The sequence below is a fragment of the Maribacter sp. IgM3_T14_3 genome (assembly GCF_049603095.1).
Classification (GTDB): domain Bacteria; phylum Bacteroidota; class Bacteroidia; order Flavobacteriales; family Flavobacteriaceae; genus Maribacter.
In genome coordinates, this window is the sequence record NZ_CP187138.1 from 115,344 (window position 1) to 173,014 (window position 57,671).

Sequence of the window (57,671 nt, forward strand, 5' to 3'; positions counted from 1 at the left end):
CTAACGCCTTCTCTCGTTCCCCTATTTTAAACAAGCTATTTATGTACCAAAATGTACATACGGTAAATGATGATGAAGGCAAACCAAAGTCATCTTCATTTTTATAACGATAAAGCAATCCGTCATTGTTCAACTCCCTCCCTATGGCATTAACGGTACTTATATATCGTTTATCTTTTGCGTTCACACATCCGTAAGATTCCATTAACAATACTGAAGCATCTAATTCTTTAGATCCGTAAGACTGCGTGTATGCACCAACTTCATCGTTCCAGGCATTATCATATATATCTTTCCAGATTTCTTCCCTAATAGGCTCCCACTTCTCTATTTTATGCTTTTTACCAAGCATTTCCGCCACTTTTATAGCACGATCTAAGGCTGTCCAGCATAATACTTTTGAGAATGTAAAATGTCTATCTTCTGTTCTGAACTCCCAAATACCTTTATCGGCATCCTTCCAATTGTTACTCACTATCCAAACGATTCCTTTGGTAATCGCCCATAAATCTTCACCATTATCGATATCGACACTGAATTTTACCATTTGCTCGTAGATAACATCCATCAGAATACCATAAATATCGTTCTGCTTTTGGTGATATGCCGCATTACCAATACGTACCGGTTTTGAGCCCTTATAACCTGATAAATGTTCGAGCGTTTCTTCGGTCAGTTTTTTCTCTTTATTGATGCCGTACATAATCTGAAGCTTCTCTGCTTTATCCGGAATCAAATCAATAATAAACTGCAAATATCTTCTAGCCACATTCTTATGTCCTAATTCTGATACTACTTTTATTACCATTGATGCATCGCGGATCCAACAAAAACGGTAATCCCAATTACGCACTTCGCCTATTGTCTCTGGTAATGATGTTGTCGCTGCTGCTAATACCGCTCCTGTTTTATCATAACTTAATAGCTTCAATGTCAAGGCACTTCTAGAAATTTCTTCGTTGAATTTCTTATAGGTAGGTGTCAAATTTGACCAATTCAACCAATACACCTTTGTGTTCTGCAATTCTAGATAAACTCTTTCTGTAGTAGGTAATAACAACTTTTCGTTGTAACCCATTAACATGAACTCATCTTGGGTAAGCGCTATCTCTACACTATTAACAACAGATTCCTTATCAAGTGAGGTATATAAGAATACGGTATCGAATTTAACATCATGTGTAAGGCTGGCAATGAAGTCTTTTTTAATAAAAGTTTCTGTCGTGCCCATTGCATACTCCAGCTTTGGATCATAGAGTACCGAAAAACTTGGTTTTCCTGAAATATATTTAAAATAGCGTACCAACTCTGGCGGAGAATGATATGCATTACCCTCTTTACGGTACCTTGGCATAAAATCGTGTATCTCAAAATGGTCATTGCCAGATTTGAAAGATGTGATTAATATATTCGTATACTGTTGATATTTTTGGGTGATTGTGTAACTGTCAGCCACATTTATTTCAAAACTACCGCCAATTTCTTCGTCCAATAGTTTAGCGAAAACTGACGGACTATCGAATTCTGGCAAACAACACCAGTCGATACCTCCTATCTTTGAAATTAATGCTGCACTTCTGCAATTCCCTATTATTCCGTAGTCTAAATTATCCATTCAATAAAAATGTTGATTCATATGAGGTTTCAATTGGTATTGCCCTCCTTTTTCCAGAAATTTAGAGAAATAATTATCAAGAAGTAGCAAAAAAATCTCTTTTATGGCTAAAACTATCATTATCTCAAATAGACTACCTGTACAATTACAAATTAGCAATGGAGGCATTACTGCAGTGCCAAGTGTTGGCGGTTTGGCTACTGGAATGAAATCTGTACACTCTGGCGGAGATAGCCTTTGGATCGGTTGGAGCGGACTTACAGATGAAGAAATACCCGAAGAATTGATTCCTGAAATCGATAGCGCATTAGCGAAACATGGATCTTCTAAAGTAAATCTTACGGAAAAAGAAGTAGATGGTTTTTACTACGGATTCAGTAATAGAACCATATGGCCATTATTCCATTACTTCTTAGAATATTCTGAATTCGAACTAGAAAGTTGGGAAGTCTATAAAGCAGTTAACCAAAAATTCGCAGATGCTATTCTCGCAAAAGCAGATAATGATGATACAATTTGGATTCATGACTATCAATTAATGTTGGTACCGCAAATGGTTCGTGCCCAAAGACCAGATATTTCCATCGGATTCTTTTTACACATACCTTTTCCATCTTACGAGATATTTAGAACGCTCCCTTGGCGTAAAGAAGTATTACAAGGTTTATTAGGTTCAGATTTAATTGGTTTTCATACGTATGACTATGAACGTCACTTTTTAAGCTCAGTACGAAGGTTACTAGGTTTAGAGGTGAGCTTCAATGATATCTACTTAGATGATAGGGTAATTAAAGTAGATTCCTTCCCTATGGGAATCGACTATAAGAAATTCAGCGATGCTGCCAAAGAACATTCGCAACGTAGCGAAGACGAAAAATCTGAACTACAAAAACGATTGGATACTCATAAGAAATCGGCACCTGATGCTAAATTCTTTTTATCTATCGACCGCTTAGATTATACAAAAGGTATTGCGAAACGATTAAAGGCGTTTGAGTACTTCTTAAATAAATATCCGCAGTATAAAGAGAAGGTCCGTTTAATTATTCTTGCTGTACCTTCAAGGTCAAACGTACCGCAGTATCAATTATTAAAACGTGAGATAGATGAATTGGTCGGTAGAATAAACGGAGAGCTTTCAACAGTAAGCTGGACACCTATTTGGTATTTCTATAGATCGATGCCTTTTGAAAACTTAATTGATTTATATACGTCTTCTGATATTGCTTGGTTAACGCCTATTAGAGATGGTATGAATTTGGTAGCCAAAGAATACATTGCTACTAGAACGGATAAAACGGGAGTGCTTATTCTTAGTGAAATGGCCGGTTCTGCCAATGAAATGAATGAATCATTATTAATTAACCCTAATAACTTTGAACAAATAGCAGATGCACTTTTTGAGGCTATCAACATTCCAAAAGAAGAACAAATTTCTAGAAACACGTTATTGCAAAAAAGATTGGAGCGCTATAATGTGGAAAAATGGGCGAACGACTTCATGAATTCATTAGTCGGACAAAAAGAAAAAGACCAAACTTCTAAGTCACGTAAATTATCTGTAGATATTATGGATACGGTTATGGATGATTATAACAAAGCCAAAAGAAGATTAGTATTTTTAGACTATGACGGTACATTAGCAGGTTTTCATGCTGATCCACAAAAAGCATCGCCAGACGAAGAATTATACAAACTACTTGATGCGATTTCTTCTCAACCAAACACTGATATGTATTTAATTAGTGGACGAGATAAAGAAACATTTACCAAGTGGTTTTTGCCTAAAAAATACAACATGATTGTTGAACATGGCGTATGGATCTCTCAAGGTGGTGAAGAATTCAGGATGCTAGAAACGGTGAAAAAAGACTGGATGGAGAAAATTTTACCGGTTTTAGAATCTTTTGTTGACCGTACGCCTGGTAGTTTTATTGAAGAGAAAAATTACTCTTTAGCATGGCATTACAGAAAAACAGATCCAGATTTTGGTCAAAAGCGTTCTGTTGAATTAAATACGGTATTGACAAGTCTTATTGCCAATGACGACCTAAGTGTATTAAATGGCAACAAGGTGATGGAAATTAAAAGTAGTAATGTAAATAAAGGTCGAGCTTCTATGCGCGTGTATACTGAACATGAGTACGATTTTGTATTTGCTATTGGTGATGATTGGACCGATGAATTCATGTTTCAAGAATTACCTGAAGATTCTATTACGGTAAAAGTAGGTCGTCAAAAAACACAGGCAAGATACTTTGTTGACAACACTAAAAATGTGCGTACAATTTTGAAGAGATTTGCCGACAAAGAATAAACATGCTTACCAACTAACCTTATTACTATGAAACAAATTTACAACCTCGTGTTTGTAGGTATTTTTTGCTGCCTTACTACTTTTGCCCAACAAGGCACCGAAGTTTATGTAGCAAATTTAGATTTGAGTACTGATAGTTTGAAGATTAATGAGTTTATCAACATTTCTTATAATGAAGGTTATGATAATCAGCCTTCATTTTTTACTAATGAGAAAATTCTGTTCGCATCGACTAGAAATAACCAAACTGATATCGCTCTTTATGATGTAAAGGATAAAACAACTACTTGGCTCTCTAACACACCACATGGCAGTGAATATTCTCCATTAAAAATTCCGGGTAGAGATGCCGTTTCTGCTGTTCGTTTAGATGAAGATGGGTTACAACGTTTATACGAGTATGATTTAAATACAGGTGACTCTAAAATTTTATTACCAGATTTAAAAGTGGGTTACCATGTTTGGTTTTCTAGTGATATTATTGTTTGCACGGTTTTGATTGAAAATCGTATGGATTTGGTGGTGTATAACTTAAAAGAGAACACCCATTATACTGCACAGAAGAATGTGGGTCGATCGTTGCATAAAATTCCCGATACAGAGCTAATAAGTTTTATAGCAAAAGATGGTGAGAATGCCACAATTACATCACTAAATCCTAATTCTAAAGAAAAAAAGGTTATTACAACCCTTTTAGGAGATTCTGAAGATGTCACTTGGACTACAGATGGAAGCTTAATTACTGCGTATAACAAATATCTGTTCTCCTTTAAGCCATCAATCGATGCTGAGTGGAAATCAATGTTTGAATTTCAACAAACTGATATTCATGGTATTTCTAGACTAGCCGTAAGCTCTAATGGAAAAAGTATTTCTTTTGTTTCTAAAGATGCTCCAGATAAAATTGTACAGAAGCAAGTAGAATCTTTTAATGCGCGAGATTTAGAAGCATTCGCCAATTGTTATTCAAAAGATGTTGTGGTGAAAAATTTTCCCTCAGATACACTGTATATTGGAAGACAACAATTAAAAGAGAACTACAAAGCTTTTTACAGTAGAACACCTTCCATAGAAGTTAAGGTATCTTCAAGAATTATAATTAACACTACTGTTATTGACCAAGAAATTGTTTCTATTGGCGACAAACAAAAACAACAAGTGGCCATTTATGAAACTGACGGACTCATTAAAACCATGACTTTTATCAGGGATAAAAAAACGATTATTAATACAGAAGTTATTGTTCAAAAACAACTTGACGCTTATAACAAAAGAGATCTTGAAGGTTTTTTAAATACCTACTCCAAAACAGCTAAAATATATAGTTACTCGGGAGAATTAAGATCAGAAGGTACAGATGCAATGCGAAAAGGCTACGCTGATTTGTTTAATTCTACCCCTGATTTACATTGCGAAATTCTCAATAGAATTGTCATTGGCAATACCGTTATCGATGAAGAGTCAATAACTGCAGATGGTAAAATTATCTCTGCCGTATTAGTCTATGAAGTTGAAAATGATAAGATAATTAAAGCCACAATTATCAGATAATCTCTTGAAACAAAAGCTACATATTCTCCCCATTATTATTCTCTCGCAATTTGCCTGTACCTCTACTTGGTTTGCTGGGAATGCGATTTTAGAATCCTTGACAAAAAAGTTAGATTTTGGTCCAGATATTATTAGTTACGTAATCTCTTCGGTACAATTCGGATTCATCATCGGGACCCTATTATTTGGGATTCTAATGATTGCTGATCGGTTTTCTCCTTCTAGAGTATTTATGATTTGCGCCTTTCTAGCATCCCTTTCTAATCTAACATTGATCTATCCTGAATTGAATGTGGGTGGTTTACTATTCGCCAGATTTAGCACTGGTTTTTTTCTAGCCGGTATTTATCCCGTAGGAATGAAAATAGCTGCAGATTACTTCGAAAAAGGACTTGGTAAAGCATTGGGGTTTTTAGTCGGAGCATTAGTTCTAGGCACCGCTTTTCCTTTTTTAATTAAAGGAAGCCCTTTGGCAAGTCATCCAGACAAGGTTATAATGTTAACCTCTGGTATTACCGCGTTGGGCGGACTATTACTCTTCTTACTCGTACCCAACGGTCCGTATCGAGTGGCAAGTGCTACGTTAAAATTTGATGCAGGACCAAAGCTTTTTAAAAACTTCGAATTTAAAAAAGCTGCTTTTGGCTATTTCGGTCACATGTGGGAACTCTATGCTTTTTGGGCTTTTACACCTATTGCCATTCAGTATTTTGCGATTCAATCAGGAAGTGATATTTCTGTATCACTTTGGTCAGGAATCGTAATTGCCCTCGGCGGATTATCTTGCGCCTACGGTGGACTACTTTCGCAACGGATAGGTAGTAAAAAAGTAGCGCTTATAGCATTAGTAGCATCGGGACTCCTATGTTTAATTTCTCCATTTCTATTTTTACTTCCAATGTATGTATTCTTGGCAGGTTGGTGTTTATGGGGCATTGCTGTTACCGCAGATTCACCTCAATTCTCAAACTTGGTGGCATCAGCCGTAGCACCCGAATTAAAAGGTACTGCACTTACACTTGTAAATTGTATTGGTTTTGCCATTACTATTATAAGTATTCAACTTCTAGGATCACTTCAATCGATCATCTCTATTGATCTTTTATTTATTCCTTTAGCCATTGGTCCGTTGTTGGGTGTATCCTCTTTATTATCTAAAAATAAAAACGGCAGAAATACTCAAAATTGAGATCCTGATTCACCTTATCCTATGAATTGCATTACCTATTTTTAATCCTATTTAAATAATACTATACGCTCCCATAATTTAGTACATGAAATTATGGTCAACCCTATATTTTACTTAATTTTAGAAACCTATTACCCAAACTAACTTTACTCATAAAAAAATTTTGAAATGAAAAAATTGTTACTGCTTACCTTATTAACATCAACCATAACCTTATCTGCACAAACCGACCAACCTATTTACGACATTATCGATGCCGTTTCTGCCGAGAGAATAGAAAACGATGTTACTAAACTTGCCAATTTCGGCACTAGGCATACCTTAAGCGATACTGTTTCAACGACAAGAGGCATTGGTGCAGCAAGACGGTGGATCAAAAGCGAATTCGAAAAAACAGCTGCTGAATGTAATGGGTGTTTAAATGTTTTCTTTCAAAAAGACTTAGTTAAAAAAGGTGCTAATGACCGTATTATAAAAGATGTAGAAGTAGTTAACGTACTTGCTATTCAAAAAGGGACAAAATACCCTAATCGCTATATTATTATGAGTGGCGATATCGATTCTCGTGTTAGCGATCCAACAAATTTCACCGATAATTCTCCTGGTGCAAATGATAACGCCAGCGGTATGGCAGGTACTATTGAAGCTGCCCGTGTATTATCTAAATATAAATTCGAGAATAGCATTATCTATATGGGACTTTCAGGTGAAGAACAAGGTCTTTTCGGCGGTAGCGGTATTGCGCAATACGCAAAAGATAAAGGCTGGGAAGTTATCGGTATTTTTAATAATGATATGATCGGTAATATAACAGGTGTCGATGGCACTGTTAGTAATGTAGATTTTAGAATTTTCTCTGAACCAGTACCACCGACAGAAACTGAAGAACAGCGCAAGGCAAGACGTTTCTATGGTGGCGAAGTTGACGGAATTTCTAGACAATTAGCACGATACGTTCATAAAAACGTGAAGCAGTACATGCCAGAAATGAACCCAATAATGATTTATCGTTTAGATCGTTTTGGTCGTGGTGGGCACCATAGACCTTTTAACGATGCAGGTTTCCCCGGTATTCGTATTATGGAAGCTCATGAGAACTACACACAACAACATCAAGATATTCGTGTTGAAGATGGTATTGCCTATGGTGATGTTCTAGAACATGTAAACTTTGAGTATGCAGCTAAATTAACTGCTGTAAACGCTATAAACTTAGCATCTATAGCATGGGCACCTTCTGCACCAGAAACGGTTAAAATAGGTGGTATTGTTGAGCCAGCAGCAAAATTTCAATGGAGTAAGGTTGATGGCGCAAAAGGATATAAAATATATTGGAGAGATACTACATCCCCAACTTGGGATCATAGTAGATATGTTGGTGATGTTTCTGAATTCTTATTAGAGGGAATTGTTATCGATAATTTTTTCTTCGGAGTATCAGCTGTTGGCGAAAACGGATTTGAGAGTCCGGTTGTGTTCCCAAATGGAATTTTTAGATAGACCTTATATATATTAGACATGAACAAACTACTTGTTGCCTTTACTCTGGGGATATTCACTTTTTCTCAAGCACAGACCTTTACCGAACAAGATACGCTTAGAGGTAGCATTACCCCTGAACGTGAATGGTGGGATTTGAATTACTATCACCTAGATATTGATGTAAATGCCGATGATAAATTTATTTCTGGCTGTAATACCATTCGCTATAAGGTTTTAAAGCCTCATCAGGTGCTACAAGTGGATCTTCAACCACCATTGCGCATTGAGAAAGTGACGCAAGATGGTGTCGAACTTGAAGTGACGAATAATATAAATGCTCATTTTATACAATTGACCAAACCTCAGAAAGTAGGCGAGTTAAATGAGGTTGTGGTTACTTATTCAGGTCACCCAAAAGAAGCAGTTAATGCCCCATGGGATGGCGGATTCTCATGGAAAAAAGATGCTAACGGTAAAGATTTCGTTGCTACTTCTTGCCAAGGTTTAGGGGCTAGCGTTTGGTGGCCGAACAAAGATCACATGTACGACGAGGTTGATAGTATGTTGATTAGTGTAAAAGCACCAAAGGGATTAATGAACGTCTCTAATGGGCGTCTTAGAAGTATTGACAAGGAAACTAATACCTATAATTGGTTTGTTTCTAATCCTATCAACAACTATGGTGTTAATGTAAATATTGGTGATTATATACATTTCGATGAAATATATCAAGGAGAAAAAGGTGTACTTGACATGGATTATTATGTTCTAAAAGATAATCTAGAGAAAGCTGAAGTACATTTTAAGGATGCCCCTAAAATGATGCAAGCCTTTGAATACTGGTTCGGACCCTACCCTTTTTATGAGGACTCATTTAAATTGGTAGAAGTTCCTTACTTGGGTATGGAACACCAAAGCTCTGTTACTTATGGCAATCAATATAAAAAAGGATATTTAGGCAGAGATTTATCAGGTACCGGTTGGGGACTTAAGTTCGATTTTATTATTATTCATGAAGCCGGGCACGAATGGTTTGCAAATAATATTACCTATAAGGATGCTGCAGATATGTGGGTCCACGAAGGGTTTACCTGTTATTCCGAAAGTTTATTCTTAGACTACCATTACGGTACTGAAGCTGCAAATGCCTATGTTCAGGGTATTAGAAACAACATCAGAAATGATAAACCTATAATTGGTATTTATAATGTAAACCATGAAGGTAGCGGCGATATGTATTATAAAGGTTCTAATACTCTTCACACATTGCGACAGGTGGTAAATGATGATAGAAAATGGAGAACTATTCTACGTGGTCTTAATTCTGAATTCTATCATAAAACAGTTACTACCGACGAAATTGAGAAGGTAATCGGCATAGAAATGAAGCGCGATTTAAAACCCTTTTTTGATCAATACTTAAGAACGACCAAGATTCCTGTTTTTGAGTATAAGGTGAAAGGCAAAAAGCTATCATATCGTTTTACAAATACTGTAGAGAACTTCACCCTGCCTATAAAAGTATATATAGATGACATTCCTGTTTGGCTAGAACCAAGTAACGAATGGCAATCGGAAAAAATGAAAGGCAGCTTTGAAAACTTACGTGTAGATCCAAATTTTTATATTGAGATTAACCCTTAAAATTCACTTTACAATATATTAATTTTTAGCGTTCATCATAAATTAAATAGGATTAATTTCCTTTTTAAATTATGGTATTTTTACTGCATCTATTTGATAGGTCTCCATGAAAAAAACGCTTGCCAGATATAGAAATAGTGCCTTCAGAAGTTTTATTCGAAGGCATTCTAAATATGCGCCAATACTGTTCTTTATTGGAGGATTCATTTTTGACACCTTAACTTTAGGTCGTATTGACCGTACGTATGACCTCACGGTTTTATGTCTACACATGACCTCTTTATCTATTGCGCTTTACCTCTATAATTTAGCTGATGATGGTAAATGGAAAAATACTTTCTTAGACAGGTATGAAGAATATTTGCCTTTAGCTATTCAGTTCTTTTTCGGCGGATTATCAAGTGCCTATGTCATCTACTTCTCTAGAAGTGTTTCTTTATCTAAAACTGCATCATTCTTTATAATACTTGTGTTATTGCTTATTGCCAATGAGTTTCTTAAAAAAAGAATCTCTAATAAATATCTACAATTCGGAGTCTATTACTTTATTAGTTTCACTTTTTTCACATTTATGATTCCTGTTTTCTTGAAGGAACTAAATACCACCATATTCCTAATCTCTGGAGCAGCTAGTTTAGTTAGTACCCTAGTGCTTCTCACATTTATCTATAGCAAAAGTCCGAGTACTCGCAAAGAAATTAAGCTAGGCAAAATGATTGCCATTATATTGGCTATCTACGGTATTATTAATTTATTCTACTTCTTAAGATTAATACCACCGGTACCCCTGGCTTTAGACAAAGGTATTGTAGCTCATGATATCGTTTTAAAAAATGGCAAATATGAGGTAACCTATGAATCTGAAGAATCGCATATATTTTGGCGTAAGCACAAATTAGACTATAGCTACGTTCCTAATCAACGGGTCTATATATTTTCTTCAATATTCGCCCCTACAGATTTAAAGAAATCCATTTTTCATCGATGGAGAAGATACAATGATGACACCAAAGAATGGATAACCGTAGAAGATATTGGTTATGATATTACGGGTGGTAGAGATGGCGGCTTTAGAGGTTACACCTATAAGGCCAACGTTACGCCAGGTGAATGGGAAGTACAGGTTCTTACAGAAGAAGAGCAGGTTCTTGGGGTTATCGGGTTTCATATTAATCTTAGACAAGACGGCGAAGCCCTTAAACTAAAAATATCTAAATTCTAATTTAATATCATTATCTACCTATAACAGTTTAAAATTCAGTAAATTAAAGCATACTTATCTTTTATGAAATGCCTGTAATTATTTAATTTTCATGAATTGTTTACCGTATTAAAACATAGATTACCTTCGCGCAACTTTAAATAAATATGTGTCAATATACCTAAAAGTCAAAGCGGTAGACCGTCTTTTCTACCAATTAGATAAGGAGTTAGGCTCCTTTCAACAATCTACAGGACTTGCATGTGTAGCTAATTGCGGACTATGTTGTCTAAAACCAGACATTAATGCTACTGCGCTAGAGTTTTTACCCCTAGCCTACCACCTTTTAAAAAATGGGGAAGCCGAAGAATGGTTAGAACAATTGCGAAATGATAGCGACAATAAACTGTGCCCTGTTTTGAATAGAATTATTGCCCCAGGTTCGAAAGGTTTTTGCGCTGATTATGCACACCGCGGACTCATTTGCAGACTATTTGGATTTTCAGCCATGTTACACAAAAATAACACACCTACGTTGGTTACTTGTAAACCTATAAAGGAACAAAAACCAGAGGCCGTTGCTAAAGCTAATGCTCATATTGCTTCAAAAAGCAACTATCCTTTAATTAGTAACTATTATACTCAGTTACGCTCAATAGACGACTCTTTGGGGATGGAATTGTTCCCTATAAGAATCGCCATTGAGAAAGCTATTCTTGCCGTATTAGGGTATTACGCATACCGTAAACCACCAAAATATACTAAAATCGCTTAATACATCTATCTTCAAAAAAAAGATAAAAACGTACTTTTATACATACATTAATAACGACAATTTTATTGCTTTGAATCGTGGCAATATATCATTATAAATAACCTATTTTGGAAGTATACGGAGTAAGTGGTTTAGGCGCTGATAAAAGGGTCTTTGAGCATTTAACCTTAGATGTTGAGATAATACCCATTGATTGGATAATACCTAATAGAAATGAATCTATTAAAAGTTATTCTGAAAGGCTTAGCTCAGTTATAGACACCTCGAAAGAATTTGCCCTGATCGGTGTAAGCTTTGGTGGGTTAATAGCCACTGAAATCAACCAAATACTTCATCCGAATAAAGTAATTCTTATTTCTTCTGCACAAACAAAACGAGAATTAAGACCCATCTATAAATGGATTGGTAAATCTAGAATTTTGAAGCTTATACCTGCTTCTCTATTCAATCTGCCCAGGTTTCTTGCGAAGTATATCATCGGAGCTAAAAACGCTAAACTGTTTTATGAGATATTAGATGATACCGATTTAAACTTTGTTAAATGGGCTTTACACAAATTTACTTCGTGGCAAAATTTAAATAAATCACCGAATGTGATTAAAATTAATGGTACAAAAGATAAATTAATTCCGCCCCGAGGTACTACTGCCATGAAGCTTATTGAAGGCGGAGAACACTTTATGATTGTAGATAGAGCAGATGAAATCAGCGAAATCATTAATTTTGAATTGAAAAATCCTTAGAAAAAATAAAATGACCAACTCTAAAAAAATTATAGCAGCCATACATACTGAATTGTCAAAGGACACACCAAACTGGGATACTCTATTGAAAATAATTTTAGAATATTTCGACTGTTCTACAGGTACTTTACATTTTTTAGATAAAGATGCTTTATTACAGCTTCAATCGCAAGTAGGTATTCCAGAATTTTTGATTCCGAAGTTATCTACTATACCTATAGGGAAAGGCATGGCAGGTATTGCTGCAGAACGCAGAAAACCTGTTGAAATGTGTAATCTACAGACAGATGATTCGGGAGTAGCCAGACCATCGGCAAAAGATACTAAAGTAGAAGGTTCATTAGCGGCACCATTACTACACAATGAAAAGCTTTATGGCACAATTGGTATCGCTAAACCGGTACCATACGATTTTACCGAAGCTGAGATAAATTTACTAATGGAAATTGGTGAAGTGATAAGCAAAAAATTGAGCTAAGTAATCCACCTTTAAAAATAAAAAAAGCCCGCTATATAGCGGGCTTTTCAATTTCAATGTATCTGAGTTCTATTTAAAAATAGCTCCTGTTAATGCTACTTGAGATAGCTCTTTACCCTCTTCTCCTTTAAAAGTAACATAATACGGTCCGTCACCTGAGACTGTACCTGTAATCGGAATAGTAATTATAGTACCTTGCGAACCTTCTGGTTGGGCTGGTAATTTACCTGTACCAATTACTGGGCCGTCTGCCGTGTTTTCATGTATTTCGAAATCAAAGTACATGGTTGGTGGTGCTTGCCATCCTGCGGTTAGCGAAACAGATTGCACTCCTTTTAAAGACATGTTCTCTAACATAAACCATCCTGTAGATTTTCCTACTAGTAGAATATCCATTCCTCCAAATTGCATAGCTTGCATTCCGTCCAATTTCATTTTGTCATTGAACTTTACAGTGCTACTTGGTATTACGACAGATTTAGAACCTGTTAACGGTATGGTACCTTCGGCACCTGCATCGGTATAACTAGCAGTCAATACCAACATATTACCCGGTGCAGAAGATGCTGCTGTAATTGTTCCCTTAGCCGGTAACGATTTTACTTTTTTATCGTCTCCATTTAACGAAAGAATATACAATGCGATCTGTCTAGATTCATCTGAAGTAACATTTGGATGTGCTGGCATAGTTACCTCGCCCCAAACTCCTGTACCACCAGTAACAATTTTACCTTGTATGTATGCCAATGCATCACGACGCTCTTTGTACTTCGCCGCAACATCTTTGTAATTCGGACCTATAGAAGCTTCTGCCTCTTTATGACATGTTTTACAGTCCATTGCCTGCGTTAACGCTTTTCCTGTTACTGCTGCAGAAACTTGTTGATGCCCCATATTCATGGCGACCTTATCCATCCCTTCTAAATAATCAACACTTACAAAAATATTGCTTGGGTCGATTTCAGTACCATCAGCATCTGTTACCGAAACATTATAGGCGATTTTCTGGCCTGGCAAGTAAAAAGCCGGTGCACTGTCACCTAATGATATGGCAACTTCTGGTCTTGAGTTACCAGCAACAATACTTGTACTTTCGCTGATTGCCTCTTCTCCTTTATCATCTGCAACGGTCACTTTTAATTTATAAACACCGGCATCTGCATAGGTATAACTTACATTTCCTTCAGTAGTTTCTTTGGTGTCGCCATTACCAAAATCCCATATATACTTCATGGCATCGTCTTCTCTGTCACTAGCTTCTACTGTCGCGTTTACGGTCAACGGAATTTTACCTGCCGTTTCACTAACAGTTACTTCATTTATTAATGGTGGTCTATTTCCGCCATTGAATTCGATATATCCTAAAGCAGAATTTGCATTTTGTGAGAACCAACCACTACCGTATTCTAGCAGGTAGATTTTACCGTTAGGACCTACTTCCATATCAATTAAGTTATTGACCTTGACCTCGGGAGCAAACGGTTCCATTTTACTGAAATCTCCGTTTTTATCTAAATGCACGGCGAACATCCAACCACGCATCCAATCATAAATGATCACCTTACCGTCATAATAGCTCGGTAGTTTCTCATCTCCTTGAAACATATCTGAATAATACGTAGGTCCTGCCATTGCATTTCTACCTCCTGTTGCCGTTTGCGGAAAATCTTGAGAATCGTCATATGGATAATATACATACGCCGGCATTGCAGGTGGTAATTCTGTTAACCCTGTATTATTACGAGAGTTGTTTATAGGTTTTTCTGGATCAAAAGCTTCTCCATTTTCACCGGTTTCGTAATTATAGGCATTATAGGGGAAATTGTTACCAATAAACAATGGCCAGCCAAAGTTACCTGCCTTTTTAGCCTGGTTCATTTCATCATAGCCTCTTGGTCCTCTAGTGCCTAAACTATCTGCTCTTGCATCAGGACCAACATCACCCCAATACACATATCCTCTTTTCATATCTACAGATATTCTATACGGATTTCTATGACCCATAGTATAAATCTCTGGTCTCGTTTTATCTGTACCAACTGGGAATAAGTTTCCTTCAGGTATGTCATATGTACCATCTTCCTTTACTTTTATTCTAAGTATCTTACCACGTAAATCGTTGGTGTTCCCTGAAGAACGACGCGCATCGTATTGTTCATGACCGGGTATATCATTTAATGGAGCAAATCCGTTATTTACATATTTAACATCTTTCTCGTTAAACGGCGTTGAGTTATCACCGGTTGAAAGATATAGTAAGTTATCTGGACCAAAAGCTATGGAACCACCGGTATGACAGCAAATTTCTCTTTGACTGTCCACATCCATAATTACTTGTTCGGACGCTACATCAAATTTACCGTCTGCAAACTTAAATCGTGATAAACGGTTTACCCACTTATCGCCCGTTGGTGCATAGTATAGGTATATCCAATGGTTATTGGCGTAATCTGGATCTTTTTGCAAACCCATTAATCCTTCCTCCGCATTAACACCGGGTGTGTTCAATGTTTTGCTATAGACATCAAGTTTAAGCACTTCGCTAAGTGCTTTTGTCTCATCATTGTATAACATTACTTCTCCCCTACGTTGGGCTACCAAAACATCTCCGTTAGGTAGAACAGCCATTTCTGTAGGTTCAAAAAACTGACCTTCGCTCAATGTAACTTTAGCAAAACGATCAGCTTCTGGTGGAATTTGAGAGGTTACTTTAGAATAATCTAAATTTAAGTTTTCACCGATGGCATATTGAATTCCGCCTAACAAATGCTTTAAAAATAAATCTTCGGTAAAACTGGCATCTGCATGTCCACCTCCTGTGTAAAATGCACGTCCGCCGTCAAAATCATGATACCACGCAATAGGATGAAAATCTCCGTTTGCACCGCCTTCATAAGTTGACTCATCTAAAGTCATAAGAACGTTTATGTCGGGATTGATGTTTTTGTAATTATACAATTCATCAGTTCTATTCCACACCGTATCGGTAAAAAACTGTGTAGCAACGAAATTCTTGTCCTTTATAATAAAATCTGCCGTTGGCATTCCCCGTGGGTGACTCAAAAATTGAGCTCCTGCCAATTCATTGTACCAACCCCAGTCATATTCGGTATCTGCCGCAGCATGAACGCCTACGTAACCTCCGCCTGCTTGAATGTAGCGCTCAAAAGCGGCTTCTTGAAATTGATCAAGTACATTACCAGTAGTGCTCATAAATATAATCGCAGAATACTGTTTTAGATTTTCATCAGTAAATAGTTCGGCATTCTTGGTCGTATCGACCGCGAATCCGTTTTCTGCTCCTAACTTTTGAATAGCAGCAATTCCGGCAGGAATCGATGCATGTTTAAAACCCATAGTTTTTGAGAATACCAAAACCTTAGGTTCACCCTCTCGTTTATTGCCACCACATGAGACAATAATAAGCGCAAAGCCCAAAAGCAGCGCAATGAAAATTTTTTTCATACGTAATTTGTTGTTGTTGTTTAGTTGATTTAATAATTTATAAAAATAGGGCGAGTTACTTTATTTACCAATACATTATATTAATCATTGTACATTTATGATAGATTATTAACCATTTAGTACTACTATGCTAAATATACCCGAGTTTTATTTTAAAAATGACATTGAATTTAAAGATTGGTTACATAAAAACCATTCTGAACATAAAGGTATACATTTGATTTTCTACGCTGTTGCCCACGAAAATGAAAGTATGCGATGGGAAGAAGCTGTACAAGTTGCACTTTGTTACGGGTGGATAGATAGCACGGTAAAAAGTTTAGGCGACGGAAAAAGAAGACAATATTTTTGCCCACGGAAACCTAAAAGTGTTTGGAGCAAAGTCAACAAAAACCACATAAAAGAGCTTACAGCTAATGGAAGAATGCATGCTGCGGGATTGTCTTCAATTAAAATTGCAAAGGAAAATGGCTCTTGGACTTCTTTAGACGATGTAGAAAATGGAGTAATACCTGAAGAATTACAAATTGCATTTGACAAAAACCCCGATGCATTTAGCAATTTTAAAAACTTTACCCAAAGCCAACGTAAAAGCTACTTATACTTTTTAAATCAAGCGAAGCGTCAAGAAACTAAAGCTAAAAGAATCAAAGAGATTATAGACCATTGCACTGAAAATATAAAATATAGAAATGGTGGCGGTTGGCAAACTAAGAAGTAGTTAAATACATTGTATTTCCCCATACAATCATACTTTTCTAATTGTTAATTAAACCTTATTTTTGCATTTCCTTTTGTGGTGTACCAAGCCAACGTGTTTCCGTTATTGGTTTTCCCGAAGATGTATTTCATGTCTAAATTACCTAAAGAACATCAGTTCTTAGATCTATCTGATTACGGTAGGCCCCTAGCTTTTTTAATTGCCAACCGTTTAAAAACAACCATATTTACACCAATTCACGTTACAATGGCCTTTACGTTCTGCGGACTTTTGGCAATTATTTCTATTTTGAACGGATTTTACTGGTCAGCACTAATTTTCTTACTATTTAAATCTGTTTTAGATGCAGCAGATGGTGAACTGGCACGAATGAAGAATACCCCGTCGCATATTGGTCGGTACTTTGATTCAATTTCAGATTTTATACTAAATCTGCTTTTCATGCTTTCTATTTGGTATGTTACCAATGTTAGTATTTACTTAGTATTGCTAGCATTCGTCGGACTCGAATTACAAGGAACCCTCTACAATTACTATTATGTAATTTTAAGAAATAAGCATGATGGCGATACCACAAGTAGGGTATTTGAAAATAAAACACCAACTGCACTTCGCGGCGAAAATCAACAAACGGTAGACTTACTATATCGCATTTACTCATTTTGTTATGGTCCTTATGATCGCCTAATTTATGGTCTTGATAAGAATGCTATAAAAGGAAAGTATCAACCTAATTGGTTAATGACAGCGGTATCTACATTTGGGCTTGGTTTTCAATTATTACTCATTGGGCTGTTTTTAGTATTGGGTTTAAAAGCATATATCATTCCCTTTTTCATAGGTTATAGTCTACTAATTTTTGTTTTTATCTTGACCAGACAATTATTAAACAAGTAATTATTTTTACCTTTCTGAATCAACCAAAAACAACATGAATATTTCAATTAAATTAAGACAGACTTGCCTAGCCTTATGCTGCTTAACATTTCTTTTATCTTGTAAATCTGAACCGAAAATCACTTGTGATGTCATTATAAAAAATGGTCATCTTATTCATCTAGAAGATGGTTCTGTTTCTATTTCCAACATTTTAATTACCGATAATAGAATTGTTAAAATAACTTCTGATACTGATTTAACTACCATAGAAGCTAAATCTATCATTGATGCAAAAGGGAAATTTATTGTACCTGGTTTTTGGGATAACCATACGCATTTTAGAGGTGGTGATTCTTTAATTGATGCTAACAAGAACTTCTTGAAACTTTTTATGGCTAACGGAATTACAACAGTACGTGATGCTGGTGGCGATTTAACCTCGTCTGTTTTAAAGTGGCGAAAAGCTATTGCAAACAATGAACTCGTAGGACCTACCATTTTTACATCGGGACCTAAGATTGACGGACCAGGTGGTACTTGGGCTGGTTCTTTAGAAGTAGATACTGATGAAAATATTTCTAAGGCTTTAGATTCTTTGCAAGCTATACCGTCAGACTTTGTGAAAATTTATGATAGCCGTATTTCGGGTGAAAATTACATAAAGGTGATACAGGAAGCCGAGAAGCGTGGTTTAATAACTTCGGGGCACATGCCATTTACTGTTGAACTTGACGCTACTATCGATGCTGGCATTGATGCGGTAGAACATTTGTATTATATCATGAAAGGCTCTTCTTCTCAAGAGAAAGAAATTACCCAACAATTAATCAATAAAGAAATCGGATTTTGGGATGCCATGCCCCTACTCCAATCTTCATTTTCTGACTCGACCGCTTTGAAAACATTCGAGCACTTAAAATCAAAAAATGTATTTGTAGTACCCACCCTGCATATTGGTGGAGTGCTCAGCTATTTAGATGAAGTTGACCATACCAATGATGCCTACTTAGAATACATGAGTGACGGAATTCAACAAACCTATAAAGGTCGAATTGACCGTGTAAAAAATTCGACCGAACAACAAGTGGCAGACCGTAAAGCACTTGATGATTTTTTCGGCGGACTTGCGTTTAAATTGAATGAAAACGGTGTCTCTCTTTTGGCAGGATCTGATAGCGGGGCATATAACAGTTATACCTACCCAGGTATTTCTTTACACAAGGAAATGGAAGCCATGGTCGCTACCGGAATTTCTCCTTTAGATGCACTTAAATCATCCGCTTATAACGGTGCAAAATTTTTAAAACAAGATGCTGATTACGGAACCATTTCTGAAGGTAAAATTGCTGATATTATTTTACTAAATAGCAATCCGTTAGAAGATATTAGAAACACCCAAGACATCTTTATGGTGCTTTCAAATGGAGATCAACATACCAAAGCTGATTTAGACAACTTATTAAATTCTGCCATTGCCAACTAAACAAACTACTTTTATGAAAGCATTATTATCTTTCTTTTTACTCACCATAAGCCTATGTTCTGCTCAAACACTCTTAAAACCAGACCAAGTCTTTGACGGCACCGAATTACATACCAATTGGGTGGTTTTAGTGGAAGGAAATCAAATTACTTATACAGGAAATGCCAACGGAATAACACTACCGAACAACACGACAGAAATAGATTTGGCAGGCAGCACTTTAATGCCAGGTATTATCGAAGGTCACTCACATGTTTTATTGCACCCATACAATGAAACGGATTGGAATGATCAAGTACTAAAAGAATCGCCTGTTGAACGTGCAGTTAGAGGTGCCGTTCATGTAAAAAATTCTTTAATGGCTGGCGTAACCACCATGCGAGATTTGGGTGCTGAAGGTGCCGGTTATACTGATGTATATTTGAAGAAAACTATTGATGACGGAATCATAGTCGGTCCACGATTATTAGTTGCCGGTCCTGCAATTGTTGCTACAGGAGCATACGGCCCAAAAGGATTTTATGACGGTGTAACTGTACCATTAGGTGCTGAAGCAGCAAGCGGAGTTGATCAATGCATTGAAACGGTTCGTAGACAAATGGGTAACGGTGCCGATTTAATAAAAATATATGCGGATTATCGTTGGACACCCGGAGCCGATTCTAAAGCGACATTTTTACAAGAAGAAATTAATGCTATGGTTGCGACCGCTACTACAGCAGGAAAATACGTTGTTGCCCATGCCGGTACTCCCGAAGGAATGAAAAGAGCAATTCTCGGTGGCGTTGAAACTATTGAGCATGGTGATGGTGGTACACCTGAAATTTTTAAGATGATGAAAGATAAAGGTATCGGTCTATGCCCTACCCTTGCCGCTGGTGATGCAATCACACAATACAAAGGTTGGAACAAGGCGACCGACCCTGAACCTGATCGTATACAGCAAAAACGTAAGTCGTTTAAAATGGCTCTTGATTCTGGTGTACAAATTGTTTTTGGTGGTGATGTGGGTGTTTTTACCCACGGAGAAAATTATCGTGAAATGGAATTAATGGTCGATTACGGCATGAAGCCATTAGCCGTCTTAAAATCTGCAACATCTGGTAATGCCAGTATGTTTCACTTAAATCAATTAGGGAGCTTAAAAGAAGGGTTTCTGGCTGATATTATTGCCGTGAAAGGGAATCCAATTCAAGATATCTCTACTGTTAAAAATGTGTCTTTTGTAATGAAAGATGGGGTAGTTTATAAAGATTAGTTGTCGGTTGTTGGTTGTTGGTTGTTGGAAAATTTTAAAACTAATTGATGTCTAACTTTATATGCAATGCTAGCAGTTGGGTTTCGCACACTCATCTGGTTGTTGCAAAATACGTTTTAAAGGAAATTTATTTATTGAAATAAATATTTCTATCTAAACTGGCAAAATCTATCTGAGTCAAATAATCAATTAAATAACTTGCTGCTGAACTGCAAGAGTGTATCTCTTCAACGTATTTCATTGTAATTGTAAAACTGTATCTATCAGCATAGGTAGAAGCAAAAGAAACCTGTTTATCTACATCATTATAACTAATAAAAGGGTATTCAACATGCGCCAATTTTAAATCGGGTACCATATATCCTGCTCCTTCACTAGGTAAATAATCAATGTTTGTCTTTTTAGCATTTTCATACATAACTTTATGAAAATTAATCATTCTAACTCTTTGCGATTCATATTTTATATTGGCCATATCTGCTGGAATAGGCTGCCCAATTCTTTCAAACATCTTTTTAGTTTCTTCTTTTACTTTAAGCGATTCTTCATAACCTAAAACATCCATTACATCTAAATCAGTAAAGGTAACCACCATTTCAACTCTATTTTTATAAGTTGGTATGTTCATCTTCAATTCATACTTTTCACCGCTATTGATATGGGAGGGATAAAAAACTGTTAATGATTTATCTTTTACTCTTTCTTCATAATTAGTTTCAGCAGAGAACCCATATTTATAAAATGGAATTTTTGGGAGTGCATCAAATAATTGTTCTACTGTCGCAGAATTATTTTGCAGACAATGATTTAGTTCCTTTTGATCTTTTACTAACTTAAAACACATTCCGTCTAAATTTCCGTGCTGTGCGGTTACATAAAAACTAGAAATAACACAGAAATAAAACACCAAATTTTTCATACTCAATGATAAATGTTTTAAACAATAGATTTAAAAGAAAGGAACTTTTATTTTTTTTAAAGTAGATAAATGTAGAATAAAACCTTCAATTTTTTGCAAACTATTTAGACGTAACTGAAACATATTTTTTAATGGTCAATGCACTAGAAATAATCCATATTATAAACGACGTTTCTATAACTCGCTGTAAAATTCCGCGGTAATCTGATTCTGGGTTGGAGAATAAGATGAATATAAAAATTCCGCTGATGATAGCCGTAGCCATTGCTATTTGTGATAATCTATAATAGCCTTCCATTTTCTTTAATCCCACTCCGACGCCAACAATACTTATCGGTAGAAAAATATAGGTCAGCGACCCCATGGCATTATGTATTAATTGCGATAGACTAGAGTCTATAACGTCTGTTGGGCAACCTGCATCACACGGAAAAAATCCTACTAGTACCGTTCCTAATCCGTAGAATAATGCCAATCCGAAAAATCCGGATACTATTAATTTGGAACTTGGAAAATAGTTTGGAGCACTGAAACAAAAAATGGTTATAAGAATTCCACTAGGTACATATCCGAAGTACTGTAAATACCAACCATATGCAGTATCAGACGCAAAAGATTCACTAATATATTGACTTACTACACTGTAATCATCTATTAATAACGGACCAACAATTGCCGCAATGGCGAACAAGCTAACTCCTAAAATTCCTATATATGCTACTAATTTATTGGTCATTCTTCTAGTGGTTGATGGTATGACGACTAATTAATACGATTGTTACATCATTAAGAATTTAAATAGCGTGAAAAAGGATTTGAAAAAACAATTACTTATCAGTGTTTCTCTGCTCTTCCCACTCTTTTCTTAAATCTGTAGAAAGAATACTGGTACCGTCATGTTTCCACCCAGGTGGTTTAGTTAGGTATTTAAACTTATTTACCAATGAGGTTTTTGATGTGAAGAAATCGCCTAACATCTGGTACCATTCTGCAAATGCAATTTTAATAGGGTTATACGTATCAATGTTCGCTACCAAACCATAAACGGGCTTTTCATCTTCTGGCTCGAAGGTGCCAAATATCCTATCCCAAATAATAAATACTCCGGCATGATTTCTATCTAAGTACTGCGGATTGGTTGCATGGTGAACCCTATGGTGACTCGGCGTATTAAAAACGGCTTCAAACCACCTGGGCATTTTCTTGATCATTTCGGTATGGATCCAATATTGATAGATAAGACTTACCGACATCTGTACCAATATCATTACCGGGTGAAAACCAATAAGAACTAACGGAGTCCAAAAAATGAAGGTGTAAAACCCTCCAGACCACGACTGTCGTAATGCGGTGCTTAAATTGTAATTTTTTGAGGAATGATGCACTACATGACTCGCCCAAAAAAAACGACTAACATGACTAGTTCTATGAAACCAGTAATAGCATAAATCTTCCGCGAAAAGTAAAATTAACCAAGACCACCATGCAAAGGGAATTTCAAACAGATGATAAAAATTATACAACAGGTAAAAGAAGCCCAATGCAATGCCCTTGGTTACCAAACCAATTGCCACATTGCCCAAACCCATAATAATAGAAGTACCGGCGTCTTTAAACTCGTAGTCATGGAGTTTCACCTTTACTGATAGAATAACTTCTAGAATTACAGTTACCGTAAAAAACGGAATGGCGTAGTGTATTAAATTGGGGATTTCAGGAATTTGCATGGTCTGTAATTAGTCTCTTTAAAGATAAAGATTAATTACAAAAGGTTGACTTACATATTTTTTCGTTTTTCAATCTCAAGTGCTCTCTTATAAAACTTTCTAAACTCTTCTTTTGAATATTTAGAGCGCATAGCAGAAAGAACATCAGACAAACCTAAGCTACACCAATCCCACAACATGGTATCAAAATTATAGGCGTACATCTGGTCTTTTACTTCTGCCCTAATCGTATCTACTTCTAGAGATGTGAATCCGTTTTCCATGAGTCTGGCGAGACAACGTTCTTCGTTTTCTTTGGTTAATTCGGTATCTAGGTAAGGCTCTAGAATCCAATCCCAATTCCAACTTTGAGGTATAAGTCTAATATTGTTACTTTCGGCAAACTGCTTCAGTTTTTCTTTCTGTTCTGCAGTAACAAATAGGATATCGTTTTTAACATGAATTTTGCACACTGTAAAATCAACCGACATGCATTCAATATCCATTGCAGAAATAACCGCTGTTGGGTATGCAATCGATGGCTCAAAAGGATACTCGCTTATTTCTATCTCCTTTTCTCCTATTTCAGATTTACCGATACCGCATAAAAGGTTTTTAGATCTAAAAATATTCTTAGAAGTACTAAAGCCCGTCAAAGGCATTTCACCTTTAAAATTGAATATGTTTTTAAGATACTTCCACATGTTTTAGTAGAGATAAAACGACTAATTTATTGTTGTTGCTGTTGCTGCTCTTGTTGTAGATTTTTAATTGGCTCTAATAAATCCCACAGGTTCCCATATAAATCTTCAAAAACAGCAACCATACCATAAGGCATTTTCTCTGGTGAACGCACAAACTTAATTTTACGTTCCATCATTTTGTAATAATCCCTCCAAAAATCATCCGTGTATAAAAATAGAAAAACACGACCACCAGTCTGGTTGCCTACACTTGCCAATTGTTTTTCGTCATCTGCTTCTGCCAATACTAACGAACATTCTTTAGACCCTGGCGGAGCTACAATTACCCAACGCTTACCATCGCCCAAGTCGGTATCTTCGATAAGATTAAAATCTAATTTCTTGGTGTAAAATGCAATGGCTTTATCGTAATCACCGACTACTAATGCTACACGTGCTATGGTCTGTTTCAAAGTATTCTACTTTTATGGATATTAAAAATACCGCTTATAAATTAGTTATCGCTGAAATATGGTTTTAATGGATTGTGGCGGGAATAAAATCTGCTATTAAGACTTCTTATTAACCATCTCGTGAATTATTGTTACAAAAATATTTTACTCAGTTTTTATTTTTCATAATAATTCTATGGAAGAGCTTACCTTTAATAATTACTTACTATGAGAAGGATATCGTCACATAAATATGGAATGCTAATTTTGAATTCCATTTCTGAATAGAAAAGTTTGTGGATATCAAATACAGAATAATTTATTAAGAGCGCCGGCATAGTTTAAAGAAAACAATATGACATCAGATTTTTATAAAAACTTGATCGATAATAATAAAAAATGGGTAGCTGCTAAATTAGATAGCGATGCCGATTATTTCAAGAAATTGGAAAAAGGTCAGTCACCGCCGTTATTATGGATCGGCTGTTCTGATAGTCGCGTACCTGCCAACGAAATAATCGGAGCAATACCAGGTGAGGTTTTTGTACATAGAAACATTGCCAACATGGTAGTACACTCAGACATGAACATGCTTAGTGTATTAGACTACGCGGTAAATGTGCTAAAAATAAAACATATTATCGTGTGTGGTCATTATGGTTGCGGTGGCGTAAAAGCTGCTATGGGAAGCAAGTCTTACGGCTTGGCAGATAACTGGATCCGCCACATTAGAGATGTATACAGGCAACATCAAAAAGAGCTGGGAGACATAACCGATGAAGAGAAAGTCTTTGACCGTTTTGTCGAATTTAATGCTATGGAGCAGGTGTATAACCTAGCTAAAACTTCGATTGTACAAAACGCTTGGGAAAGAGGTCAAGACCTTTATTTACATGGCTGGGTATATGGTGTAGGTACAGGAATTGTAAAAGATTTAGAGGTTAATTTTAGTTGTAATTCTCAATTAGAGGAATTCTATAAACTAGGAATTATATGACCATAGCTTAATCACAAAAAGAACTATTAATCTTTAAGAATATTGGTTTCAAATCCGTCAATACTTTTAGTGTTTTTGTTTTTCCAATATGCTTCAATTTTATCTTCTCCTTGCTTTTTAGACCAATCATTTAAGGTTGTTCGCTCTTCTTTAAAATCCATAAACGGAACCGCAAAACCGCAAGAAGTCTGCACTAAATCTACATTCATTTCAATTATTTGCCTTGCCCCTATATTTTCAGGAAACAGTTGAGAAAAGTGATTAAAAACACTGTCACGTTTATGATATATTTTGGCTTCGCCATATAATCTTAAAATCATGGGCTTACCTTCAAAAGCACAGAACATGATGGTCATTCTATTATTCTTCAACAAATGAGCTGCAGTTTCATTACCACTACCCGTAAGGTTTAACCAAACAATTTTACTCTGATTAATCACCCTAAAAGAATCTGTGCCTTTGGGCGAGACATTTACATTGCCTTCAGCAGCTGCTGTGCCCACAAAAAATATCTTTTGGTTTTCTATGAATTCTTGTAATGCGGGAGTGATAGCATCTAATTTCTTTCCCATGAATTCTTGTTTGGTTGATTTTTGTCCTAATTTACTACCCTTAAAATGGTTATCATAAACTGGCTGTCATTTTTCCTAAATTAATCTTCTCTGCTTTAATAAAGTTGATATCACGTACATACTCCATCTTGCCCCATAAATAGGTGTTTCCTTTAAGCCCTTTGGTCATTCGCATTCTGCGGTCGAGTCGTTTTGTTTCTTGGTCGGTCGCTAATCTTCTCTCGCCTAGTTCACCATATAATTTTATTGCCGGGTAGTCTGAAAATTTTTCTTTGAACAATGCTCTAAGCCAAAAGAACCTAATACTATTCACCCCAAGAAGACATACATTCTTATTCATTTTTGCATGAACTGGTAATTTCTTTGGGAATTTTTCGAAATAAAATCCGGATTGATTATCATTCAGAAATAGCGAACCAATTGGCGTGACAGTCGGGTTGTTCTCCGCATCTACAGATGCTATTGAAATATGAAAATTAGAACTAAAACTCTTATTGAAATGGGTCCTTATCTTTTTCCAGTCTTTAGTGATGTTCATTTTTGAATTATTTTACAACTTAGAATAACCAGTTTAATATTAATCCCTACTCCTTTATTATTTTTTGAATATCTTTTTGAATATCTTTTTCTGTGCTTATTAGCTCTAACATATAAATTCTTAAAAACTCTTTTTTAGCTTCACCGGTTTCTTTGTAATTTAAATAAATGAAATCTAAGAGTTTAACTGATTTAATTCTCAAAAGTTCTTTTTGCTCTTCAATATCAGATAAGCTTGATACTTTTTCATAATCCATGAGCTCAATTTTTGAATTAGATATAGCTTTCCAAGAATTAATTTTGATTAATGGTATAAAAATACCTTGTGCTTTCTCTATTACTTTACTTAAGGATAATTCATCGTCTTTTAAATAGAAATCAAGAGAATCTATTAGTATTCTTTACTTAGCTAATTTGTCATTTATATCATCATTGGTTTCTTTCAACTCCTTATCCATCGATACAAATATTTGTTCCATATATTCTGCATCTTTTCAATCCTCATTCCAATTGTTGATATACAGTGCTATTAAAATACCAACTATAATTGTGAGTATCTCTTTGAAAAATTCGATGATATTTTTATTCATTTTATAAGTTTGGTTAGTATTCAAATGTTATCAATTTATAAAGCCTTATTAACATCTTTCAACTTCATAGTCAACTCCGTCTTCCATAGTATGTGCGGGAGTTTCTTTATTCTCATTAGGTTGAAACGTTTTATCTATAAATCTACCGTAGATAAGATAGCCCAATACCAATAAGACCATGGAGGTAATAAATTTAATCATGAGGGTGCTTTAGTTGATAATTTTCAATGTGTTAAATATTCGATTCAGAGATATTTATATTCCTAAATAAAATCAATTTTATACTATAAATAATTATTGTACTAAAGTAATAATTACGCTAAGGTTTGTGGTGTATTACCGCTTATTTTAATTGTACATGAATATGGTCATCGTGTCTTACTGCTTTGCACCCATGATACCTTATTCTCTTATCTTTTAAATTCATTCTGCTTTTCAAATGTGGCTCAATGAATAGCTTTCCTAAATTTTGATTATTTAAGATATTAGTAATCAGTTTTCTTGTTCCTTTTTCAGAGAAGACGAAATCATCATTGATACTCCCAAAGGTCAAATATTTAGGAAAGTCGTATTGAAAATAACCGTTGTCTATGCATTTACTAATTTGGTCAAATTCATTTGAATTAGGACCTACAAAGACCCCATAACCACTGACAGATTTTTGTCCTTTCTTAATGATTCCTTTAGATTCATAAATAAGACTAATGTCTATTTTCTTACCGTCATTATGGCTTAAGTGTGGCAGCAAAGGAAATTTATTTATGAAAGGAAAACTTGCATCTAAATAGTGAATTTCAATTTTTGTTCCTTCTAAATTTTTAGCTGTATGCAGCAATAATTTATTCAGCTCAGGTTTTACATAATTTCTATTTAATAAAACCGTCATGTAGTTTGTTGCACTTATATTTATAGCGTGCTTCACTTTCTCTCGCCCAAAGATTGGCGCTACAAAAGGAACTATTAAAAACGTTGAGAATAGATATAAGCCAATGAATATTAAAGTGGTTTTAAATCTCAGTTTTTTCTTCCAATTTCTAGAAATCAATACACTTAATACATAAACAATTCCGCCAATTTGAGTTATTACGGTTAAGAGCCCAAATAGAAGTATAATTAAGATTGACTTTAATATGGTTTTCAATTTTGAATTGTAATTATTGGATTGTTAATGCTTTAAAGATTAGATTATTTAATATGTAATAATATTAATCCCCTACTTATTTTACTAACTTAAAAAAACAATTGCTTCTTTATTATTTCAATTGATATCAATTACATACATGTTCCAAAAATTAATTTTGTTTCTTGAAGTATGAAAGGGTTACGTCTCCAAAAATTAGTATTGCTTTGAGAATTTTCTAACGCCCAAATAGAAGAAAGGGGCTGTTTTATTTTAGAAATATTAAAAGGCTTATAATGAATTGATAATATGTCTTGTTTTGTTATTATTTGATTCTTAAAGACACCGTCAATCTTTGATTTTAAAATTATTTCTTCGGTCACTTGACCATGCCGAATATAATGCGATTTATCTGCCTTTTGTTTATAAGAAAAAAGTATTTTCTGATTTTGCTCTACTATTTTACCAGGATATTTGTTTAATTCTAAAGGCTCTTTTTTAATACAATGTTCATACCTTAATACTGCATAATTACTTTTGTCAATATAAACTAATCCTGAAGATTCTTTGATTGTGGCATGACTGCTATGAGATGCTAGGCTACTCGGAGATTTATCTACAAACCTAATCTTATAAACTTCTTTATTATTATAATCGATAACTCCTTCCTTAGTCAGTGAATAAGACTTAGTTCTATATAATACATTTGATTTACTCAATATTAAATCCCAATCAAACATCTCCGTCATTTCAACAAAATTGTTCTCGTTATCTTTTAAATTCTGTCTCTTACCAATAGTTTTAAATTGTTCAATTTCACCGTATAAATTTTTATTTGTCCTAAACGAATTCTTCATTCCCTTAGAATTGAAGGTCTCTACAATTGCTTTAAAACCATACACTGAATCGGAATCATTAGATTTGATATAATTATAGAAAAACTTTTGATTATATGGATTTTGAGTATAATTGAATGAAACATTTTTTCTAGCTTTTTGAACGATTTCTTCTGCTGTAAGATTAATATTGCTCGCCGTCACAGTAACTACATCAAGATTTATTTGATTAAAACTTTGAGTTTGCAACCAAATTTCATGAATTTTTTTTGGAGCTTTTGCTAAATCTTCAATGCTAATGGTATCATTGATGAAGCCCATTGCAGTTATAACAATATTGTCTTCAAGAAAATCTTTTGATAAAGAAAACTCAAATTCTCCATTTTGATTAGAGAGAATATTTATATTATTTTTTAAGAATTTAATTTCTGCATTTGGAATCGCCAAGCCGTTATCTATATTTAAAACAATTCCTTTTGCTTCAGTTAATTCCTGCTGATTCGAAACTATATAAGCATTTTCTGTATTTTTTAAATTGTGACATGAAAAATTTAAACTTAAAGTCTTGACATTAGCCAACGATTTGTTATTCCAAATTGGTTCGAGAATAGGATTTGAACTATATTTTTCTTCAATTGTGTGCCCAAATGTGGAGTTTATAAAAATTAGAATAAGCAATGAACTAATTAGCTGAAGATTCTTCATAAGAATATATTTAAGCTGTTATTAAAAGAATATCAAATTTATAATAATCCTTAAATTAAAAATTTATTTATTTTATAATAACAACCAATAATTTAGCTAAGCATTTTTTAGAGACAAGAAACTTATTTTTCCGTCTGCGCACCAAGTCAAAGTTTATTGTTTAGTTTTATTTTTCTTGTCCAAAGCTAAATCCATAAAATTTGGAGGACCTAGTAAATATGTGCAAGCCATTATGCCCTATTTGTTAAAGCCATTATTGGGTATAGTTATTTTTTCCAATTTTCCATTCCATAAGATAAATTTCCTTCGGGTTCCACTTCGTCTACTTCTTCTCCAAAACCCAAAAAATCATTGAATAATGCCATATTTATTGAGCATTTTTCGTTATCCAAATGTAATATTTGCAGTCCATCTATAATCGTTTGACCAATTTTAAAAGGAACTAATCTATAATCCCTGAATTCCTCGGTAATATAGTTTTCGACTCTCTCAAAATAGTTTTTATACTCACCAACTGGAGAAACAACTATTCTTCTCAAGTTTTCTGTTTGGTATGATAATTCTTCTCCATCACGTCTTATTACAGATTTCCGCACTGATTTTTCAATACCATAGACTTGGTAGAACTTACCTAAATGGCTTACGGAAAAGTGCAACTCTTTACTATTCCATCTATCTTTATTTCCTTCTGATTCCAAAGATAGAAAGGCGCTATAACTGGGTACAATACCGTAAGTAGTTGATATGGTGTTTATTCCTAATTCTTTGCTTATTCTCTCGATAAATGATTCCCAGTTCTTATTATAGTTGGTGTTTTCAGGACCTATTTTATCTAGGAGTAAATTTTCTAGTTCCTGAATGCCCTTGTAATTTCGGTAGATGTCAAACTCTTGGTTCTTTTTAATCCCAATGGGATAATACTTTTTTATTGAATCATATAGCGGCCAAAAATCGAATTCATCGTAATTGAAGAAAAAGTGCTTATTCATATAAAAAGGTAATGGTTTGATTGATAATGTTCGTTAAGGCACATAGTTTACACAAGTTAAAGATTAGGGTTTACACTAAATTAATTTCTAATCTTGTTGCTTGTTCTTTATTTCTTAAATTGTTTTCATCAAAGAAACCTAAAAATACGTTTCTATAAAATACCCTCCAAATACCGTTTCCCATTTCTTGAATACCTACATATTTGCCCATTAACGAAGCTGTCACATATACCCAGTAATATGATTTCCATCTAATAGATCCATTCTGTGTTACTTTAAGCACTTTGTATTTGGCATCATAGTGAAAGTCAGGTATTCTTTCAAGGAACGGTCTTGTAGAAAAGTCGTGCATATCGGCAGGTGTCTTCATGTTCAAGGCTTCATGAGGTCTTATGTTGTTATATTCCTTTACAAAGTGGTTTAAACGTCTTTGTTGTGCTTTTAGGTCATACGCGGAAGGTTTGGCACAAGCGGCTTTTAGATCTCGGTGCATGCGTTCATGTCTACCGTTTTGTTCTGGATGTGCAGGATCGGAAAAGACAGGTGATATACCCAGTTCGATAAACCAATAGGAGAGCTGGGTAAAACGTTGGATGGTACGCACGGAACCAAAGGGACTGCCATTGTCCGTATGTATTTGCTTAGGTATCCCGAATGTTCTGAATACCCTTGTGAACTCGGCCTTTGCAGACTTTAGGTTTTCATGGTAATGACCTTTGGCAGTGAACAGGAACCGGCTTTTAGAGTCTGCAATGGTGAGTGGATGACAGTATATTTTATTGCCCATTAAAAACTTTCCCTTATAATCTGCGCTCCACACTTCATTACAGTGTTCAGGGTCGAAAATCGGGTATACCGGTTTTACTCTTCGCATCCGCTTTTGTGGACACACCAAACCATGGTTCTTTAAGATTTTATGAACCGTGACCACAGAGGGGACTTGTTGGGCTGAAGATACCCCCAAAATTAGGACAGTAAATTAAGTTCAAAAAAAGAAACTTAAATTTACTGTAATGACACGAAGAAAATTCACATCAAAATTCAAGACTAAGGTAGTTTTAGAAGCTCTGAAAGAGCGAGATACTATTCAGGTTTTAGCTCAGAAGTTTGACATTAGCCCTCAACAGATTAATCTATGGAAACGAGAATTTGTTTCACAAGCGGAATCATTATTTGATAAGGTTAAAGCATCAAAGAAGAGCGAATTGGAACAAAAGGAAGACCACCTTTTAAAAGTTATTGGTCAACTTAAAGTGGAGAATGATTTTTTAAGCAAGGCCTTGCGATAAAACCTTTAAAAGAGCGTAGACAAATGATAAGCAAGGGTCATTCAAAACTTAGTATATCCAAACAATGCAATCTTTTATCGGTACACCGTTCAGGACTCTATTATAAACCTAAATCAGAGAGTAGTTTAAATTTAGAGCTTATGCGATTAATGGATGAGCATTACACACATTATTGTTTCAAAGGTGCCAAACGTATGCATACTTGGCTTACAATGGATAAAGGATTTAACGTTAACCATAAGCGAATAGAACGCTTGTATTACGATGTTATGGGGTTACGTGCAGTTATGCCAGGCAGGCAGACCTCAAAGAGAAACAAGGCTCATAAAACCTATCCATACCTACTCCGTAATTTGAAAGTAGAAAATCCTAATCAAGTATGGGCAACCGATATCACCTATATCCCCATGCAAAAAGGATTCATGTACTTGACGGCAATTATTGATTTGCATAGTAGGTATGTTTTAAATTGGTCTGTATCCAATACGATGGATGCACAATGGTGCGCTGATACATTACAGCAAGCAATTACACTTCATGGTAAGCCAGAAATCGTTAATACCGATCAAGGAAGTCAATATACTTCTGAAGTATTTGCAAGCACAGTGCTATCTAACGATATTAAATTGAGCATGGATGGAAAGGGAAGAGCTATTGACAATGTGTTCATAGAACGCCTGTGGAGAAGTGTTAAATACGAAAGTATTTATTTAAACCCACCCTGCTCTGGAGTCGATTTATTCAAACAATGTAAATGGTACTTTAACTACTATAATAATGAAAGAAGACATCAAGGAATAAAAAATCAAATACCTTTTAAAAGGTATTTGATTAAACAACTGAAAGCCGCGTAATTAATATAAATAGAACTTAAATTAGGCTATTTACTGTCCTAATAAGTGGGGTGTCATCATAATAACAACTAACACCTGAACTATGAAAAGTAAGGGAGTAAATAAGCGTATACTTTTCGCCACGCACATAGTAAAATCTTTTTGTTTGGTTTTATGTTTTACTTGTTAAAAGCAAAATCACAAAGATTTTGCGGTCATTATGAAAATATACAAACCCAGCGATAAAGCCCGAAGTCCGTATTGTTTATATTGTAAACAGTTTTACCAAAATCTCCACCAAGGTTTTGATTACATGTTTTTTAAAAAAGCTTCATCAGCATTTTTGTCAGTCATTATAAATTCGGTTTTTTCATTTCCTCCAATTTTAATCAATGACTCAAACCTGATAGGTGTTTCTAGAGAAGATTTAGTAATCATTTCCCAAGAATTATTTTTCCAAATAGCAATACCGTAAATTCTACTCTTTTTGTAATTAAAAGATCCAGACGCGATTAAATCAGTCCCCAGAATTTTTAGGGTGATAATAGGCTCTGTAAATTCACTTGTAATATCCTCTAATCCAATAACCGGAACTTGCCAATCTTCATCGTAATCCCCTTCAAGACCTGCTTCCCAAGTCCACAACCAAACTTTGTTTTTAAGAACATCCTCTTTAGTGATGGAATCTAAATCTTTTGGCTTTCCAAATTGATATTTCATTCCAGATATTTTTGAATTATTTACAACAACTCTCCAAGCGTACCAAGGTATATTTGACCCTTTTATATAATTGATTAAAACTACTAAATATATAAATCTCTACTCCACCTCCTTCATCAACACCTCAATAGATTTCTCCCATTGCTCATCAACGAATTTTACAATAACTTCCCGCTGATTTTTGACTATAATTTCTGGACTGATTTGGTTGTTTTCCATCCACTCGCCTGCTTTATTTTTGGCACTTTTCGATTTTACAATTTTGCTAAATCTATTAAAACAACTATTGCTTTCGACTGTAATTATCTGAATAAAATTGCTAGAAATTACATATAATTTTAACTTCTTATTGTTTTAACTCTTCTTCAATTTTGTTTCTAAGTAATTCAATTTTACTATTGACACCATCATAGTAATTTATCATAGACTCCCGATTAATTTGAATTTGCCACAGGTAGGTTGAAAATAACTGTTTTTCTTCATCGGTCAGCTTTAATGGTAAGTTTAAATTTTCAATATCTCCATTTACGGAAAATTGAAAATTCCTTGATAATATTTTATTTATCTCTTCAGAATATTTGTCTTCAAACTGCATTTCAGGAGAATCCTCTTCTAATCGTTTTAATACATAGTAATCATATTCATAAAGTGATATTATCTGAAATCTTAAAGAATCATTTTTTATCAATTCCAACCCCTTAGATTTTAATGTTTCATAGCCTGCTTTATTCTGAACTGGAAAAAAAGTTCTTGTTAAAGTAACGTAGTAGACTGACAAGGTATCTAAGTTTTTTTCCTGTTCATTAATTATTCTACGCCAATAATTACATGCTTTTATACCTGTTTCATGCCCGCTTACATTATTTTCAATATCCGCTATATCCTTTAATAAACCGCTCGACATTTCTCTCAATATTTTTGTTTCGGCTTTTTGGTCTCGACGATTATCATTCCAATTGTTAAGGGCAAATGCAGAAACAACTGCAATGAATATTGATATAAATTCAAATGTATATTTCTTCCAATTTTTAATATTAAACTTCATTATTCTAATACGTAAATAAATTTAGTCAAAATTTGTGCTAACAATAGAATATAGTCACCAGCAACTATATCCCTATTTCATATTTATAATTTTTTAAAAAACATTTCTACTCCACCTCCTTCATCAACACCTCAATAGACTTCTCTAATTGCTGATCAATACCTTTTGCAATTACTTCCGGTTGATTTTTAATAATAATTTCTGGGTCGGTTTCGTTATTTTCCATCCACTCGCCTGCTTTGTTTTTAGCACTTACAGGCACAACACCCCAAACACCACCATTAGGTAAACGCTCCCAACCTGCCCAACTACAAGTACCTGGTACAGGCATACCTACGGTTTTTCCGATCTTTAGATCTACATAGCCGCTTGCAAAGCAAGAACCATCGCTGTACATAGATTCGTTGAACATTGCCAAGGTTGGCTTCGTCCATCGAGAAGTTGGTTCGCCACCTACTACCCTAGCTTCTGTTTCATACGATAAAAATGGTATACCGGTAAAGAACATTGCCAAATCGGCTACCAGGTCTCCACCGCCATTAAAACGGGTATCTACGATAACTCCTTTTTTATCATTGAATTTACCCAACATTTCTTCGTAAATGGTTCGGTATGGTCCGTCGCTCATGCCTGGTATGTGCACATAACCCAAGGTACCGTTACTCTTTGCCAATACTTCTTTTTCGTTAATTTTTACCCAACGGTCATATAGCAATCCGTCTTCAACGCGCAAAGAAATAGGTTTAACGGTTAGCTGTTTTCTCTTGCCTTTTTCATCGACAATATCTAGCAAAGTAAAATTGCCCGCAATACGGTTTAAGTAGAAAGCGGCATCGGTAGATTCGGTTATAGTAACTCCGTTAATTTTCTCGATTATAGTACCTGGTTGAATATCGAATCCTGCTTTGTCTAACGGTCCGCCTTTAATAACCTCCGTAATTTTTAAGCCGGCACTTTTGTGCTCGTAGTCTATAAAAATACCTAACGAAGCTGTTTGGTCACCATTTTCGATATTGTCTGAATAGCGCCCACCAGCGTGACTCACATTCAATTCGCCTAACATTTCTGAAACCATTTCAGAGAATTCGAAGCCATTACCGATATGCGGTAAATACTTTTCGTATTCGGTACGCATAGCTTTCCAATCTATACCATGAAAACTAGAGGTATAAAAAATACCGTTGGTACGCAACCAAATATGATCGAAAATATGCTTGCGCTCTGCATCGGCATCTAAAACCATTTCTGCCTTTACTTTTACCGGTTCTGTCTTACTAGTGGCTACATCTACTTTAGATATGCTACCGTCGGATAATAAGAACAGATGCTCCTTCTTGGCATCCCACTGCAAACTACCCGATTTCGCATCTAAAGCTATGAGCATTTTAGTGCTTTTGGTACGTATTTCAGTTTCCCAAAGATTCAATCCTTTTTCAAACCTGGTTAGGTAATACAGTTTTTCTCCGTCTTTAGAAAGTACCGCATCCGACAGTTTAGAAGAGTGTATGGTTAAACGTGCTTTTCTACGCTCTACATCTTCCAAATCGAACTTTAACGTTTTTACTGCTACTTCTTCCTTTTTATCGTCTTTCTTCTTTTTATCTTCAGATTTGGCTTCGTCCTTTTTTTCTTTGGCTGCGGCTTCTATCATTTTCAATAAATCGTATTCCTCTTTTGTATTATTGAACTTATCCCACGACTCTTGGTTCAAGAACATGGTATATACATCTGTTTCAAAAGAACCACTGGTCGCATAACTTTTTAGTCCGTCACGATTCGAGAAATAGATAATCTGGCTAACGTCATTTACCCATTTAGGCGAAAAATCATAATACCCACTTTGGGTCAAGTTTTTACGCTGTTTTCCGTCTTTAGAAACCAAAAGCAACTCCGTATTATTCAACGAAACACTCCAGTCAACCAATAACCACTTACTATCGGGACTCCACTGATAATACTGATCACCGTCTCGCATATGTATCACATTATCTGGCGTCAATAAGGTATTAATCTCTTTCGTCTTCAAGTTCTTCACCTTTATAGTTCTTCTACCTTCTACATAGGCGACATACGTACTATCTGGCGAGAATTCTGGTAAATAAATATCTTCTTTCGAGGTCACTAAAGTATCTTCTTTGAATACTGTTGCCGCAAAGAAATAAGGTTCTTCTTTTCGCACTTTAGACGATTTAAAAATGCTCCATTTACCATTGCGCTCGCTTGAGTACGCGACCGATTTACCATCGGGCATAAACTTTACAAAGCGTTCTTGTTCTGGGGTATTGGTGATACGTTTTGTCAACGAACCATCTACCGATGTTACAAAGACTTCGCCTCTACTTATAAATGCGATTTCTTTACCGTTTGGTGCAATATCCATTTCTTGAACGCCACCGTTAACGGACACATATTCTATAGGGTTACTGTCTTCTTGTGTTCTTACAATGATTTCAACTTTCTTCGCTGTTTCCCCTTCTGATAGGGTATAAATTTCACCATCATAACCAAATGCCAATATGTTATTACCAATACTTAATGAACGTACCGGATGCGTTTTAAAATCAGTCAGCTTCTTAGGTTGAGCACCACTTTCTTCAGCTATTGAAAAGACATTAAAAGTACCCTCTTGCTCACTTAAATAATAAATAACAGTACCATCTTTTGAAAATACGGGATTGCGATCTTCTCCCTTAAAGCTGGTTAATTTTGTATGCTTATCTGTGGATGGCTCATACGACCAAATATCTCTAGTTACGGAAGATGTGTGATGCTTTCTAAACTCGTCTTCGTATCCCTTCTTATCATGATACACCATTTTTGTACCGTCTGTATTTACTTGTACGTCTTCTGCAGGCACTGTCAAAACTTGACCTACACGCCCACCAATTACAGGTACGCTATATAGTTCTGGTTGGTCATCTGTTGGGTATTGGCGATGCTGTGCAATATCTAATCGATTTGCACCAAATAGTACATCTGAATCATCGGCAGAAAAACTAATTGGTTTTTCGTCATTACTATGATAGGTTAATCGCTTTGCCTCACCTCCTTGAGCGTCCATTACATAAACATCAAAATTGCCATATCTGTTTGATGCAAAAGCTATCTTTTTTCCGTTTTTACTCCAAACCGGTGCATAATCATGTGCAGAATGATAGGTTAACTGTTTTGCTACACCACCATCTGCAGAGACAGAAAATAGGTTGCCTTTGTAAGTAAATGCTATAGTAGTACCATCTGGAGAAATAGATGGGTAACGTGCCCATTGCGGATTGGTTTGTGCCGTGCAGACATAAGTTAAGCATACCGCAATTGCAGTTAAAAAAGAGTATTTCATATGTTTACTTTGTTGGTAGTTAGTCCGTTCGAAAGATAGGAAATTGGTTTGTTTACTACAATCAATCTATGATCAATGGTATTGAAATCTATATACATTGCAAAAACTCACCAAATCTGTATAAATTTACTATCGCAGATAATCATTAAGATACCATATTGAAAGAAGAACAAGATTACTGGACGCAGCGTTACCAAGAACAACAGACAGGTTGGGATATCGGCTACCCCTCTACGCCCATTAAAGAATATGTTGATCAATTAACCGATAAGAACACTCAAATTCTAATACCGGGAGCTGGAAATGCCTATGAAGCGGAATACCTATGGAAAGCAGGATTTTCAAATGTTCATATTCTAGATATCTCTGAAATTCCGCTAAAAGAATTCAAAAAAAGGAATCCCGATTTCCCGGATGAAAACATGCATTTAGCAGATTTTTTTGAGTTCACGGGGCAGTACGACCTCATACTAGAACAGACTTTTTTCTGTTCTTTTATACCAACAAACGATAATAGAAATGCATACGCCAAACACATGTCTGAACTACTAAAACCAACTGGAAAATTAGCGGGACTCTGGTTCGACATCCCCTTAACCGGCAACATGGAGAAGCGCCCATTCGGTGGAAACAAAGATTTGTACACCAAATACTTATCACCCTATTTTAAAACGATCACTTTCGATCCCTGTTATAACTCCATCGCACCACGTAAAGGGAATGAGTTGTTTGGGATTTTTGAGGTTCGTTGATGGTTGTCCGTTGTCCGGTCACCTCGGCTTCGCTCAGTGACCTAATTACGTGTTGTCATCCTGAGCGCAGTCGAAGGGATTGGAACGCGTTCACTTCGGCTACGCTCAGTGACCTGATTATCATTTGTCAGTTCGAGTGAATTTCGAGGAACGAGAAATTTGTATCGAGAACCCTTACGTGTATGAATGGTTCTCGATACAAATTTTTAGTTTCTGCTATGCTACAACTAAAAAGCCAATCAAACTGAAATTCTTATAAACGAAGTGTCATCCTGAGCGCAGTCGAAGGGACTGGAACACGAAAAAGTTCTCTAACTCGCATCGGTCTTCGACTGCGCTCAGGCTGACATAGGTACTAATAACAAACTTCATTACTCTTATTCAGCAGATTGCCACGTCGCGAAAAGCTCCTCGCAAAGACGAATACTGCCAACTGAAAACTAATATTGCCTAATGTAAACTGAACACTCACAACAATCCACATTATCACTTCGGCTACGCTCAGTGACCTGAATAAAATCCAACAACGGACAACCAACAACGAACAACGAACAACCATCAACCAAATAAAAAAACTGTTAACATCCTTTTAAGAATACTTCCCTTTCTTTTCCGCTATTTTTAAGCTCATAACTAACAAACCACTCAAATGACTAGAAGATTACTCTCTTTGTTGGTGCTTTTTGCATCTTTTTTCGTTTCAGCCCAAGAATTTAAAATGGACCTGGTACAGGACATGAAACCCCGTAACATCGGTCCTGGTGGTATGAGCGGGCGTGTAACCGCTATTGATGTGGTTACAGAAAATCCTGATATTATGTATGTCGGTACCGCTTCTGGTGGATTATGGAAATCTACTTCCGGAGGCATAAAATGGGATCCTATTTTCGATAAAGAAGTTACTGCTTCTATTGGTGCCGTTGCTATTCAGCAAAGTAACCCGTCTGTAATTTGGGCAGGTACGGGTGAAGGTAATCCTAGAAACAGTTTAAATGGTGGCTACGGTGTGTTCAAATCTCTCGATGGCGGTAAGACGTGGAAATCTATGGGTCTTGAAAAAACGAGACATATTCATAGAATTAAGATTGACCCAATGAACCCGAATACCGTATATGTCGGTGCAATCGGTTCTCCTTGGGGCGAGCACCCAGAACGCGGAGTATTCAAAACTACCGATGGTGGCGAGACTTGGGAGAAGGTTCTTTTTGTAAATAATAAAACGGGAGTTGCTGATTTGATTATGGATCCAACTAACCCGAACAAGCTCATCGCTGCGATGTGGGAACACAAACGCGACCCTTGGTTCTTTAATTCTGGCGGATCTGGTAGTGGATTATACATTACCCACGATGGTGGTAAGAATTGGAAGAAATTAAGTGAGGAAGATGGTTTGCCTGCTGGTGATTTAGGTAGAATTGGTGTGGCTATTGCTCCAGGTAAACCAGATGTTATTTATGCTTTAGTGGAAGCTAAAAAGAATGCGCTGTACAAATCTGAGGATGGCGGATTCAAGTGGAAAAAAATTAATGATAAGGGCGATATCGGTAATAGACCTTTTTACTATTCTGAAATCTACGTAGATCCACAAAATGAAAATAGAGTTTTCTCTGTATTTACCTATGTAAATGTTTCGCAAGATGGCGGCAAGAATTTCGTTGAGCTTATGCCTGCTTATGGTGTAGATAACGGCGTGCACCCTGATCACCATGCATTTTGGATTCACCCAGATAACGGACAGTTTATGATGGATGGTAATGATGGCGGGTTGAATATTTCTAAGGATGGTGGAAAGACTTGGCGTTTTGTGGGCAACCTACCTGTGGCGCAATTTTACCATATCGCAACAGATAACGACTATCCTTATAATGTATATGGTGGTATGCAAGATAATGGTAGTTGGAGAGGTCCCGCTTATGTTTGGAAAGATCAGGGGATTCGTAATAGCTATTGGCAAGAAATTAGTTTCGGTGACGGTTTTGATGTGGTACCCGATCCTGTAGATTCTCGTTATGGGTATACGATGAGCCAACAAGGATATGTTCAACGTTTTGACCATGAAACTGGTGATAACTATATCGTTCGCCCTACTCCGCCAGATGCTACAACAGAGCTTCGTTTTAACTGGAACTCGGCTATTAGCCAAGATCCTTTCGATAACAGTACTATTTATTTCGGTAGTCAGTTCGTACATAAAAGTACCGATAAGGGATTGACTTGGAAGGTTATTTCTCCTGATTTAACCACTAATGATCCTGAAAAACAAAAGCAAAGCGAAAGTGGCGGATTGTCTATGGATGCAACCGGAGCTGAAAATCATACTACTATATTAGTTATTGAACCATCCGCAGTTGAAAAAGATATGCTTTGGTCTGGTTCTGATGATGGGCGTGTACATTACACTCAAAACGGTGGTGGTAGTTGGACAGAAGTAACCGCTAATATTAAAGGCTTACCAAAAGGAAGCTGGATTCCGCAAATAAAGGCATCTACCCGAAATAAAGGGGAAGCATTATTAATTGCGAATGATTACAGAAGATTTAATTACACTCCGTATGCATATCGTACTAAAGATTATGGTAAATCTTGGACAAGAATCGTTGATGCTACAGATGTAGAAAGTTATGCACTATCGATTATTGAAGATCCTGAGAATCCTAATTTAGTATTCTTAGGTACCGATGACGGATTATATGTTTCTTTCAATGCCGGTGAAAAATGGCAAAAATGGACGGAAGGTTTCCCGACTGTTTCTACGAAAGATTTAGCGATTCACCCAAGAGAACACGATTTGGTAATCGGTACTTTCGGTAGAGCTGCATGGGTATTAGATGACATTCGTCCGCTACGTGCATTGGCTTCTGATGCGACCATCCTAAATAAAGACATTGAATTATTTACGCCTCCGACGGCATATCAAGCAGCCTACCAACAACCTACAGGTAGTAGATTTGGTGGTGATGGGCTTTACCAAGGTGAAAACAAAAAGTCTGGCGCTATGATTACTTACTATTTAAAAGAAGGTAAGAAGACTGCTAAAAAACCAGCAGCTTCAGCCGATGATAAAGAGGAAGATGCTGATGAGAAATCCGAAGAAAAATCCGAAGAAAAATTAGATAAAGTAGAATTAACAGGAGTACAAAAGAAAGATTCGGTTCAGTTCGATTTTTATGATGGAGATAGATTAATTCGTACCTTAAAATACAAAACTCCCGAAAAAGCAGGATTCCACAGAATTTACTGGAATATGGATGAAAAAGGGGCTGATAGACCTTCTAGAAAAGTAGTTACCAAAAAGAAAGAATCTGGCGGATTAGATGTAAAACCTGGCACCTATACTATTAAAATGTTGTTTGGTGATTTGGAAGAAGAAACAAAAATTACCGTAAAATCTGATCCTCGTTTAGAGGTTTCTATGGCAGGTATAAATGAGGTGTATACGAACGGAAAAGTGATAGAATCGTACATGCAAAAGGCTGCAGACGCCGTTCAGCAATTGGCACAAAGTAAAGCGACTGCCGAACTGTTTCAAAAAGATTTAAAAAAGGAAGATGATAAAAAATACAAAGAGCAAATTGATGCTTCTAAAGATATCATCAAACAAATAGATTCTGTTACCGCCATATATTTAGGCAAAGTTGATAAGCGACAAGGTATTACCCGTAGCAAAGAGATGACGGTAATGCAACGTTTACAACTTGCTCGTGGCTACGTGGGATCACGTAAAGCTGGCATGACAGCTACAGAAACTCAATTAATGCAATTTGCAAAAAAGGACCTAGAAGCTGCCTTAGAGAAAACGAATTCATTTTTCTCTACAGACTGGAAAACATATAAAGCTACGATGGAAAGTTTAGCGCTTTCTCCATTTAAAGAAGTAGAAACCTTTAGTTTGAAATAATTCTCATGATATTAGGCATACTCACTTAAAACACTAATTATGAAAAAACTGTTCGCTTGTTTTGCCATAGCTCTTATTTGGAGTTGTACAGAAAAAAAAGAAGACCAAAAGGAGGTTCAAAAAGTAGTAGAAATCACCAAAATACCGGATCAGTATACCATTAAACAAATGATGGACAATGAAGCTATTTCTGGTGGTAGTTTTTATCGTGATAATTCTAAGTTATTGGTTTCAAGTAACAGATCTGGTATCTATAATATGTATACCGTGCCTGCGAAGGGTGGTGAATTAACACCCATTACCCAATCTGATAGCGCTTCTATTTTTGCGATTTCATATTTTCCAAGAGATGAACGAATGCTTTTTAGTATGGATGGTAATGGGGATGAAATTTACCATATCTACATTCGTAATTTAAATGGAAGTCATACAGACCTTACGCCCGATAAAGGTGCTAGGGCTAGTTTTCATAGTTGGGCAGAAGATGACCAAAGTTTCTTTTTCACATCGAACAAGCGAGATGCTAAATACATGGATCTGTATCAAATGGATTTTCTCAATTATTCGCCCAAACTTATTTATAAGAATGAAGATGGGTATAATATAGGCAATCTTAGTAAAAATCAAAAATACCTTACGCTGGCGAAGTCTTTGAATACCAATGATTCAGACTTGTATCTTTTTGATCTTTCAACGAAAAAGAAAATTAAAGTCAATAAAACGCAAAGTGCCAATAGTAGTCAAGATTTTTCTCCTTCTGGTGATGAACTATATTATACCACCGATGAAGGTAATGAGTTTTCGTACCTCATGAAATATAACATTGCATCTGGCGCGACCGAAAAAGTGATTACTCGTGATTGGGATATTTTGGGTAGCTACTTTACCGAAAACGGTACCTATTTGGTTACCTACATTAATGAAGATGCAAAAAACACCATCGAAGTAATGGATGTAGCTACTATGGAAAATATTGATTTACCATCATTCGAATCTATGGAAATTACTAATGTAGATTTCTCAAAAGACGAAAAATGGATGCGTTTTTACGCAGGTGGTTCACATACTCCGAGTAATTTATATGTCTATAACTTAGAAACGAAAGAACAGCTGCAATTAACAGATGTTTTGAATCCTGAAATTAAAGCTGACGATCTTGTTGCTGCTGAAGTAGTTCGTTATAAGTCTTTTGACGGAGTAGAAATTCCTGCTATTTATTACAAGCCCCATCAAGCAAGTGCCGATGCAAAAGTACCTGCCTTGGTATTGGTTCATGGCGGACCAGGCGGACAAAGTCGTCAAAATTTCAGCTCGCTTACGCAATACCTTACCAATCACGGTTATGCGGTATTAGCGGTAAATAACCGTGGTAGTAGTGGTTACGGAAAAACGTTTTATCAAATGGACGATTTAAACCACGGCGACAAAGATTTGAAAGATTGTGTAGAAGGTAAAAACTGGCTTGCGGCTCAACCGGAAATCGATGCCGATAAAATCGGAATTATGGGAGGCTCTTATGGCGGTTATATGACAATGGCGGCACTTACCTATACTCCCGAAGAATTTGCCGTTGGGGTGAATTTATTTGGTGTTACCAATTGGCTGCGAACTTTAAAAAGTATACCACCATGGTGGGAGTCTTTTAAAGATGCGCTTTACTTAGAGTTAGGTGATCCCTATAGTGCAGATTCGGTACGTCTAAAAGAGATTTCCCCATTATTTCATACCGATAAAGTGACCAAACCTTTAATTGTTTTACAGGGTTCTCAAGATCCACGTGTATTGCAAGTAGAATCTGATGAGATTGTAGCGGGAGTTAAAAAGAACGGAGTACCAGTAGAATATGTACTCTTTGAAGATGAAGGTCACGGATTTGTTAAGAAAGAAAATCAGATCGAAGCCTATAGTAGGGTTTTAGATTTTTTAGATTTGTACTTAAAGAAGGATACAGGAACCCCAATTGAAGATGGCGATAAATAAAGCCGCGATCATAAATTTTAGTTTCACATTAAAATAAAGAATGAAGAAAGTTATTACGTTACTAGTTTTTATAGCAACTATTACGCATACCAATGCGCAAACTGAAATAACAGGCGAAGATGACTTTGGTAGTTGGTTCATGTATTTTGGTACCAATAAAATTGCCGATAAATGGAGTATACATACCGAAGCACAATTTAGATATTATGAAATGGCTTCTAACTTTAACCAGTTGTTGCTGCGTACAGGTGTCAACTATCACATAAACCCTGATGCGATTGCAACTTTAGGCTATGGTTTTATAGAAACCGACCCAACATTTAGGGAATTTGATATTCTTGGTGGTGATGTTCTCTTTGATAATAACTCCATTTCTGAACATCGCATATTTGAGCAATTTATTCTTAAAAATAAAGTTTGGGAGTTTAATTTTGAGCATCGTTATCGTTTAGAGCAACGTTTTGTTCAGAACAATGCTACCGGTATCAGTAATACATTACATAGAGCGAGGTATAGAATTCAAATGACCCTGCCCCTAACCGATATCTTTTTCTTGAATTTCTATGATGAAATTTTTATCAACTTACAGAATAATGCCTTTGGTCAAAACCGAGCGTATGCAGCACTTGGCGTTAATGTCACCGAAAGTTTGAGCATGCAAGTTGGGTATCTAAAAAATCATTTTAGCGAGACTGATTATGATCGCTTTCAAGTTGGGGTATTTTATAACACCGATTTAAGAGGCCTTTTTAAAAAGAAGGAGTAAATTTATATGGTAAATAAATTTCTTTATCATGAGAAAATTAGCAATTACATTCGTCGGTGCACTCTTCATCTTTTTTGCATGTTGTAAAGACGCTAAAAAAGGTGAGGAATCTAAAAACGTTGAAGCAACAAGCAAAGCAACTGAAATGTTTAGCTTAGTTCAAGATTCAACGAAAGTGAGCTTTACTGCCTACAAGACAACAGACAAAGTTCCTGTTGGTGGAAAATTCCAGAAAATAAACTTTACCAAAACTAATAGTGGCACAACCGCAATGAAAGCTTTGAACGGTACTGAGTTCAGTATTCCTGTAAGTAGCTTATTTACTAATGACCCTACTGGAACTAGAGATCCTAAACTTTTAGAATTTTTCTTTGGTGTTTTGAAGGATACGGAATTAATCTCTGGTGTTTTTAAGGTTGATGGAGACAAAAGCTCTATAGATGTTACTTTGAACGGAGAAACACAAAACATTCCGCTTGCATACGAAATGAACGGTAATGATAAAATTACTTTCTTAGGAACTATGGATCTTGCAAATTGGAATGCTATGGATGCCATTGCTTCTATCAATAAAGCTTGTGAGGTTTTGCATACCGGTAAAGATGGAGTTAGTAAAACATGGAGCGAAATAGCCGTTAAAGCTGAAGTGTTATTGGCTAAAAAATAAAATATATTTCATTTGTTACTATACATGAAGAACTTTAAAGTTCCTCATTTTTTTATCCCAAAACATTAAAATATTACTCATTTCACGTCAATATTTGAAAGTCCGTAATTTTAATTCTAACTTAACACTTCATAACCTAAAAAGAACAAGATGAAAATATTTAAAATGGAATTAGCACTATTAGCACTACTTGTTGCTTTTAGTTGTAAAGAAGTAAAAAAGGAAGCTTCTGATGCTAAAGAAGAAGTACAAGATTTAATGGATGAAGCTGAAAATGAAATGAACGAAGAGGAAACTGTCGTGAAATTTATGTTAGAGCCCAAAAGCGACAGCAATGTTAAAGGTGAAGTAACCTTTACTGAAGATGACGGTGAAGTTAGTATGATAGCAATATTATCTGGACTTACAGAAGGTGAGCATGCGATTCACATTCACCAAACTGCAGATTGTACTGCAGCTGATGGTTCTTCTGCAGGAGGTCACTGGAACCCGACAAACGAGCCACATGGTAAATGGGGTGCATCTGAGGGATATCATAAAGGAGATATTGGAAACTTTACCGCAGATGCCGATGGTAATGCAAAGGTTGAATTCTCTACAGAAGAATGGTGTATTGGATGTGATGATGAAAACAAAAACATTTTAGGTAAAGGGGTTATCGTACACCAAGGTGTTGACGACTATACATCTCAACCAAGTGGTGCTGCTGGTGCACGTGTAAGTTGTGCTGGTATTATTGAATAGAGTTAATTATAATTTGGATAAAAGCTGTTCTTGGAACAGCTTTTTTTATTTTTATCCGATTTAAAAAATTACATATGCAATTAGACCTGTTGGTTGATCAATTTAGAAAGAAAGACCCTTCTGCTTTCGAAAAGCTATATGGCATGTATAGCGAAAACATTTGTGGTGTTATAAACACTATCGTTAAAAACGACGCACTATCTCAAGAAATCTGTCAAGATGTTTTCATTAAAATATGGAACAACTGTGAGAGTTATAATTCTTCTAAAGGAAGATTTTTTACTTGGATATTGAACATTGCCAGAAATGCAGCTATCGACGAAATACGCAGTAGGTCGTATAAAAATGATAAAAAGAACCTTTCGGCAGATTACTTCGTAGGTATTTTGCAGAACAAAGAAGATGAACAAAGTTCTACAGTTGATACGCAGGGTTTGAGAAAACTTGTCGATAATTTAAAGGAAAAATGTGTTCAGATCATTGAACTGTTATATTTTAGAGGGTATACTCAAAAAGACGCTGCCGAAGAATTGGATATTCCGATAGGTACTGTAAAGACAAGAAATAGAAGTTGCATTTCCCAATTAAGGGAGAATATGGAGGGTAAGTAGTATGGATGTAGAAAAGTACATAGCATCAGGCATTTTGGAGCTTTATATAGCTGGTATACTTTCAGATAAAGAAAATCTGGAAATTGCCAACTATGCTAAAGAGTACCCAGAAATACAGAAAGAAATAGTTGCCATTGAGGCTTCAATATTAGCATTATCCAAAAAAGCATCGCCAGGGTTTACCTACTCGTTCAAATCTTTAATGGATAGAATAAATGGTGAGGTCAAAGTGGTATCACTTAATGAAAAACGTAGCACACCGCTTCTATCTTACGTTGGTTGGGCGGCATCGCTTTTACTTGCTGTTGGTCTTTTTTGGATGTATCAACAGAATGAAGATTTAAAATCTAATATTCAGGTTGTTGAAAAACAAAATGTTGATTTGGAGCAGCAAATTGCTGATACCGACTCTTCTTTAGAACAGACACAAGATTTATTGAATACATTACGTGATAAGAATATTAGTGTAACTTCTTTAGGTGGGCAAACCGTATCACCAACATCATATGCTAAAGCGTATTGGAATAAAGAAAATCAGAAAGTTTTTATAGATGCCAAAGGCTTACCTGAACCACCAGATGGTTTTGTTTACCAAGTATGGTCTTTAAAACTTTCTCCGCTTACCCCTACCAGTATGGGTCTGCTTGAAGATTTCGCTACGGATGAGAATAAAATATTCGCACTGAACAACCCTAATGAATCTGAAGCATTCGGTATTACATTAGAACCTGCAGGTGGTAGTGAGTCGCCAAACTTAGAGCAATTATATACACTTGGTGTTGTAGCGGCTTCTTAAAAAATTAATTTTCAAAGTATAAAGGGCAGTTTTTAAAAACTGCCCATTTTTTTTATTATTTTGCCACCATGGATTTAAAGAAAATTTTCGGAACCGTTTTAACCTTATTAGGTATTGGCGGACTAGTTTATACTGCTATTTTATTTGGAAATAGTACGGGTACTACCAAACAACTTATCGTATTTGGTGTACTTGGTGCTATATTTTTCTTCTCAGGAGTAGGATTGATTAGAAATACCAGTAAAAGCTAAAAACTACAACTGGTTAAATTTACCTGTATTTTTTTACACGTTGAAAACTTAGACTTTTTATCAACCATTTTGGTAAGGTTTTATGCGGATTCCTCTTTTTGAGATTTAGGAACAATCCTAATGATTTTAGAATGGGAACTTTGTGGGTTTCTACCAATTCTATTAATGTACCATCGGGATCTTCCATATAACTGAAATGACCGGCGGCATTGCCCATATCAAAACTATTGGCGCTGTCAACCGTAAAAGCATGACCATTTAGTTTTGCTTTTTCTCTAATAGAGCTCATTCCCGAAACATCAAAACACAGGTGTATATAACCCAAGTCGCCCCACAATCGATTTTCGAATATTTTAACGGGTGTTCTATCTAAAACCTGAATAAGCTCAAGCTGTGTAGGACCGAGAAGATCTCCGAAGCCGCCAACGAACTTTCGTTCTTGCGAAATTACTACCCTACGAAATGTACCTTTTGAGTTTTCTTGTAAAGTCTCAAGGGTATCATATTCTACTACAGAATACCCTAACATGGTACTATAAAATTGCATTGAGGTTTCCATATCACTTACGCCAATTACAGCACCTAAAACTCCGCCATTTTTAGTAGTTTGTTTACAAAAAACATAATGATCTTCAACCATTTGCACCCTGTTACCAAAAGGATCAGTAAAGTAAAAATTAGAGCTATAAGAATGATTTATTCCTGAAAGATGAGACACATTTAAATCTTTCAAATACGAATGCATTTCGATCAGATTTTTACATCTAATCTTCATGGCATAAATACCTAAATCTCCGAATTGAATTTTATTTACAGCTGCAATGGGCCTTCGGTCTTTGAACTGCCAAATTTCCAATCCGCCGCCACCTGTCATATTTAATGATAAGTAGGCTTCTCTTCTTTCTGCTTTGCCATTGGTATATCTGGTCATTAAAGCTGCTACCGCCTCATCTTCGAATAACAGTATATCGAAGCCCAAATGTGTTCTATACCAATTAAATACCTTTTTAACATCGAGAACGCCTATGCCGATTTGCTGAATTCCGTTTATTGTTTCAACCATTATATGGAGTGCGTATCAGCTTATTATGAAGTGATTTTAGTTTGTTACCTGGGTATCCGAATTTAAAAAGTACTACTAAAAGAAAATTCGAAAGGTTTACGCGTAGATAAGAATTTGATTCATACTTACGTGCAGATACTACCAAATCATTTTTAACGATGGTATAGGGTACATTTTCTTTTTTCATTCGACGGAAAAACTCAAAATCTTCCATCAATACTTGCTCCTCATTAAATCTTCCGAGATGATTAAAAGCATCTTTTTTAATAAATAGGCATTGATCACCGCCACCGGTAAACAACCCGTCTTTAGCAGTAAACGAAGCATTTACACGTAAATACCAGACATCTTTATCAAATTTGTATGAAAAGAATCCGGCATCATACCCATTCGCTAAACTGCTTAAAATATCATCTATGAATCCCTTTGGCGGTACCACATCCGCATGTAAAAATACTACAACAGTACCCTGAGAAATAACTGAAGCTTCGTTCATTTGGGCCGCCCTACCCTTATTTTTACAGCGCACAATTTTTACTTTACTACTACATTCTAAATTGTCAATAGTATCTGTATTACTAGGAGAAACGGCTACAATTATTTCGGTAAGTTCTTCATGCTCTAAAAAACAAGCAATCTTAAATAGCCGTTGTAAATTATTAAATTCGTTATGTGCTGGTATTATAATACTGATCATAGAAATAGCCGGGGCGCTGGTTAATAAAAGTAAAACCGCACCCTAAAAATTAAGGTTTACGCATTACTTACGCAAATTGTATTAAATAGTTTTATAACTCTCATAAAATTAAGGAAAAAGTTAACGTAATCAATTAAAGAAACTTTCGACAAAGTTTTCAAGAACCTTTTGACTATACTTACGTAAATAGGGTAATATAAACCAGTATTATGAAATTAAAAATCTCTTTTTTTATAACCATTGTTGCCATACTATTTATGGCAAAAACCGACGTGCAAGCACAAGTCAAAACCAAGTCAGACACAGATTTTAATGAATTATCTGAGACCTTCTTAAAACGTATTATCGATAAGAAAGATACGCAAGATCTGCAAGACATATTAGCGAATACTACGATTTCTGAACTAGCCAATGCTCTTAATACTAATGATAAACGACTAGCTTTTTGGCTAAATATTTACAATGCCTATATTCAGGAAATTCTTGAAAAGAACCCCGAACTATATGATGATCGTGGTAGTTTTTTCAAGTTAGAGCAGATCAAAATCGCGGGTAAAATGGTTTCCTTTGCTAAAATAGAACACGGTATTATAAGAAAATCGCAATGGGAATATGGTTTGGGATATATTCGAAAGTGGTTCCCCGGTAAATTCGAACGTAAACTGCGTGTAGACAAGCCTATTTTTAATGTACATTTTGCCTTGAATTGTGGTGCGAAAGATTGTCCGCCAGTAGCTATTTACGAATGGGAACGTTTACGAAAGCAATTAAATATTGGCACCAAAAGACTTTTAGAGAAAACAAGTGAATTCAATAGCGAAACCAATGTGGTTAAAGTTACTTCGCTATTCAGTTGGTTTAGAGGTGATTTTGGTGGCAAAAGCGGAATCAAAAAGATTCTAATGAAAAATGATATTATACCTTCTACGAAAGGTGTGGATATTGAATATACCAATTACGACTGGACCTTATATCTAGATAATTTTATACAACTGTAGTTGAAATGCTATGTTTAAGATCGAAAGAATTTTTTTAATACATTCCTTCCCTCTTAATTACCTCTTTATACCAAGATTACCATGAAGAATGGTAAATTCGCATCCGTTATAATTATTCTATTTTTCTATGAAGGCTGACCTTGGTTTCCTTAAAAAGTTATTCATTATATTTTTTATCCTATTAGGCGTATTGGCTGCCTCTAAATTGGATGAACTTCAGTTTTCATTTGATTTTAGTCAGTTTTTTCCAGAAGAGGACCCTGATTTAGCCTTTTATGATAGTTATGTAGAAGAGTTCGGTACCGATGACAACTTTTTGCTGATTGCCGTAAAGAATGATCCCAATGTTTTTCAACAAGATTTTTTAAAAAGATTTTCAGCTTTTTCAGAAGAGAGTAAAGCTTTCGAATATGTGTTAGAAAGTAGTTCACTAACCTCTTTATCATACCCGCTTAAAACTACTTTTGGTTATACCACTTTACCAATTATTCATACCGAAGACCCTTCGCAGTACCAAAAAGATTGGGCAAAAATTCAAGAAGATTCCCTTTTTATTAATGTATTAGTAGATGAAAAAAGAAAGTCTTTAGTTTTGGCTTTACAGACCGAAGACAATTTAGATTATAAACAATCTGAGCTTCTTTTGAATAATATTAGAGCTTCTTTAAAAGAACATAACTTACCCGATTTTCATATTTTAGGCAGGGCTTTTTTCTACGAAGCAATTGTTGAAATGCAAAGGAGCGAAGTACTTACAACCACTATTGCAGCTTCTATTCTTGTGTTTATAATTCTGGTATTGGTTTACCGAAGTTTGCCGGTTGTTTTCATATCGGTTTTCTCTATAGCCATGTCACTTTTACTATTTATGGGGCTATTGGGTTGGTTAGGCAAAGAACTCAACGCCATGGCGGCTTTTTACCCCGTGCTTATGCTCATAGTCGGTACTTCTGATGTTATACACCTAACCGATAGTTATATAAGAAAACTGCAAACAGGTATACCACGGTATAAAGCGATTAATTCATCGCTTAGAGAAGTTGGTATGACGACTCTACTTACCTCGATTACCACAGCTGTTGGTTTTGTTACCTTACTTTCGTCTCGGTTGGTTAGTATTCAAGAATTCGGTATAAATGCTGCTATAGGCGTGCTTGTTGCTTACATAACGGTTATTTTCTTGACAGGTTCTCTATTGATAAGTCTGCCAGAAAAATCATTGATCGGTCGCAGAAGTATTTCTGAGAATTGGGTAAAATACCTCTTAAAAATAAACACGTTCACTAAAAACTATCCTAAGTCCATAATCATGGGAACAGTTATTTTTACAGCACTTTGTGTTTTGGGTATCTACATGGTACAGACCAATCAAGAATTAAAAAATACGCTACCTGCTGAAAGTAAAATAGCACAAGATTTCGATTATTTTCAGGGTAATTTTTCGGGATTTAGGCCTTTAGAAATTGCCGTGATGAGTACTGAGGGTAATAAGGTGACCGATTTTAAAGTTGCACAAGAAATTGAAAAATTACTTTCCTATCTAAAAACATTTAAAAGTATTGGCAATGTGCAATCTGCCAACCTGCCCTATAAGATTTTCAATAAAGCGAACAATTTGAATAGCGCTGCATATTTCACCTTACCTGGCGATGAAGAAACGTTTTTAAAGTATCAAAAAGATGCCCGAAAACTAGGTCGTAAACAACTGTCTAAGTTTATAAATGAAGATGAAAGTATTGCCCGTATTAATGGCAGACTGCAAGATATTGGTACCGATAAGCTTAAAGTGGTTTATAGCGATATAGATAAGTTTGCAAAAACGCAATTAGACACTTCTCTTGTTTCTATTAAAGTGACGGGCAAGAGCATTTTGCTCGATAAAAACTCTGAATATATTAGAAGCAGTTTATTAGAAGGATTGCTTTACGGATTACTTCTGATCGGAGTAATTATGGCTTTTGTGTTTCGGGATATTAAAATATTTCTGATTTCGTTGGTACCAAACGTATTACCTATATTATTTGCCGGTGGCATGCTAGGTTTTTTAGGGATACCACTTGAAGCTTCACTCTCAGTAGTTTTTGCCATCGTGTTCGGTATTGCCGTTGATGACACCATTCACTTTTTAGGGAAATATAAATTAGGGATTAGCCAAGGATTGGATAAAGAGGCTGCTCTCGAAAAGACTTTTGCGCAAACAGGTAGAGCATTGGTCATTACGACCATTATTCTTTTCTTCGGATTTATGGTGATGTTATTTTCTATTCATCAACCTAGCGTAACTATAGGATTGATTATAAGTGTAACATTGGTAACAGCCTTAATATTAGACTTGTTATTACTGCCTGTGTTACTTAGAAAACTGATTTAGATAGAGCTTTTGGTACGGTCTAATGTTTTCTGTAAAGACTTATAAGCAAATATCATTTTGCCAACCATTAAAATCATTAAGCTTATCCATAATGTAAAGAGTAGATATTCCATAATACTGTTTGGTTTACGTGGTTACTTTTAGTTCATTATTTAAGATGCTGGGGCATTTTAAATGTATTTGGTCGATAAATATATACATTTCATCTATACGCCTGTTAAAAAAAACCAAATTTTCGATGAAATGCGTAATAATAACAACGCCACGACTTTACATCGTGGCGTTGAAAAAAACAATCCAACCTAAAACAAACCAGAAATGAAAATAATTGGGCAATCAATCACAGATCATGGACTTGCTTTTCCATACTAGGGCCTAATTCATAAATAGCCCCTATTAATTCTTCTTTTAATTCTTTAACTCTGTCATTTTTACCATTTGCCTTATATACCTCGGCAGCTTGAAAAAGTAAAGCAGGCTCGAAAGTTTTACCATACACATAGGTGTCCATAATATTCATTGCTTTTTCTTTATCACCATTTTTTAGTAGACTATACCCTAACCAACTGTACGATTTTGGCGTTGGTCTATTAGCTACTTCGCGCTGTGCCAATAATAACGCACTATCATATTGTTTGGTCTCCCCTATATACAACCCAAGATTATATGCATTGTACATATCACCATAAGCTCCATTCTTTACACGGGTAAAATACTCGTCTAAATTTTTAGTTCTTACCATGTCATCGCCCATGTAGTCAGCAATTTCAGCCTTTAACAAGAAATAATCTGGAGCGTTGTAGGTTTTGGTCACCGAGTCTAAAATTCGAATTGCTTCGACCCCGTTCTTATCGTTAGAAAAAACGATCCATGCGATTCCTTTTTTAGCATATGCATTATTAGGATCGATTTCTAATGCCTTTATATAGTGGTTGTAAGAATCTTGAATTCTACCGGCATGACCGTAATAATCTCCTAAATTGGTATAACTCCACAGCATTAAATCTTTGTTTTTAGATAATTCGGCTTTTGTTCTTGCCTTTTCCATAAAATTTATGGTCGTATCTAAATCTCCTTTATAATCGTTCCATTTTGCAATGCGAATCATATAGCCGAAATCAGACATATTTTTTAAGCTATCTAAATACTGCTCTGCTAAAGTGTAATTACCTAGCTCCATATGCAAATCGAAATACAAGCTATGTATTTCATTTTTATCTCCGCCAATAGTCGCTGCTGAATCTGCTAATTGCAAAGTTTCTTTAAAGCGATGTTGAGATATATAATTTCTAGCAAGAGATCTATAAAAACCAGGCTTCCCGATATTTGCAATATCAACAGCCTTTTTTAAACTCTTTTCTGCTTTCTTTAAAAATTCAATATTACCAGTTTGGTGAAAGTACCTATTGTACTCACCGCTTACAACACCAAAACTGGTAAGTTGCATGCTATCTGGTCTGATTTTAGAATTCCAAAGGTCAAAATACTTTGATGTGGTTTTAATCTCGTTGGAAACCAAAAATTTGTCGTAATCTTTTTTATGTGCAATTGCGTCCTGATTTTTGGTACCACATGATGATACCAGTATCATTACTATTAAAAGCTGTATTAGTTTCATAAGGTTGTTTTTTTGTGAATCGTTTAAAATAAGGGGAGTTTTTCAACTCCCCTTTCCCTTCTCTTTCATAAACAATTTAGGGTTGTGCCAGTCTTATCTACCACTATAAATAGATAAGGTGAAGGCAACTTTTTATTCAGGTGCTCCCAAGTATGGGAACGTAGTACCAACAGTAGCGGTTTGCCCAACGCCATCTGAAGTTAATCTTGGTAAATCTGCCATACCATCGCCATCAGTATCTTGACCGCTAAAACGATCACCTTCCATACCACCGAACAATAATATCAATGAAACATCAATAACATCATCTTGCGGAGTTCTGCCTGTCAAAGCAACTTCATCACCATCTGGAACCAAAATTCTACCATCGTTATCGAAATCTGTGCCTGGGTTAAAATATGTTGTTGGCAAGTTCGGTGCAACCTCTAAAACATCGGCAGCTAAATAACCTGTTAAGGTAGGTGCATCTAAACCAAGAATATTGTTTTCATAGTTTACCACAGCTGGGTCAGCACCTAAAATATTTGCATACACATCATGATATGCTTCTAATCTTGCTTCAAAACCAGCTTGAAAAGTTGCTGCCATTTCTGAAGGTATGGACGTGTTATGAGCATTTTTGAGAGGACCATCTGCACTTAATACGGTATTTATACCGGGTCTACCCATAAAATCAACTTGAGCGTACGTTCCTGTAAAATCTGGCGCCATTGCCTCTTCACATGGTGTACAAGTACCGCCACAATCAACTCCTGTTTCATCGCCGTTCATAACACCATCATCACATGTTGGGGTTATTACTACTGGTGTATTGTCATCATCATCGCTACAAGAAGCTAATGCTGCTACTGCCAAAAGAGACAAAAACGTATATTTTATATTTTTATATTTCATCATTATATTTTTAAGAGGTTATTATTGTTTTGCGTTTGTAGTTACCCATGTTTTGTACACTTCTAAACCAAGTGCATTTTGACCTGTTGTAGTACCCAAAAGACTGTTTGGAAGTTCAATAACAATAGACATGGTATTAGCACCATCAAAAGTATCTACCGCAGTAGTGTCATCATCGTCTGTTGTATTTGGATCACCCGCTGGTTTAAAACCTAAAGGAGCTTCACCACCGATAACCGCGTTGAATTGAAAAAAGTCAAAGAAAAAAGCATCTTGTCTAGGACCTGCAAATAAAGAAACTCCGTTTGCTGTAGTCTCTACAATAGCCGTTTCAGCAGAAATGTCTACCGACCCTAATGGAGCATCTACCATTATTGACCCATTCAAACCAGTTTCACTAGGTGCAACCGGACCAAAGAAATACATTTTACCATCTCTTGGTATGGCTTGTATTACTAAATCTTCAACTAAATCGCCATCTGTATCGATATTGATTTCTAATAATACATTTTCATCAAATGTACCATATGCTAAATCTGGTAATACATTAGATTGAAGGTCTACCGCAAAAACGGTGTTGTCTGAACCCAATGTTGGTTCAAACGCATAAAAATCGGCAATATCTGCCGAGGTTCCCATTGTGTCAGGCGCATCAATATGATCTGCCGCTACTAAAAGAACTCCTACTAAGGCTAGTGCCCCAAGTCCCATAAACAATTTTGATTTTTTCATTATCTTTTTTTTTAGATTAGAATCACCCTTACTTACGAGACTAAAAATGAAAGGTTCATTTTTTCTTAAAAAAAAATAAAATAAATTTTGAAGCGCAAATTCAGAACTACATAAAAAACTTTTAATAGTATAGAAGTAACTATTTATAAATAAGTGTAAACTAATAATTAGCTAACTTCGCACCTTTAAATAATTAAGATATGAACCCGTCTTCCTCTGGTTGGATCGAGAAATATGGTTCGGTTGTTCAAAAACACCAAGATGCTTTCCCCAATTTTGAAGCTTTATATGGTACGCTTAAAAAAAGCGGGTTCGTATATGGGTTAAATTCTAGTATTCCAGAATTTATTGAATTAGAGCATAGCCTATCTGAAGACGAGAAAGCAAAAATTAATTTACTACACGCACTGTACTTCACCTACCGTATAAAAGGTGGTGATGATTATAACATCTTTATAGAACGGGTTTTTGAGTTCTACGGAATACTGAATATAAGCCGATCTGGATTTTTTGATAAATGGTTTACGGGAAGCAAAACATCTGCGAAGCTTGAAAAATTAATGACTTCGAGAATTTATATCGAAGACAATATTATAAGTAAGACTTTTAACAGCCTTATTACCAATTCACTACTATTTATAGATGTATTACTTTTTAAGCACTTTTTAAATGACCATACCGCTTTAAAAGAAAAGGCTGAAG

Annotated in this window: 51 protein-coding genes (2 of these 51 cut by a window edge); 28 read left to right on the top strand and 23 right to left on the bottom strand. The window is 35.7% G+C overall.

The genetic code is table 11. The features are described 5' to 3' along the window. Positions 1-1,615, bottom strand: partial view of a glycoside hydrolase family 15 protein gene (locus ACPF9A_RS00530; protein ID WP_424000647.1) — the 5' portion only. 188 nt of this gene lie to the left of the window's left edge; the window shows 1,615 of its 1,803 coding nt (coding positions 1-1,615); its start codon is at positions 1,613-1,615; the stop codon falls past the left edge of the window. A 103-nt stretch (positions 1,616-1,718) separates the two neighbouring features. Here ACPF9A_RS00530 and ACPF9A_RS00535 point away from each other — a divergent pair, with 103 nt between their 5' ends. From ACPF9A_RS00535 to ACPF9A_RS00575, 9 genes are all read left to right on the top strand, one after another. Then, complete coding sequence (locus ACPF9A_RS00535; protein ID WP_424000649.1) at positions 1,719-3,932, top strand: bifunctional alpha,alpha-trehalose-phosphate synthase (UDP-forming)/trehalose-phosphatase; 2,214 nt, start codon at positions 1,719-1,721, stop codon at positions 3,930-3,932. 27 nt (positions 3,933-3,959) lie between these two features. Beyond that, entirely contained in the window at positions 3,960-5,483 is a 1,524-nt protein-coding gene (locus ACPF9A_RS00540) for a nuclear transport factor 2 family protein (protein ID WP_424000651.1), read from the top strand. A 4-nt stretch (positions 5,484-5,487) separates the two neighbouring features. Further along, complete coding sequence (locus ACPF9A_RS00545) at positions 5,488-6,672, top strand: MFS transporter (protein ID WP_424000653.1); 1,185 nt, start codon at positions 5,488-5,490, stop codon at positions 6,670-6,672. A gap of 168 nt (positions 6,673-6,840) precedes the next feature. Beyond that, a complete protein-coding gene (locus tag ACPF9A_RS00550; protein ID WP_424000655.1) occupies positions 6,841-8,172 on the top strand; it encodes a M28 family peptidase in 1,332 nt (443 codons plus the stop codon). A gap of 18 nt (positions 8,173-8,190) precedes the next feature. Next, a complete protein-coding gene (locus ACPF9A_RS00555) occupies positions 8,191-9,798 on the top strand; it encodes a M1 family metallopeptidase (protein ID WP_424000657.1) in 1,608 nt (535 codons plus the stop codon). A 106-nt stretch (positions 9,799-9,904) separates the two neighbouring features. After that, positions 9,905-11,020 (top strand): DUF2914 domain-containing protein, encoded by a 1,116-nt coding sequence (locus ACPF9A_RS00560; protein ID WP_424000659.1) that lies wholly within the window; start codon positions 9,905-9,907, stop codon positions 11,018-11,020. Positions 11,021-11,168: 148 nt separating this feature from the next. Next, on the top strand, positions 11,169-11,774 hold the full coding sequence (locus ACPF9A_RS00565) for a YkgJ family cysteine cluster protein (protein ID WP_424000661.1): 606 nt from the start codon (positions 11,169-11,171) through the stop codon (positions 11,772-11,774). Positions 11,775-11,881: 107 nt separating this feature from the next. Next, a complete protein-coding gene (locus ACPF9A_RS00570; protein ID WP_424000663.1) occupies positions 11,882-12,517 on the top strand; it encodes an alpha/beta fold hydrolase in 636 nt (211 codons plus the stop codon). A 10-nt stretch (positions 12,518-12,527) separates the two neighbouring features. Further along, on the top strand, positions 12,528-12,995 hold the full coding sequence (locus ACPF9A_RS00575; RefSeq protein WP_424000665.1) for a GAF domain-containing protein: 468 nt from the start codon (positions 12,528-12,530) through the stop codon (positions 12,993-12,995). Positions 12,996-13,064: 69 nt separating this feature from the next. Here ACPF9A_RS00575 and ACPF9A_RS00580 read toward each other — a convergent pair whose 3' ends face one another. Further along, a complete protein-coding gene (locus ACPF9A_RS00580; protein ID WP_424000667.1) occupies positions 13,065-16,460 on the bottom strand; it encodes a ThuA domain-containing protein in 3,396 nt (1,131 codons plus the stop codon). A 127-nt stretch (positions 16,461-16,587) separates the two neighbouring features. Here ACPF9A_RS00580 and ACPF9A_RS00585 point away from each other — a divergent pair, with 127 nt between their 5' ends. The 4 genes from ACPF9A_RS00585 to ACPF9A_RS00600 all read left to right on the top strand — a co-directional run bounded on the left by ACPF9A_RS00585 (position 16,588) and on the right by ACPF9A_RS00600 (position 20,801). Then, complete coding sequence (locus tag ACPF9A_RS00585; protein WP_424000669.1) at positions 16,588-17,181, top strand: YdeI/OmpD-associated family protein; 594 nt, start codon at positions 16,588-16,590, stop codon at positions 17,179-17,181. A gap of 129 nt (positions 17,182-17,310) precedes the next feature. Further along, positions 17,311-18,078, top strand: a complete 768-nt coding sequence (locus ACPF9A_RS00590; protein WP_424000671.1) for a CDP-alcohol phosphatidyltransferase family protein — start codon at positions 17,311-17,313, stop codon at positions 18,076-18,078. 34 nt (positions 18,079-18,112) lie between these two features. Next, positions 18,113-19,543 (top strand): amidohydrolase family protein, encoded by a 1,431-nt coding sequence (locus ACPF9A_RS00595; protein WP_424000673.1) that lies wholly within the window; start codon positions 18,113-18,115, stop codon positions 19,541-19,543. Positions 19,544-19,556: 13 nt separating this feature from the next. Continuing rightward, the gene (locus ACPF9A_RS00600; protein ID WP_424000675.1) at positions 19,557-20,801 is read left to right on the top strand and encodes an amidohydrolase family protein; all 1,245 of its coding nucleotides are present in this window, start codon (positions 19,557-19,559) and stop codon (positions 20,799-20,801) included. A 127-nt stretch (positions 20,802-20,928) separates the two neighbouring features. Here the strand turns inward: ACPF9A_RS00600 and ACPF9A_RS00605 are convergent, their stop codons facing one another. The 5 genes from ACPF9A_RS00605 to ACPF9A_RS00625 form a co-directional block, all read right to left on the bottom strand. Further along, positions 20,929-21,726 (bottom strand): hypothetical protein, encoded by a 798-nt coding sequence (locus ACPF9A_RS00605; protein ID WP_424000677.1) that lies wholly within the window; start codon positions 21,724-21,726, stop codon positions 20,929-20,931. A gap of 94 nt (positions 21,727-21,820) precedes the next feature. Beyond that, positions 21,821-22,456: a DUF998 domain-containing protein gene (locus ACPF9A_RS00610; RefSeq protein ID WP_424000679.1), complete on the bottom strand. Its 636-nt coding sequence runs from the start codon at positions 22,454-22,456 to the stop codon at positions 21,821-21,823. A 91-nt stretch (positions 22,457-22,547) separates the two neighbouring features. Next, on the bottom strand, positions 22,548-23,447 hold the full coding sequence (locus tag ACPF9A_RS00615) for a sterol desaturase family protein (protein WP_424000681.1): 900 nt from the start codon (positions 23,445-23,447) through the stop codon (positions 22,548-22,550). Positions 23,448-23,497: 50 nt separating this feature from the next. After that, a complete protein-coding gene (locus ACPF9A_RS00620) occupies positions 23,498-24,130 on the bottom strand; it encodes a hypothetical protein (protein WP_424000683.1) in 633 nt (210 codons plus the stop codon). A 26-nt stretch (positions 24,131-24,156) separates the two neighbouring features. Beyond that, positions 24,157-24,582 carry a VOC family protein gene (locus ACPF9A_RS00625; RefSeq protein WP_424000685.1) on the bottom strand — a complete coding sequence of 142 codons (426 nt, stop codon included), beginning with the start codon at positions 24,580-24,582 and terminating at the stop codon, positions 24,157-24,159. Between the two features lie 334 nt (positions 24,583-24,916). Between ACPF9A_RS00625 and can the strand changes: the two genes are divergently transcribed. Then, entirely contained in the window at positions 24,917-25,558 is a 642-nt protein-coding gene (gene can, locus ACPF9A_RS00630) for a carbonate dehydratase (protein WP_424000687.1), read from the top strand. Positions 25,559-25,584: 26 nt separating this feature from the next. On the opposite strand, the gene ACPF9A_RS00635 is transcribed toward can, so the two are convergent. From ACPF9A_RS00635 to ACPF9A_RS00670, 8 genes are all read right to left on the bottom strand, one after another. Next, complete coding sequence (locus ACPF9A_RS00635) at positions 25,585-26,130, bottom strand: pyridoxamine 5'-phosphate oxidase family protein (RefSeq protein ID WP_424000689.1); 546 nt, start codon at positions 26,128-26,130, stop codon at positions 25,585-25,587. A gap of 52 nt (positions 26,131-26,182) precedes the next feature. Further along, positions 26,183-26,668, bottom strand: coding sequence for a hypothetical protein (locus ACPF9A_RS00640; protein ID WP_424000691.1), 486 nt, complete (start codon positions 26,666-26,668; stop codon positions 26,183-26,185). A gap of 46 nt (positions 26,669-26,714) precedes the next feature. Continuing rightward, positions 26,715-26,924 (bottom strand): hypothetical protein, encoded by a 210-nt coding sequence (locus ACPF9A_RS00645; protein ID WP_424000693.1) that lies wholly within the window; start codon positions 26,922-26,924, stop codon positions 26,715-26,717. Positions 26,925-27,305: 381 nt separating this feature from the next. Continuing rightward, entirely contained in the window at positions 27,306-27,458 is a 153-nt protein-coding gene (locus ACPF9A_RS00650; RefSeq protein ID WP_424000695.1) for a carbon starvation CstA family protein, read from the bottom strand. A gap of 142 nt (positions 27,459-27,600) precedes the next feature. After that, positions 27,601-28,398 carry a hypothetical protein gene (locus ACPF9A_RS00655; RefSeq protein ID WP_424000697.1) on the bottom strand — a complete coding sequence of 266 codons (798 nt, stop codon included), beginning with the start codon at positions 28,396-28,398 and terminating at the stop codon, positions 27,601-27,603. A gap of 131 nt (positions 28,399-28,529) precedes the next feature. Continuing rightward, complete coding sequence (locus tag ACPF9A_RS00660) at positions 28,530-29,918, bottom strand: hypothetical protein (protein WP_424000699.1); 1,389 nt, start codon at positions 29,916-29,918, stop codon at positions 28,530-28,532. Between the two features lie 266 nt (positions 29,919-30,184). Next, positions 30,185-30,907, bottom strand: a complete 723-nt coding sequence (locus ACPF9A_RS00665) for a hypothetical protein (RefSeq protein ID WP_424000701.1) — start codon at positions 30,905-30,907, stop codon at positions 30,185-30,187. 70 nt (positions 30,908-30,977) lie between these two features. Continuing rightward, positions 30,978-31,781 carry an integrase core domain-containing protein gene (locus tag ACPF9A_RS00670; protein WP_424000703.1) on the bottom strand — a complete coding sequence of 268 codons (804 nt, stop codon included), beginning with the start codon at positions 31,779-31,781 and terminating at the stop codon, positions 30,978-30,980. A 139-nt stretch (positions 31,782-31,920) separates the two neighbouring features. Here ACPF9A_RS00670 and ACPF9A_RS00675 point away from each other — a divergent pair, with 139 nt between their 5' ends. Beyond that, complete coding sequence (locus ACPF9A_RS00675) at positions 31,921-32,196, top strand: transposase (RefSeq protein WP_423998469.1); 276 nt, start codon at positions 31,921-31,923, stop codon at positions 32,194-32,196. After that, the gene (locus ACPF9A_RS00680; RefSeq protein WP_424004390.1) at positions 32,193-33,050 is read left to right on the top strand and encodes an IS3 family transposase; all 858 of its coding nucleotides are present in this window, start codon (positions 32,193-32,195) and stop codon (positions 33,048-33,050) included. The genes ACPF9A_RS00675 and ACPF9A_RS00680 overlap by 4 nt, the downstream gene beginning before the upstream one ends. A 288-nt stretch (positions 33,051-33,338) precedes the next feature. On the opposite strand, the gene ACPF9A_RS00685 is transcribed toward ACPF9A_RS00680, so the two are convergent. The 3 genes from ACPF9A_RS00685 to ACPF9A_RS00695 all read right to left on the bottom strand — a co-directional run bounded on the left by ACPF9A_RS00685 (position 33,339) and on the right by ACPF9A_RS00695 (position 38,131). Continuing rightward, positions 33,339-33,749 carry a hypothetical protein gene (locus ACPF9A_RS00685; protein WP_424000705.1) on the bottom strand — a complete coding sequence of 137 codons (411 nt, stop codon included), beginning with the start codon at positions 33,747-33,749 and terminating at the stop codon, positions 33,339-33,341. Between the two features lie 346 nt (positions 33,750-34,095). Next, positions 34,096-34,794: a hypothetical protein gene (locus ACPF9A_RS00690; RefSeq protein WP_424000707.1), complete on the bottom strand. Its 699-nt coding sequence runs from the start codon at positions 34,792-34,794 to the stop codon at positions 34,096-34,098. Between the two features lie 106 nt (positions 34,795-34,900). Beyond that, positions 34,901-38,131, bottom strand: a complete 3,231-nt coding sequence (locus ACPF9A_RS00695) for a S41 family peptidase (protein ID WP_424000709.1) — start codon at positions 38,129-38,131, stop codon at positions 34,901-34,903. A gap of 158 nt (positions 38,132-38,289) precedes the next feature. Between ACPF9A_RS00695 and ACPF9A_RS00700 the strand changes: the two genes are divergently transcribed. The 9 genes from ACPF9A_RS00700 to ACPF9A_RS00740 all read left to right on the top strand — a co-directional run bounded on the left by ACPF9A_RS00700 (position 38,290) and on the right by ACPF9A_RS00740 (position 48,596). Continuing rightward, complete coding sequence (locus tag ACPF9A_RS00700) at positions 38,290-38,883, top strand: methyltransferase domain-containing protein (protein ID WP_424000711.1); 594 nt, start codon at positions 38,290-38,292, stop codon at positions 38,881-38,883. Between the two features lie 649 nt (positions 38,884-39,532). Then, a complete protein-coding gene (locus ACPF9A_RS00705) occupies positions 39,533-42,781 on the top strand; it encodes a WD40/YVTN/BNR-like repeat-containing protein (RefSeq protein ID WP_424000713.1) in 3,249 nt (1,082 codons plus the stop codon). 39 nt (positions 42,782-42,820) lie between these two features. Continuing rightward, positions 42,821-44,761, top strand: a complete 1,941-nt coding sequence (locus tag ACPF9A_RS00710) for an alpha/beta fold hydrolase (RefSeq protein ID WP_424000715.1) — start codon at positions 42,821-42,823, stop codon at positions 44,759-44,761. A 40-nt stretch (positions 44,762-44,801) separates the two neighbouring features. Next, complete coding sequence (locus tag ACPF9A_RS00715; protein ID WP_424000717.1) at positions 44,802-45,527, top strand: DUF2490 domain-containing protein; 726 nt, start codon at positions 44,802-44,804, stop codon at positions 45,525-45,527. Positions 45,528-45,555: 28 nt separating this feature from the next. Continuing rightward, positions 45,556-46,194, top strand: coding sequence for a YceI family protein (locus ACPF9A_RS00720; RefSeq protein ID WP_424000719.1), 639 nt, complete (start codon positions 45,556-45,558; stop codon positions 46,192-46,194). Positions 46,195-46,344: 150 nt separating this feature from the next. Then, positions 46,345-46,938: a superoxide dismutase family protein gene (locus tag ACPF9A_RS00725; RefSeq protein ID WP_424000721.1), complete on the top strand. Its 594-nt coding sequence runs from the start codon at positions 46,345-46,347 to the stop codon at positions 46,936-46,938. Between the two features lie 74 nt (positions 46,939-47,012). Next, positions 47,013-47,549: an RNA polymerase sigma factor gene (locus ACPF9A_RS00730; protein ID WP_424000723.1), complete on the top strand. Its 537-nt coding sequence runs from the start codon at positions 47,013-47,015 to the stop codon at positions 47,547-47,549. A 1-nt stretch (position 47,550) separates the two neighbouring features. Beyond that, positions 47,551-48,345 (top strand): anti-sigma factor, encoded by a 795-nt coding sequence (locus ACPF9A_RS00735; protein ID WP_424000725.1) that lies wholly within the window; start codon positions 47,551-47,553, stop codon positions 48,343-48,345. A gap of 68 nt (positions 48,346-48,413) precedes the next feature. Continuing rightward, entirely contained in the window at positions 48,414-48,596 is a 183-nt protein-coding gene (locus tag ACPF9A_RS00740; RefSeq protein ID WP_424000727.1) for a hypothetical protein, read from the top strand. A gap of 19 nt (positions 48,597-48,615) precedes the next feature. Here ACPF9A_RS00740 and ACPF9A_RS00745 read toward each other — a convergent pair whose 3' ends face one another. Both ACPF9A_RS00745 and ACPF9A_RS00750 read right to left on the bottom strand, forming a co-directional pair. After that, positions 48,616-49,659, bottom strand: a complete 1,044-nt coding sequence (locus ACPF9A_RS00745; RefSeq protein WP_424000729.1) for a VOC family protein — start codon at positions 49,657-49,659, stop codon at positions 48,616-48,618. Further along, complete coding sequence (locus ACPF9A_RS00750) at positions 49,652-50,356, bottom strand: glycosyltransferase (RefSeq protein ID WP_424000731.1); 705 nt, start codon at positions 50,354-50,356, stop codon at positions 49,652-49,654. The genes ACPF9A_RS00745 and ACPF9A_RS00750 overlap by 8 nt, the downstream gene beginning before the upstream one ends. Before the next feature lie 209 nt (positions 50,357-50,565). Here ACPF9A_RS00750 and ACPF9A_RS00755 point away from each other — a divergent pair, with 209 nt between their 5' ends. After that, positions 50,566-51,354, top strand: coding sequence for a DUF547 domain-containing protein (locus ACPF9A_RS00755; protein ID WP_424000733.1), 789 nt, complete (start codon positions 50,566-50,568; stop codon positions 51,352-51,354). 127 nt (positions 51,355-51,481) lie between these two features. Then, positions 51,482-53,725: an efflux RND transporter permease subunit gene (locus ACPF9A_RS00760; RefSeq protein ID WP_424000735.1), complete on the top strand. Its 2,244-nt coding sequence runs from the start codon at positions 51,482-51,484 to the stop codon at positions 53,723-53,725. Positions 53,726-54,065: 340 nt separating this feature from the next. Here ACPF9A_RS00760 and ACPF9A_RS00765 read toward each other — a convergent pair whose 3' ends face one another. From ACPF9A_RS00765 to ACPF9A_RS00775, 3 genes are all read right to left on the bottom strand, one after another. Next, the gene (locus tag ACPF9A_RS00765; protein ID WP_424000737.1) at positions 54,066-55,343 is read right to left on the bottom strand and encodes a tetratricopeptide repeat protein; all 1,278 of its coding nucleotides are present in this window, start codon (positions 55,341-55,343) and stop codon (positions 54,066-54,068) included. A gap of 132 nt (positions 55,344-55,475) precedes the next feature. After that, entirely contained in the window at positions 55,476-56,237 is a 762-nt protein-coding gene (locus tag ACPF9A_RS00770) for a DUF4331 family protein (RefSeq protein ID WP_424004391.1), read from the bottom strand. Between the two features lie 21 nt (positions 56,238-56,258). Continuing rightward, the gene (locus tag ACPF9A_RS00775) at positions 56,259-56,969 is read right to left on the bottom strand and encodes a DUF4331 family protein (RefSeq protein WP_424000739.1); all 711 of its coding nucleotides are present in this window, start codon (positions 56,967-56,969) and stop codon (positions 56,259-56,261) included. A gap of 200 nt (positions 56,970-57,169) precedes the next feature. On the opposite strand from ACPF9A_RS00775, the gene ACPF9A_RS00780 reads away from it, so the two are divergent. Beyond that, positions 57,170-57,671, top strand: the 5' end (the start) of a protein-coding gene (locus ACPF9A_RS00780) for an LETM1-related biofilm-associated protein (protein WP_424000741.1). It continues 704 nt past the right edge of the window; the window shows 502 of its 1,206 coding nt (coding positions 1-502); it begins with the start codon at positions 57,170-57,172; its stop codon lies off the right edge, out of view.

Coding starts and splice junctions, on each gene's coding strand:
- ACPF9A_RS00535 (WP_424000649.1), top strand. CDS start 1,719: ATGGCTAAAACTATCATTATCTCAAATAGACTACCTGTACAATTACAA.
- ACPF9A_RS00540 (WP_424000651.1), top strand. CDS start 3,960: ATGAAACAAATTTACAACCTCGTGTTTGTAGGTATTTTTTGCTGCCTT.
- ACPF9A_RS00550 (WP_424000655.1), top strand. CDS start 6,841: ATGAAAAAATTGTTACTGCTTACCTTATTAACATCAACCATAACCTTA.
- ACPF9A_RS00555 (WP_424000657.1), top strand. CDS start 8,191: ATGAACAAACTACTTGTTGCCTTTACTCTGGGGATATTCACTTTTTCT.
- ACPF9A_RS00560 (WP_424000659.1), top strand. CDS start 9,905: ATGAAAAAAACGCTTGCCAGATATAGAAATAGTGCCTTCAGAAGTTTT.
- ACPF9A_RS00575 (WP_424000665.1), top strand. CDS start 12,528: ATGACCAACTCTAAAAAAATTATAGCAGCCATACATACTGAATTGTCA.
- ACPF9A_RS00580 (WP_424000667.1), bottom strand. CDS start 16,460: ATGAAAAAAATTTTCATTGCGCTGCTTTTGGGCTTTGCGCTTATTATT.
- ACPF9A_RS00585 (WP_424000669.1), top strand. CDS start 16,588: ATGCTAAATATACCCGAGTTTTATTTTAAAAATGACATTGAATTTAAA.
- ACPF9A_RS00590 (WP_424000671.1), top strand. CDS start 17,311: ATGTCTAAATTACCTAAAGAACATCAGTTCTTAGATCTATCTGATTAC.
- ACPF9A_RS00595 (WP_424000673.1), top strand. CDS start 18,113: ATGAATATTTCAATTAAATTAAGACAGACTTGCCTAGCCTTATGCTGC.
- ACPF9A_RS00600 (WP_424000675.1), top strand. CDS start 19,557: ATGAAAGCATTATTATCTTTCTTTTTACTCACCATAAGCCTATGTTCT.
- ACPF9A_RS00610 (WP_424000679.1), bottom strand. CDS start 22,456: ATGACCAATAAATTAGTAGCATATATAGGAATTTTAGGAGTTAGCTTG.
- ACPF9A_RS00615 (WP_424000681.1), bottom strand. CDS start 23,447: ATGCAAATTCCTGAAATCCCCAATTTAATACACTACGCCATTCCGTTT.
- ACPF9A_RS00620 (WP_424000683.1), bottom strand. CDS start 24,130: ATGTGGAAGTATCTTAAAAACATATTCAATTTTAAAGGTGAAATGCCT.
- can (WP_424000687.1), top strand. CDS start 24,917: ATGACATCAGATTTTTATAAAAACTTGATCGATAATAATAAAAAATGG.
- ACPF9A_RS00635 (WP_424000689.1), bottom strand. CDS start 26,130: ATGGGAAAGAAATTAGATGCTATCACTCCCGCATTACAAGAATTCATA.
- ACPF9A_RS00640 (WP_424000691.1), bottom strand. CDS start 26,668: ATGAACATCACTAAAGACTGGAAAAAGATAAGGACCCATTTCAATAAG.
- ACPF9A_RS00645 (WP_424000693.1), bottom strand. CDS start 26,924: ATGGATTATGAAAAAGTATCAAGCTTATCTGATATTGAAGAGCAAAAA.
- ACPF9A_RS00650 (WP_424000695.1), bottom strand. CDS start 27,458: ATGATTAAATTTATTACCTCCATGGTCTTATTGGTATTGGGCTATCTT.
- ACPF9A_RS00660 (WP_424000699.1), bottom strand. CDS start 29,918: ATGAAGAATCTTCAGCTAATTAGTTCATTGCTTATTCTAATTTTTATA.
- ACPF9A_RS00665 (WP_424000701.1), bottom strand. CDS start 30,907: ATGAATAAGCACTTTTTCTTCAATTACGATGAATTCGATTTTTGGCCG.
- ACPF9A_RS00670 (WP_424000703.1), bottom strand. CDS start 31,781: ATGCGAAGAGTAAAACCGGTATACCCGATTTTCGACCCTGAACACTGT.
- ACPF9A_RS00675 (WP_423998469.1), top strand. CDS start 31,921: ATGACACGAAGAAAATTCACATCAAAATTCAAGACTAAGGTAGTTTTA.
- ACPF9A_RS00685 (WP_424000705.1), bottom strand. CDS start 33,749: ATGAAATATCAATTTGGAAAGCCAAAAGATTTAGATTCCATCACTAAA.
- ACPF9A_RS00690 (WP_424000707.1), bottom strand. CDS start 34,794: ATGAAGTTTAATATTAAAAATTGGAAGAAATATACATTTGAATTTATA.
- ACPF9A_RS00695 (WP_424000709.1), bottom strand. CDS start 38,131: ATGAAATACTCTTTTTTAACTGCAATTGCGGTATGCTTAACTTATGTC.
- ACPF9A_RS00705 (WP_424000713.1), top strand. CDS start 39,533: ATGACTAGAAGATTACTCTCTTTGTTGGTGCTTTTTGCATCTTTTTTC.
- ACPF9A_RS00710 (WP_424000715.1), top strand. CDS start 42,821: ATGAAAAAACTGTTCGCTTGTTTTGCCATAGCTCTTATTTGGAGTTGT.
- ACPF9A_RS00715 (WP_424000717.1), top strand. CDS start 44,802: ATGAAGAAAGTTATTACGTTACTAGTTTTTATAGCAACTATTACGCAT.
- ACPF9A_RS00720 (WP_424000719.1), top strand. CDS start 45,556: ATGAGAAAATTAGCAATTACATTCGTCGGTGCACTCTTCATCTTTTTT.
- ACPF9A_RS00725 (WP_424000721.1), top strand. CDS start 46,345: ATGAAAATATTTAAAATGGAATTAGCACTATTAGCACTACTTGTTGCT.
- ACPF9A_RS00730 (WP_424000723.1), top strand. CDS start 47,013: ATGCAATTAGACCTGTTGGTTGATCAATTTAGAAAGAAAGACCCTTCT.
- ACPF9A_RS00735 (WP_424000725.1), top strand. CDS start 47,551: ATGGATGTAGAAAAGTACATAGCATCAGGCATTTTGGAGCTTTATATA.
- ACPF9A_RS00740 (WP_424000727.1), top strand. CDS start 48,414: ATGGATTTAAAGAAAATTTTCGGAACCGTTTTAACCTTATTAGGTATT.
- ACPF9A_RS00745 (WP_424000729.1), bottom strand. CDS start 49,659: ATGGTTGAAACAATAAACGGAATTCAGCAAATCGGCATAGGCGTTCTC.
- ACPF9A_RS00750 (WP_424000731.1), bottom strand. CDS start 50,356: ATGATCAGTATTATAATACCAGCACATAACGAATTTAATAATTTACAA.
- ACPF9A_RS00755 (WP_424000733.1), top strand. CDS start 50,566: ATGAAATTAAAAATCTCTTTTTTTATAACCATTGTTGCCATACTATTT.
- ACPF9A_RS00760 (WP_424000735.1), top strand. CDS start 51,482: ATGAAGGCTGACCTTGGTTTCCTTAAAAAGTTATTCATTATATTTTTT.
- ACPF9A_RS00765 (WP_424000737.1), bottom strand. CDS start 55,343: ATGAAACTAATACAGCTTTTAATAGTAATGATACTGGTATCATCATGT.
- ACPF9A_RS00770 (WP_424004391.1), bottom strand. CDS start 56,237: ATGAAATATAAAAATATAAAATATACGTTTTTGTCTCTTTTGGCAGTA.
- ACPF9A_RS00775 (WP_424000739.1), bottom strand. CDS start 56,969: ATGAAAAAATCAAAATTGTTTATGGGACTTGGGGCACTAGCCTTAGTA.